The organism is Pantoea sp. YR525 (assembly GCF_900116775.1).
GTDB classification, from domain to species: Bacteria; Pseudomonadota; Gammaproteobacteria; order Enterobacterales; family Enterobacteriaceae; genus Pantoea; species Pantoea symbiotica.
Map to the genome: position 1 here is coordinate 457,822 of NZ_FPBU01000003.1, position 57,671 is coordinate 515,492.

The window sequence follows — 57,671 nt, forward strand, 5'->3', positions numbered from 1 at the left end:
CAAGCGCAGGAATTAAGCCGGCGGCGAGGGCGAGCCAGCTTACTTGAGTTATTTTCCGCTGCCTACTTACGCTATAGCCGTTATATCAATCCGGCCAACGGTGAACCGGCAACTTTATTTGATGTGCTTAACTGGATGAAATTGCAGAGACGCCATCAGCAGCAACGAAACGGGTCTCTTTGGGCGCCAGGATTATCGCTGTGGAAATACAGCATCCTCAAACCCTTTTTGGATACCGGAGTCAACAGATTAAGTTTTTCGCGTCCCTGCGTTGAGACCACAGCTTGCGTAGTCTGGGGAGTTCACGGTGAACGACGTTGGGAACAGGAAGCTAATGCACGCCATTTACCGATCTGGCGTATGGAAGACGGTTTTTTACGATCATCCGGATTGGGTTCTGATCTCCTGGCTCCACTATCTCTGGTATTGGATAAAAGGGGTATTTATTACGATGCAACCCGGCCAAGTGACTTAGAAGATATGCTTAATAAGAGCATGCTGAGTACTACGCAACTCTCACGTGTTGAAAAACTGATGAAACGACTGGTTGCCAGCAAATTGAGTAAATACAATTTGGGGGCGGAATTTAGTGTTCCAGCGGAATCGTACGGGAAACGCATAATATTAGTGCCTGGGCAGGTTGAAACTGACGCATCTATTCAAAAGGGTGCTTTTTCAATTAACACTAATTTAAAACTGTTAAGCATTGTGCGTGAGCGAAATCCTGACGCTTATATTATTTATAAGCCACACCCTGATGTACTGGTAGGTAATCGTTTGGGGCACATTTCACAGCATATAGTCTCTCAATATGCTGATTTTCAAGTGCTAGATGCGGATATCATACAATGTATTCAGGTCGCGGATGAGGTTCATACCATGACTTCTCTCGCAGGTTTCGAAGCCTTATTACATGGTAAACACGTTTACTGCTATGGCTTACCATTTTATGCCGGCTGGGGACTCACGCACGATGAGCATCGCTGTGAACGCCGTCAACGTAAGTTACGGCTTGAGGAAATGGTGTATCAAGTATTAATTAGATATCCCACCTATATCCATCCACAACGATGGGAAGCGATAACCGCCGAAGAAGCGGTAGAAATATTGATTGGTACACCACGCACTGCGTTAGTAATCAGGAAGAATAAATGGGACAAATTGAAAAGAAATGTGCGAAAGATAAAGATGTTTTGCAAAATAAAACTGTTCTTATAAATGTAATTTGTCAGGTTGACTACAGTCATGAATATCAAAGGGAAAGCTGTTAAGAAAATCCTTGCGGGTGAGCGATATCTATTATTACAGGGACCAATGGGACCTTTTTTCACCTTCCTGGCTGAATGGCTGGAGTATCATAATCGAGAAGTTATTAACGTTGTATTCAATGGCGGTGACCGCTTTTACTGCAAAAACAGGAGGTTTTTGACCTACCTGCTTAAAGCTCGTGAGATAGCGGGTTGGTTAGATGACGTTCAGCAACAATACCGTTTTGATACCATTATCTGTTTTGGCGACTGCCGACCTCTTCACCATTATGCAAAACAGTGGGCATCCGAGAATGGGGTGCGTATATTAGTATTTGAAGAAGGCTATCTACGGCCGCAGTTTATTACTTTAGAAGAGGGCGGTGTAAATGCAAATTCTTCGCTTTCACGCGATGCGAACTTCTATCTCAATCAACCCGATCAGCTTCCGCTTCATGTTTTGCCTGTTGAATCATGTACTAAAAAGCAATATGCTCATGCTGCGTGGTACTATTTAAATAGCTGGTACTATCGTAAAGAATTTTTGAACTACCAACATCATAAGCCATTATCGATACGCTATGAAGCCGGTTGCTGGATCCGTTCAGGATGGCGGAAAGTGATTTATTCGTTAAAGCAAAGAAAAATACTTGCGAAGTTGCAACAAGAATTGGATGAAAATTACTTTCTGGCTATTTTGCAGGTATACAATGACAGTCAGGTGACGAGCCACAGTCCTTGTAATGATATTCGGGATTATATCTATGAGGTAATTTTATCCTTTGCACGTCATGCACCTTTAGAAAGCACGCTTGTCATAAAGCATCACCCAATGGATCGAGGCCACCGACAATACCATTCATTGATTGATCAATTGTGCGTACAGCTGGGTATCCGTGGGCGTGTAATGTATGTCCACGATTTACCATTGCCGGATTTACTTAACTATGCAAAGGGGGTTGTGACCATTAATAGTACGGCAGGAATTTTAGCGCTGAACTATAACAAACCTTTGAAGGTGATGGGGAACGCACTTTATGATATCAAAGGACTTACATTCCAGGATAGCCTTGACAAGTTTTGGAGCATGAGCGAATTACCGGACATGAAAATATTCGAAAATTTTTTATCTCATCTATTAATTTCAACGCAGATTAACTCGGCATATTATCCTTGTCTTAAAAAACCTGATGTTGGCGATGCATTTTTCAGAGTTAAGGACGAATTGAAAACGGATAAAGAAATCCGCAACGGGTTAAATATCAATTTATAAAAGGAGGTTTTTTATTTAAGAAAGTGGTTGTTTGTGCTTTTACGGTCAGATTTAACTGATACGGCTTGATCGGAATGAATGTTCTTAATTGTATTTCCATGTGCATTAATTAACCTTATCGCTGTCTTTTTACAATCGATGAAAGTACAATTCTCTATAAAAGAGTTATCAATTGCTTGAAGTTGTATCGCATTACTACTGGTGTTTTTGAATAAGCAGTCGCTAATTATTATTGACTGATGATGTTTTTCAGGATTGCTATGTGAAGCGACACCTTTTTGTACGTTTATGAACTTGCAAGATAGTATATTCACTCTTTTACACGATGAGTTATCCCAACTGCCATAGGCGGGAAACCCTGATTTATTGTTGTAGTCGATGTTTATTTCTTCGTGTGAGCCAGATTGGGAAATAATTGTATCGGAGAATATGCAGTTGCTTATGGTGAAATCTTCCTGAGCGTTGCACTCTATTCGATGAGAATTTTTTCCATTATAAAAATGGATGTTGTGTAAAAATACGTTTTTTGAACGGCCAAAAATCATTGCACTACGGCTTTTTTCGGCTAGATCTCCGCGTAAATTTATTGAGAAATCGGATAAGAAATAATTACCTCTTCCGGAATATCCACTGCGCTTAATGAAGTTTGGATTACCTTTCTCTCCATTAACGAATAGCCAGCTATTTTTAGTATTCCGATATTCAATGATGGATGTCGCCATGCCAGAACCAATAACCCTTACATTTGGGCCAAGTTCAATATGATTTTTTACGATTAAATGCCCCTCATTGAAGTAGTACTGTCCCTCATTTGCAAGTATTTTCCTCAACGTAAGTGTATCATCATAATGGCCATCCATTTTGAGGCCCAATTGCTTGAAAGAAATTACATCCTTATAAATAGGGATGATGAAAATTTCCCTCCCAACTTTAATGGAATGAGCGATTTTTACATTTTTACCAAATATTACACGATACAGCATACTGCTTTCTTTTTCGGGGTAATAAAATCCGCGGGTCTTGACTATCATCCCATCGAACAAATCAATATATTTGATATCAGCAACTGAGTTTACAGTTTTATCTATATGCTCATCAGGTAATTGAAAGTTGAATGCAGTTGCTTTACTTATTGCAGGGAATGTAATCAAAATGCTTAACAGCGATCTTCGTGTAATCATTGGTGGCTCGATCTTATAAAGTTATAGGCCAGAGTTAACTGGCCTTTTCTTATTCGATATTTTCAATTTCTTTCTTCAATGTTTGAATAAGTAATTTATCTTTTTGTGACTTGGTATGGTTGATAAAGTGAGCGCATGTTTCAATCGCAGTATCATTTAATCCCATTTTCATATAGGACTTCGCCAGAGTTGAGACCGCTTTGACATGATGTTTACTGCGACAGAATGGTTCCAGCAATCGCAATACCGAGTCAAGATCATTACGATTAAAATAGATCTCCGCTAATCGAACAATAGGTCTTCCTAAGTAAGGTGATAGCTCACGGCAGGCCTCATAATATTTGGTTGCAGCACAATAAAAGCCTTTTTTGTCAAGGCACATTGCATACAAATAGTTTATGTAGCCCCAGTTTGGCGCGTCTTTGATAAAAGCTTCAATGGTTTTTATATAGCTATCGTTGAACTCTTTTCCTGTCACCAGGTTTTCATTAATCTCTTTGAAAGCTTCAATCGTGTTGTCTTTGTATAATTTTGATTTTTCCAGACTCCATAACCCTTTTGATGAACCTTTTGATACCATTTCGTAAAGTAAGTTATCAATATTATACGTTTTAGTTAGTTCACCTAAAATGTTGTGTTTGAAATTCCTTAAAGAATAAACTTTCGAATTTTCAATGCCATTTTTGAGTTTTGTCGCCGAGTAGTAATCAACAGGATCACCGTCATTGCTTATGATAATAACATCGGCACTTTTTTTATAGCTTACTGATGATAAGTCAACATCTTCGTCAGAGTAGGGAACATTGTTCTCGGCGCTTTTAGAAAACTTCATACCAAGCTGTACTTCTGGACTGAAAGCAACTATTCGGTCTGCTGCCAACGCACTTCCGAATTTCAGTGCACCATAGGCTCCCATGCTCGAACCCAGTATCCAGACTTGTCCTCCCTTTTTTTTATATAGCTTGATTTTCTCTTTAAGAAATTGAACTAATTCTTTATGGTCAGGAATATCCGGGACACCATTTTGATACCAGTCGTTACTGTAATCGTTAATAAATATTTTAGTGGCTGCTATACGACCTAATCTTTTGGAAAAAGTGAACTTTCCTTTAGGTGTATTTCTTGCTGAAAAAACGATCAAAACATTTTTTGCCGATTTTTTTTCGGATATTTTTATCGAGTCCATGATGTATTTATTCCTGATTATTAATTTCTTTAGGTGCCAGCTCTAACGGAGATGGAATGTTATAAAACGAATTTAGTGCTTCGGTTAAATGTTCTGCGTAGTCTTCAAAGTCTAAACTATCATAGGAAGACCTATCGTTAGGGCACATTGAAAAGGGAATAGTATCCTTACCTTTTTTATCCTTTAACATGCGATAATAATCCAATGCCACTCTCTTTCGAATATTAAAATAGAACACGCGTGTTTTTGTAAATATTGACTTTCCAGTTATTTGTGCAACATGAGGAATGAGAAAACCGGTGCAGAGGAGATCATTCATCGCTCTAAACTTATTTTTCCTACAGGCATCAAACGCATCAGGCCAGGTTGCTTCACACAATTGAGCCACAGATTTTAATTGTGGGTAGAAAGTATGCGAAAACATTTGGTCTGTATAAACTCCATATTCTGAAAAAATTAATCTACGGGCATTTTTTGCGCCCCATTCTGTAGCGGAGTCATAAACGGGATTAACCGGTGAAGCTGGTAACTTTATTTTTGATGTAAACATAAAAGCTAAACCTGAGCCAGTGAAAAAATACTCCGGTTTAACAGGCCTTAACAGCATCATGTCATCATTGAAATACACATAGTGTTCCGAAAGATCTTCAATCTTATGGATGGCACTTTCGATAACATGCGAGTTAAACGTAGGAAGATATTTTTCCTCTAATATCTCGCTGTGACTTACTATGCGGACTTTAGGATGGTCAATGTTCATCCATTCTGGATACTGTCCATTCGTCACAATGTAAACTTTATTCACCCATGGCGCATAGTCAAAAACTGAGCGAAGTGCATAACGCAGTTCATCCAATGATTTAAAGCGTGCAGCATCCGATAGCACTGATTTTTGAGAATCGACAGGAGCGTGCTGATTGAATACCTCAATAAAATCAGGATCGTCAGAGTCTACCCATGTAAAGACAAAGTCTATAGGGAATGTCACCGGAAGATTTCCAAAATCAATAACCCTTTGATCATCGACAGGCTTTTTATTTTGTGATTTATCATTTTTGCTATTTAAAATCACGCTCCCATTTCCGTCAGAGACGGTAATAGGATAGCGCTTTATAAATGCATCACGGAAAAATACGCCTGGTTTAAATATCAACTTCTTAATCTTATTCATGATGATGCATCCTTCTTACTAATCACTCTAAATTTTCCTCTGATTTATACTCTGCAATAGCATCATCAATATTATCGTAGTAGCTTATTTCCCCACTTCGTCTGATGAATAAAGCTGAATCGCAATGTTCTTTTAATGATTTGAAACTATGTGAAACCATCAAAATGTTTGATTTTTCACTTTTTTCTTTAAATATATTGGCGCATTTTAATTTAAATCGACTATCACCAACTGCAGTGATTTCATCAACGATGTAGTAGTCAAAATCAAATGCCATACTTAAACCAAAACCCAGACGTGATTTCATTCCTGACGAATAGGTTTTTATCGGCATATCGAAGTATTTTCCCAGTTCAGAAAAATCTTCGACGAATGCAATCTTCTCTCTTAATTGCTCTTTCTTCGCATAGAGGCGGGAAACAAACTTTACGTTTTCTCTACCAGTCAAACTTCCCTGAAAGCCACCACTCAATCCTAAAGGCCAGGATATAGTTTTAGTGGTAGTGATCGTGCCTGAGTCTGGTCTGTCAATCCCGCCGATCATGCGAAGTAGGGTTGATTTTCCCGCACCATTGCGGCCTACAAGCGCGACACTTATGCCTGTTGGCAATTCGACACTCATCCCTTTAAATACATAGTGCCGACCCGTTGGTGTACGATAGGATTTTGTGAGGTTCTCAATTTTAATCATGATGTCAGCATCGCCTCTTCGCGTGTTCTATATATCGCAAGCCCGATAAAGATCGTGCACAGTGTTGCGATTGCTAAATAATCTATACTCACGCCTACGCTGACATAGCCCGGGATGATTGCCTCGCGACTCAATTCAACTGCATGCAGGATGGGATTCCATAACAAGAACGGCCAGTATTTTTCTGGAATGGATTGCAGCGGAAACATCACGCCTGAAATAAAATAAAGAGGTTTGAGCAGAATAGGTAAAATCTTATGTGTTTCAGTAAAAACGCTCCCAATTGTCATCACTATGATGCCAATGCTGCTGGAGAATAAAATCATTAAACCCCAACTCAGCGCGAGTTGTAGCAAATCGAGCAACACAAAATGTTCGCCAGCCGCCCAAATGCATCCCATAAGCAAGACGTAAACGGTGAGATATATCACTGACTCGAGAAAAGCACGTGATAAAACCGTATCTATTGGTTTTACTGGTCGGTAATTAAAGAGACCTTTGTTGGCGTCAATCGCACCAATGGAGCGATTAACGATACTGCTAAATATCAAATAGAGAATAATCCCATTGAGTAAAAAAACAGGAAATGAAATATCCCGCATTGTGCGGTGCATAATGAAGCTGAAGATACTTAATAATACTAATAAATGAGCGGCAGGTTCGATGATAGCCCACAGGTATCCCAAGCGGAATTTACCGAAGCGCGTGCTTAATTCACGGAAAAACAGTGCCTTAATAGTAGATTTTTGTACTTCTATTCCACTTCTTGCCATTTAAAAACTCATTTAACAGTTAATGAACGAGGTCACTTTCGCCAGGCATGATCCAATGTTTTTACATGGCTTACATGACGATAGATAAAATGAAATGAGAGTAAAAAGATAGCTGGGAGGCTTACATGGAAGAACATATTATGCGTTTGTATGAGTGCTTAACTTACTCGCGGCATAATGCTGATTCATTTAATCTGATCAGTGAGGAGCTTGTTTTATAAGAAAAAGCTTATATCTCCATACTGAATTCCCTGAGTGTCTATCGATTCCTTTCTTATTTCTGTAGAATAAATTATCAGAGCGAAGTGAATTGGTTCTAGACGTTTTTGACTATTAATTTAATTGCTATTAATAGATTTTTGTGGCTTGGTAAATTAAAGTTTTATATCGTTAAGAAACGGCTTAATTTATATAAGAACAATTCTTTTTTTTTGCTGGTCGACTTCTTTATATTGTATGAAGAGATCGTGTTAGTTGATTTAATAAACCCCATAAACGCGCTGATTGCAGTAAGCCACAATCTCCGCGATAATCGCGCCAATCAATCCCTTCCTCGTCGGGTTCAACGACGCGGAGGGGATTTTTTATTTATATCCTAAACTGGTGAAACGATTACCGCCTTAATGAGGACGAATTATGTATAACACCCTGGGCAATCAGTACGATAACTCCCTGGTTTCTAACGCCTTCGGTTTCATGCGCTTCCCGCTAAACTTCCAGCCTTACGACAGTGACGCTGAGTGGGTCATCACCGGTGTACCGTTCGATGCCGCAACCTCAGGTCGTCCGGGCAGCCGTTTAGGGCCGGGCGCGATTCGTCAGATCTCAACCAACCTGGCGTGGGAAGGCTGCCGCTGGCCGTGGGACTTCGATCTGCGTCAGCGTCTGAACGTGGTGGACTGCGGCGATTTGGTTTATGCCTTTGGCGATTCACAGGATCTCTCTGACAAACTGCAGGCGCACGCCGAGAAACTGCTGGCGAACGGTAAACGTATGCTGACTTTTGGCGGTGACCACTACGTTACGTTGCCGCTGCTGCGCGCGCACGCTAAGCACTTCGGTAAAATGGCGCTGGTGCATTTCGATGCGCACACCGATACCTATTCCAACGGCCCGACGTTCGATCACGGCACTATGTTCTTCACCGCGCCGAAAGAGGGTTTGATCGATCCTCAACATTCCGTGCAGATCGGCATTCGTACCGAGTTCGATAAGAGCCTCGGTTTCAACGTGCTGGATGCCGCGCAGGTCAACGACCGCAGCGTGGATGACATTCTGGCGGAAGTGAAGCGTACCGTTGGCGATCTGCCGGTCTATCTGACCTTCGATATCGACTGCCTCGATCCGGCACACGCACCGGGCACCGGTACGCCAGTGATTGGCGGTCTCAGCAGCGATAAAGCCACTAAGCTGATTCGCGGTTTACAGGGCATGAACATCGTTGGCATGGATCTGGTAGAAGTGGCGCCGGGCTACGATCACGCAGATCTGACCTCGCTGGCAGCAGCCACGCTGGCGCTGGACATGCTGCACGTGCAGGCGGCAAATAAAGGTTAATCCTTTTGCTTGCGGCTACACTTACTGGCGGTTAATTAATCTGCGGAGGCGACTATGGGTTTACTGGACGATTTAGTTGGATCGCTGGGAAACAGCAACGGAAGCGGGCAGGGCAATCAGATGCAACAGCTGATGGCTATCTGGAACTGGGTACAGGAGCAGGGCGGCGTTGAAGTACTGCTGCAGAAATTTCAGCAGGGCGGACTTGGGCAGGTGCTGAATAGCTGGATTGGCAGCGGCAGTAATCAGTCGGTTGATGGTGGCGAGATTCAAAATGCGCTTGGCCAGGATCAGCTGCAGTCGCTGGCGGATAAGCTTGGCACTGATGTCAATGGTGCGTCCGGTACGCTGGCCGCTTTGTTGCCGCAGGTGATTGATAAGCTGTCGCCGCAGGGCCACATCGATACGTCGAATACCCAGGATTTGGGTGCGATGGTGGATGGGTTGTTTAAGCGTTGAGTTTTGCCTGGTCGGCATGAATGCCGACCCTACGTGTAAGGAGCGCATTAATGCGCTCCTTTTTGCTGCGTGTGATATTACTTCCCAGCGGCAATGCGCTCACGAATATGCTGGGCGCGCGCTTCCGAGTCCGGGTGCGAATCAAACATCGAACTCTGGCGTCCCTGTTCCAGTTTCGCCAGCTTCTCAAAACTGGTCGCTAATCCCATCGGATCAATACCGCGCTTTTTCATCAGATCAAACGAGTAATCATCGGCTTGTGTTTCCTGGGTTTGTGAGAACTGTGCATTCACCAGTTTTTCACCCATTTCACCCAATTGCGATTGTGATAGCGAACCGATCACGCCGCCGACGGAAGCCGCAGCGGTGCGCGTTGCGGTAGTAGTCAGCGCCACCTGCATCGCTTTACGCGTATGGCCCAGTGCGACGTGGCCCATCTCATGGCCAAGCACACCTTCGACTTCGTTGTCGGTCATCATGTCCATCAAGCCGCTGTAGACGCGAATACAACCGTTGGCCATCGCCCAGGCGTTGACGTCTTTAGTCTGATACACCTTGTAGTTGGCAGGCACGCCGTTGATGTTATCGCCGAGCGCCGCCGCGATTTTGTTCAGGCGTTGCTGATATTCACTGTTGGCGGGTGCAACCTGATTGTCTTTATCCATCTGCGCACAGGATTGATCGCTTAACTCTTTCACCTGTGCATCGTTCAGCGCGTAGGCCTGATAAGCCTGCGCACCGGATTGCAGCAGCGCGTTGTTATCAAATCCTTCGCAGCCGCTCAGCAACGAAGCCATTCCCAGAGCAACAATGGTAGCTCTCATTTTCATATCGGCATCCTTTGGGTAACAAGGTAAAGAAAACAAACACCTGAAACCGTCACAGGTGTTTAAACGATTTGGTTATAGCTCGCATGTTGTGCAATGGCTAGCAGACAAGGCCGGAAATGCAAACGGTTACCCGTGATTTAGCACCCAGATGCATGTACTTTTGTCCTGATTTTCATGTACATTGATGTGCGACTTTTTTCTCGCTTCGCCTTATAACTGATTAATTACAATAAGTTAAGCGTGGCGGAGCATTAATCCGACCTGGAGTAGAAGATGCCCTCTCGTAAAGAGCTTGCCAACGCCATTCGCGCGTTAAGTATGGATGCAGTACAGAAAGCCAATTCGGGACATCCGGGTGCCCCAATGGGCATGGCGGACATCGCCGAAGTGCTGTGGCGTGACTTCCTGAACCATAACCCTACTAACCCGCTGTGGGCAGACCGCGACCGCTTTGTGCTGTCGAACGGTCACGGCTCAATGCTGATTTACAGCCTGTTGCACCTCACTGGCTACAACCTGCCAATGAGCGAGCTGCAGAACTTCCGTCAGCTGCACTCTAAAACTCCAGGCCACCCGGAATACGGTTATACCGCAGGCGTTGAAACCACTACCGGCCCGCTGGGTCAGGGCATCGCGAACGCGGTCGGTTTTGCCATTGCCGAGCGCACGCTGGCGGCGCAGTTCAACCGTCCGGGTCATGACATCGTAGACCATAACACCTACGTGTTTATGGGCGACGGCTGCATGATGGAAGGCATCTCACACGAAGTCTGCTCCATCGCCGGTACCCTGAAGCTGGGTAAACTGGTTGCCTTCTATGACGACAACGGCATCTCCATCGACGGTCACGTGGACGGCTGGTTCACCGACGACACCGCCAAGCGTTTTGAAGCCTACGGCTGGCACGTGGTGCGCGGCGTGGACGGTCACGACGCAGACGCAATTAAGAAAGCGGTTGAAGAAGCCAAAGCGGTTTCCGACAAACCTTCGCTGCTGATGTGCAAAACCGTGATTGGCTTCGGTTCACCGAACAAAGCCGGTACGCACGATTCGCACGGCGCGCCGCTGGGTGCCGATGAAATCGCGCTGACCCGTAAGCAGCTGGGCTGGAACCACGGTCCGTTTGAAATCCCTTCAGATATCTACGCACAGTGGGATGCCAAAGAAGCCGGCCAGGCGAAAGAGTCCGCGTGGGACCAGAAGTTTGCGGCCTACGCCGCTGCACATCCGGAACTGGCTGCGGAGTTCAAACGTCGCGTCAACAACGAGCTGCCCGCTAACTGGGCAACTGAGTCGCAGAAGTTTATCGAGCAGCTGCAGGCCAATCCGGCGAAAATCGCCAGCCGTAAAGCCTCGCAGAACGCCATCGAAGCCTTCGGTAAAATCCTGCCGGAATATCTGGGCGGCTCTGCTGACCTGGCGCCAAGCAACCTCACCATGTGGTCCGGCTCGAAGCCAATCAATGAAGACGCGGCGGGCAACTACATCCATTACGGCGTGCGCGAGTTCGGTATGACCGCCATCGCCAACGGCCTGGCGCTGCACGGCGGCTTCCTGCCGTACACCGCCACCTTCCTGATGTTCGTCGAGTACGCGCGCAACGCCGCACGTATGGCCGCGCTGATGAAAATCCGTCAGATCATGGTTTACACCCACGACTCGATTGGTCTGGGCGAAGATGGCCCGACGCATCAGCCGGTTGAGCAGATGGCCAGCCTGCGCGTGACGCCGAACATGAGCCTGTGGCGCCCGTGCGACCAGGTTGAGTCAGCGGTGGCGTGGAAGTACGCAATCGAACGTGTTGATGGCCCGTCGGCGCTGATCTTCTCGCGTCAGAACCTGGCGCAGCAGGATCGTAGCGCTGAGCAGCTGGCGAACGTGGCGCGCGGCGGTTACGTGCTGAAGGACAGCGAAGGTACGCCAGAGCTGATCCTGATCGCTACCGGTTCAGAAGTGGAGCTGGCGGTGGCTGCATTTGAACAGCTGACGGCGGAAGGCCGCAAGGTGCGGGTGGTGTCTATGCCATCCACTGACGCCTTCGACAAACAGGACGCGGCGTACCGCGAATCCGTGCTGCCGAAAGCGGTTGCCGCGCGCGTGGCGATTGAAGCGGGTATCGCCGATTACTGGTTCAAATACACCGGCCTGAACGGCGCCATCGTCGGCATGACCACTTTCGGTGAGTCAGCGCCTGCGGATCAGCTGTTCAAAGAGTTTGGTTTCACCGTTGAGAATGTGGTTAAAACGGCGAAATCGATTCTGTGATTTGAGGTCGCCATGAATGGCGACCCTACACAGCGGGTATAAAGGGCGTCCCAACCGGGGCGCCCTTATTGTTTCATCACCTCCAACCTGAAACGGTTCAATTATTCCTGCAGTAATAATCCCGCAGTGCAAAATTTGTGACGTAGATCCAATATTCCTCCACTCACTTGATCGCAATCATTCCCGTTATTCCTCTCTTGCATTACTCTAGCTGAACCGTTTCAGTTACGAGCAAGAACGTGCATCTTGCCGGTGCGGGCAAGCAATAATTCCCTGTACAAAACGGTGTGAAACGCTCAGGCTAATCGGCACGTTTTTTCGGGTGTTGTTGAAGGTAGAAATGACCGTTCGCGTAGCAATAAATGGTTTTGGTCGTATCGGGCGTAACGTGTTGCGCGCTCTGTATGAAACCGGTCGCCGGGCTGAGATCACCGTGGTCGCCATTAACGAGCTGGCCGACGCCGCCGGGATGGCGCATCTGCTGAAGTACGACACCAGCCACGGCCGTTTTGCCTTTGATGTGCGACAGGAGCGCGATCAACTGTTTGTTGGCGACGACACCATTCGCATCCTGCATCAGGCGGAAATTGATGTGTTGCCGTGGCGCGAACTGAATGTGGATATCGTGCTGGATTGCACCGGCGTGTACGGCAGCCGCGCTGATGGCGAAGCCCATCTGGCAGCAGGTGCGAAGAAAGTGTTGTTCTCGCATCCGGGCGGTAACGATCTCGATGCCACAGTCGTATTTGGTGTTAACGAACAAGCTCTTAAACAAACTGACCGCATTGTCTCCAACGCATCCTGTACCACCAACTGCATTATTCCGGTGATCAAGTTGCTGGATGACGCCTTTGGCATTGAGTCGGGCACCGTGACCACCATTCACTCGGCGATGCACGATCAGCAGGTGATCGACGCCTATCACAGCGATCTGCGTCGTACCCGCGCCGCCAGCCAATCGATCATTCCGGTAGATACGCGTCTTGCTGCTGGCATTACCCGTATTTTTCCGAAATTTAACGATCGCTTTGAGGCGATTGCGGTGCGCGTGCCTACCATCAACGTGACAGCCATTGATTTGAGCGTGTCGGTGCGCGAAGCGGTGAAGGCGTGTGAGGTCAACGCGTTGCTGCAAAACGCGTCAGAAGGGGCGTTTCGTGGTATAGTTGACTATACGGAATTACCGTTAGTCTCAGTAGATTTTAACCATGATCCGCACAGTGCCATAGTCGATGGCACGCAAACGCGGGTCAGTGGTCATCACCTTATCAAAACGCTGGTTTGGTGTGACAACGAATGGGGCTTTGCTAACCGCATGATCGACACCACGTTAGCAATGGCCGCAAGCGGTTTCAGGTAAGACGCGGACTGCGTCTGGCAAAACTTATGAGAATCAACGAGAGGGTTCACCATGTCTGTAATTAAGATGACCGATCTGGATCTTGCTGGTAAACGCGTTCTGATCCGTGCCGATCTCAACGTGCCAGTGAAAGAAGGGAAAGTGACGTCAGATGCACGTATTCGTGCTTCTCTGCCTACCATCGAAGCGGCGTTGAAACAGGGCGCGAAAGTGATGGTTACCTCTCACCTGGGTCGTCCGACCGAAGGTGAATACAACGAAGAGTTCTCCCTGCTGCCGGTTGTTAACTACCTGAAAGACAAACTGAACGGCACCAACGTTACCCTGGCAAAAGATTACCTCAAAGGTGTTGAAGTCAACGCGGGTGAACTGGTTGTGCTGGAAAACGTACGCTTTAACAAAGGCGAGAAAAAAGACGAAGAAGGCCTGTCGAAGAAATATGCCGCGCTGTGCGACGTGTTCGTGATGGATGCGTTCGGTACCGCGCACCGCGCACAGGCTTCTACCCACGGCGTGGGCAAGTTTGCACCAATCGCCTGTGCCGGTCCGCTGCTGTCAGCTGAGCTGGAAGCGCTGGGCAAAGTAATGAGCAACCCAGAGCGTCCGCTGGTTGCTGTGGTTGGCGGTTCTAAAGTGTCGACCAAATTTGATGTGCTGCAGTCACTGGTGCAGATTGCGGACACCGTGATTGTGGGCGGCGGTATCGCGAATACCTTCGTTGCTATCGAAAACAACGTCGGTAAATCACTGTACGAGCCAGACTTCGTTGAAGCAGCGAAAAAACTGCGTGACGAGCACGGCATCCCGGTTCCTACCGATTCTCGCGTAGGCACGGAATTCTCTGAAACTGCGCCGGCAACCGTGAAAAAGGTTTCCGAAGTAGCGGATAACGAAGAGATTATGGACTTCGGCGACGAAACTGCACAGGCAATGGCCGCGATTCTGAAAGGCGCGAAAACCATTCTGTGGAACGGCCCGGTTGGCGTGTTCGAGTTCCCGAACTTCCGTAAAGGCACCGAAATCGTGGCGAATGCTATCGCTGATAGCGATGCGTTCTCAGTGGCAGGTGGCGGCGATACGCTGGCTGCAATCGACCTGTTCGGTATCGAAGATAAGATCTCTTATATCTCTACCGGCGGCGGCGCATTCCTCGAGTTCGTGGAAGGCAAAAAACTGCCAGCAGTTGCTATGCTGGAAGAGCGCGCCAAGCAGTAACTCTTTGGGGGCGGCGCTTTGGCGTCGCCTGAAGGCTAGCCCTTTATGGGGCAATCAAATCGCAATCCCTTCGGGGATGAACGGTAACGAAACGGGACACAAACATGTCTAAAATTTTTGATTTCGTAAAACCCGGCGTTGTCACTGGTGACGACGTTCAGAAAATTTTCCAGGTAGCGAAAGAGAACAAATTCGCTCTGCCAGCAGTTAACTGCGTCGGCACGGACTCTATCAACGCGGTATTGGAAGCTGCGGCCAAAGTGAAAGCGCCGGTCATCGTTCAGTTCTCCAATGGTGGTGCTGCCTTCATCGCCGGTAAAGGTTTCAAAACCGACAAGCCTCAGGGCGCGGCTATCTTCGGCGCTATCGCGGGTGCATACCATGTGCATCTGATGGCTGAACAGTACGGCGTGCCAGTAATCCTGCACACCGACCACTGCGCCAAGAAACTGCTGCCGTGGATCGACGGTCTGCTGGACGCGGGCGAAGAGCACTTCAAGAAAACCGGTAAGCCGCTGTTCTCTTCTCACATGATCGACCTGTCTGAAGAGTCACTGGAAGAGAACATCGAGATCTCTGCTAAGTATCTGGCGCGCATGGCCAAGCTGGATATGACGCTGGAAATCGAACTGGGTTGCACCGGTGGCGAAGAAGACGGCGTGGACAACAGCCACATGGACGCTTCTGCGCTGTACACTCAGCCAGAAGACGTTGATTACGCTTACACCGAGCTGAGCAAAATCAGCCCGCGTTTCACCATCGCTGCTTCTTTCGGCAACGTGCACGGCGTATACAAGCCAGGCAACGTGAAACTGACTCCAACCATCCTGCGTGATTCTCAGGAATACGTGACCAAGAAACACAATCTGGCGCACAACGCGCTGGACTTCGTGTTCCACGGTGGTTCAGGTTCTTCTGCTGCAGAAATCGAAGAGTCTATCGGCTACGGCGTGATCAAGATGAACATCGATACCGACACCCAATGGGCAACGTGGGACGGTATTCTGCAGTACTACAAAAAGAACGAAGACTATCTGCAAGCTCAGTTGGGTAACCCGACTGGCGTAGATAGCCCGAACAAAAAATACTACGATCCACGCGTGTGGCTGCGTTCTGCTCAGGCTTCAATGGTTGTTCGCCTGGAGCAGGCTTTCAAAGAGCTTAACGCTGTCGACGTACTGTAATTTTTCCTTACAGTACAAAAAAGGCCCGTAAGGGCCTTTTTTTATGCGCCTGGTCTGGAAAGTCCCGTAATTTAAGGCCATTTTTGGCGCTTCGCCCTATTTTTGTTTACCCTTGTATGCGGAGTGTCGGAGTCAATCTGGCAGTTTTTGGCAATTTCCTGCGGGAAACTCAACAACAGGGCTAACAAATGGAAGACTTAAATGTCGTTGATGGCATTAACAATGCTGGCGGATGGCTGGTACGTAATCAGGAACTGATCCTGAGCTATGCGGTAAATATTGTGGCGGCGATTGTTACCATCATCATTGGTATGTTCATCGCCCGCATTATCTCCAATGCGATTAACCGCGTTCTGCTGGCGCGTCACATTGATGCGACAGTGGCAGATTTCCTCTCTGCAATGGTGCGCTACGGTATTATCGCTTTTACCATCATCGCTGCACTGGGACGCGTTGGGGTGCAAACCGCTTCCGTTATCGCCGTGCTGGGTGCTGCCGGTTTGGCTGTGGGTTTGGCGCTGCAAGGTTCCCTGTCCAACCTGGCTGCCGGCGTATTGCTGGTGACCTTCCGTCCGTTCAAAACCGGTGAATTTGTTGATCTCGGTGGCGTGATGGGTACGGTGCAGAATGTGCAGATCTTCTCCACCACCTTGAAAACGGCCGATGGCAAAATCGTCGTGGTGCCAAACGGTAAAATCATCGCGGGTAATATCATTAACTATTCGCGCGAACCGATCCGTCGTAACGAATTCATTATTGGCGTCGCTTACGATGCGGATGTTGATCAGGTAATTGCACTTTTCCGTGAAGTGGTTGAAGCGGATGAGCGTGTGCTGAAAGATTTGGGTATCCAAATCGGCCTGAATGAACTGGCCGCATCATCGCTCAACTTTGTGGTGCGTTGCTGGAGCAAAAGCAGCGATCTGCAAAACGTCTATTGGGATCTGATGAAGAACTTCAAACGTACGCTGGACGCGAACGGCATCGGCATTCCTTATCCGCAGATGGATGTACATCTGCATCAGGTGAAGAGCGAGCAGCAACAGCCCGCACGCAGCGAATAACTGAGAAAGGCACCTACGGGTGCCTTTTTATTACTTATTCTAATGACCGATTAAATCTTTCAATTTCCTCTAATATCCTCGCGTCACTATACTGCATCGCATCTCCCCATTCTTTAGGACTATTTCCGTGTTATCTGTTTATTTACAAGGGCTTGCTCTTGGTGCTGCGCTGATTCTGCCGTTAGGTCCGCAAAATGCTTTCGTAATGAATCAGGGCATCAAACGCCACTACCATTTGATGACCGCATCGCTGTGTACCGTCAGCGATATTGCTCTGATCTGCGGTGGGATTTTTGGCGGCAGCGCGCTGTTGAATCAATCGCCTTTCTTATTGATGCTGATCACCTGGGCGGGCGTGGCATTTCTGCTGTGGTACGGCTGGGGCGCGCTGCGCAGTGCGTGGAAGGGCGATGTTTCATTGGCATCTGACGCAGAGCTGAAACAAGGGCGCTGGCGCATTATCGCCACCATCCTGGCAGTCACCTGGCTCAATCCGCATGTCTATCTCGACACCTTTGTGGTGCTCGGCAGCCTCGGTAGCCAGCTTCCCTCTGAAGATGCGCGTCGCTGGTTTGCATTTGGCACCGTGAGTGCATCAATCATCTGGTTCTTCGGCCTGGCGTTGCTGGCGGCGTGGCTGTCGCCACGGCTGCGCACCGTGCGGGCGCAGCGCATTATCAATCTGCTGGTCGGCGGCGTGATGTGGTTTATCGCCATTCAGCTGGCGCGTCAGGGCATTGCCGCTCTCTAATGCAGATGTAATCCGTACAGTGCGGGCAGCGCGCCCGCACTGGCGAGCAACTCCAGCCGAATCTGGCTAAAACTCACGCCTTCTGGCACCGCGTGATGACACAGCGAGTGATGATTTTCCGTCACCTCAGCCAAGAGCATCTCATCCAGCCATACCCGGTAATGCGTGGTGCAGTGCGGCGTCACCGTCTGTGCGTGCCCCATTTGCACCGTTTCCATCGCATGATCGAAGTCGTTGTCGAACAGCAAAGTAATCTGTTTTGCCCGCTGCGGCTCGTTCCAATGCCAGCACGCGTTGGGATGCGCATCATCCTGCGCTGGCACCCAACAATTGGTGTGCTGTTCCGGGCGTAACTTGCCGTTGAGCAGATAGTCGCGGTGCCAAAGTTGCAGCGGTGTTTCCAGCGCAAAAGCCAGCAGGATTTGCTGCGGAGCACGGCGCGGCAGCCAGAAATCAAACTCATCAACGCCGTAATCGCCATCGTTAATCTGCCGGGTGCGTTTCGCCACGCGCGGATTCAGACTGTTGAAGACCATCATCACGCCCGGCAAACGCTGGCTGGTCAGCGCAAACTCAATCGCGGCATTCTCCTCAAAGGCGATAAACACATAGCGATCGCAATCGGCTCGATAATCAAAGCTCAGTCGATAGGTGGCTTGTTGATTCACCGTGATGTTCTGCGTGGCCAGATGGCAATCGCCGCAGGTATTCGCCGGATTATCGCTGGTGAGCAGCGATACCTGTAATTTCTGCGCATTTGCGGCGCGAAGCTGCACGTTGATCGCAGGCAAACGTTCGCCCGCTTTGAGCGGCAGTAGCAACGCACAGCGGGATTTCAGCGGCTGCCAACCGGCATCGGCGGGCAGGGCGCGCAGTTGTAAGGTGCTGCTCACTGTGACGTGCGCATCATGCGCGGGGTTCGCCAACGGATGTCGTGGAATAAACGCACCCTGACGCAGCAGATGCTGCTGTAGCTGGCCAACGCGGTCCGGCTGCGCCAGCTCGGCGGGCGTGATCTGCTGCTGCTGACATAGCGCTGCCGTGCGACCCACCACTTCGCCCAGCACGCCGCATGTGCACATGACACGTGCGCTGCCAAAGGCGACGTGCGTAGCGGAGATCAGTCGGCCGGTTAACAACAGGTTATCCAGCGACTGGCTGTAGAGCGCGCGGAAGGGAATGGTGTAAGTGCCTTTGCTGTGGAACTGACGACAGCCATCGTGTTCGCTGTAAACGCCGTCGGCCGGATGCAGATCAATCGACCAGCCGCCATATGCCACTGCATCGTAGTGATCGCGCTGTTCGATGATGTCCTGCTGGCAAAGCAGGGTATCGCCGAGAAAACGCCGACTCTCGCGTTTGCCGGGAATCAGGCCAACCCATTCGATGGTGAGGTTATCGGCATCGGGGAATTCGCCGGAGTTTTTGATGTAATCCCACACGCCCCAGACAATTTTCCACAGCTCCCACTTGATGGTTTCGCTCTCGTGCACGGTATCGAGCCGTCCGCCCCATTCCAGCCACCATAAATCACAGCCGTTCAGTTCTGAGCTCAGGCGTTTATAGCGCGGAATGGCGGTGATCTCTTTCAGTGCGAAAGAGGGCGCAACGAAGCGTACTGGTTGCGCTGCGCGCTTGGTGTAGAAGTAAATGGAATGCCCGAGCTTGTGGCCAAAATTTTCCCCCGGCGCCATCTTCTCGCCAAACTCCTCCACAGATTCCGCGCCCACGCGATGCGCCGCACCGGCCAGATAGCCCAACACGCCATCGCCGCTGGCATCGATAAACTGTGACGCCGAAACCTGATAACGCGTTTGATTAATGGCATTGAATGCCTGCACTGACTGCAAGCGGCGGCCAGATTTTTCGATATCGGTAACAACCGTATTGAGCAGCAAAGTCAGGCCGGGCTGCGCCTGCACCATGTCCAGCAGCACCATATCGAACAGCACCGGATTGCCCTCTTTGTTGCGCCACAGGTTCTCCTCCATGATTTCGCCCATGATGCCGCCTTCGCGCGCCCAGCGATTGTTATTGCCCATGTGCGAGGTAGCGCCGTTGGCCCACAAGCGCACTTCGCTGGAAGCGTTGCCGCCCAGTACCGGACGATCCTGAATCAGCACCACATCAAGGCCATCGCGTGCGGCGGCGAGCGCGGCACACACGCCCGCCAGTCCGCCGCCGACGATCACTAACTCCGCTTGTAGCCGTTGTTGCGGAAAGTCGCGCACATTTTGCGTAGAGAAAGTCTGCATCATTTCATTCCTCTGACTCTAAGGCTAAGATTGGATTTTGCCCGCCGCAGGTGATCTATGTCTTCTCAACCCAACCAAAGCCTGATTGACGGTATTCGCTGCCTGCAATATCTGGTTTCCAGTGATAAAGCCGTGGGTTGTCGTGAACTGGCGCGCCAGATGGGGATGAACAGCACACGTGTAAATCGACTGCTGATGACCATGGCATCGATTGGACTGACCACGCAGGATGAGCATCGACGCTATTTGCCCGGCCCCGGCATTCACGCGCTGGCGGCACAAGCGATTCGCGGATCTTCGCTGTTTGCGCAGGCGTTGCCGCAGCTGGAACTGCATGCGCCGCGCGATATCGTGGTGGCGCTGGGCGTGCTGTGGGAGGATCAGGTGATCTATATCTGGCACTCGGAGCCCGGTGAACGCATCAACGCCAGCCAGGCGCTGGCCGGTTTCCGCATGCTGCCCGCATGGCAATCGGTGATTGGCGTGTCGTTGCTGGCGGCGGAAAGCGATGAGGCGCTGCGTCCGCGTTTTAGCGACGAACAGTGGCTGCAAATCGCGCCGCTGCTGGCGCGTAAGCGTGCTGAGGGTTACCTGATTTGGCATCGCGATGACGGTGAAATCAGCATGGCGCAGCCGATTGATAACAACCGTGCGGCGCTGGCGTTCGCCAAAATCTGGCAGGACGATGAGGCGCACCTCGCGCAGCGGCTGCAACAGCTGCAATCGCTGGCGCAAACCGTCATCACTCCGCGCTAACATGATCGATTTTCCCGACAATAAACAGGTAACTGCAGATGCCAATCGCCGCCAGCACGGCGATAAATGCCAGTGCTGGCGCAAAGTTATCGCCATCGATTAACGCACCAATAGCAATCGGCACCGCGATGGAGGAGAGCGCGCCGGTAAAGTTAAATACGCCGCCCGCCAGACCAATCAAATGGCGCGGTGCCAGCGCCGTGACAAACACCCACGTAATGGTCGCCAGGCCGTTGCCAAAGAACGCCAGCGACATAAACAGGATGATCAGCGTGGAATCATCGGTATAGTTGGCTCCAAGGATAAACAGCGTCAGGAACAGGCCGAGGATCACCGGTAGCTTGCGCGCCACACTGGCGGAGACACCGCGACGTATCATGCGATCCGAGGCAAAACCGGCCAGCAGCACGCCGCAGAAGGCGGCGAAGTAGGGCACCGAAGCCACGTAACCGCTTTTGATGAAGCCCATGTGGCGATACTCCACCAGATAGGTCGGGAACCAGGTGAGGAAGAACCAGAAAGTGGCAGAAATGGTGAACTGGCCAAAATAGATGCCGACCAATTTGCGACTGCGGAACATCTGCGCCAAATCGCCCCAGCGCGCTTTGGACTGCTGCGTATTCTGCCTACTTTCCAGCAGCGCACCGTTGTCGCGCAGATAGTTGAGCTCCGCTTCGGATACGCCTTGATGCTGATTCGGCTCGCGGTAGAGCCAATACCACACCAGCGCCCAAATCATCCCCGCAACTCCGGTAATCAAAAACAGCCCGCGCCAGCCAAACGCATCCTGCAGATGAAACAGCAGCGGCGTCATGCAGGCGAGGCCGACAAACTGTGCTGAGGAGTAAATACCGATCGCACTGGCGCGCTCTTGCTCCGGGAACCAGCTGGAAATTACCCGATTGTTGGAGGGCATCACCGGCGCTTCAAACGCGCCCACGCCGAGCCGAAGACCAAACAGCGCGCCAAAGCTATTAGCAAGTGCATGCAACGCGGTGATCAGCGACCAGGCAAACAAACCGACGCCATAGACCACGCGCGCGCCAAGGCGGTCGATGAGGAAGCCGCCGGGGATCTGCAGTGCAGCGTAGATCCAGCCGAAAGCAGAGAAGATCAATCCCATCTCCATCGGTGTGAAGCGCAGTTCGCCCGCCATTGCGGTAGCGGCAACCGACAGGTTAGTACGATCCATGTAATTGATAATGATGTTAATAAACACCAGACCGAGCATCAGAAAGCGCGTGCGTCCAGCGCGAACGCTGACGGCAGCTTGGCTAAGCGGCTGTTCTGTCATTGGCAACTCTCCCGAACCCAGAAGTGTTTCTTTAATAGAAACGTTTAAGTGTTTTTTTGGCGAATCTGTACCGCTAAATTTGCGATCGCGGCGAGGTTAAAACAGCAGAGTGCCCGAACTTTTTGCTGAATCAAAACTCAGAGCATCACGCATGGTAATGTGTTTTGGGTTTAGCCATAGTGGCGACCTGCAAATTGAATCCCTCAAGGAGGACTTTCGTGAAACTGAAAGCACTGGCGCTGGCCGCCGTAATGAGCACCGGCGCACTGTCCGGTTTAGTTCAGGCAGGCGAATTGCCGAATGGACCGCATGTGGTGACGTCTGGACAGGCAAGCGTTGATGCCACGCCTGATATCGCCAGGCTCGCTATTGTGGTGAGTGTTTCGTCGAAAGACGCGGCGGAAGCGAAAAAGCAAGCTGATGACCGCGTGGCGCAATATTTCGATTTCCTGCAAAAGAACGGTATTGAGAAAAAAGATATTGATGCGGCAAACCTCAGCACGCAGCCAGAGTACGATTACACCAAAGAAGGTAAGTCGGTACTGAAAGGCTATCGTGCCGAGCGTCAGGTACAGGTAACGTTGCGTCAGCTGGACAAGCTGAACGAGCTGCTGGATGGCGCGTTAAAATCTGGCCTGAATGAAATTCGTTCGGTTGAACTGGGTGTCGCAAATCCGGACAGCTATAAAGAGAAGGCGCGTAAAGTGGCGATCGCCAATGCTACGCAGCAGGCCAATGCGCTGGCAGAAGGGTTTAACGCTAAGTTAGGTTCGGTTTACAGCATCCGCTATCACGTTGCGAACTACCAGCCGATGCCGATGGCGCGCATGTATAAAGCTGCCGCTGCACCAGCCGATACCACCGCGCAGCAAACTTACGAGCAGCAGAGCATTCACTTTGACGATCAGGTGGATGTGGTGTTCGAAATCAAACCGAATACGCCGTAAGTCTGTTTACCAGGTCGCCATTAATGGCGACCCTACGGTTATTTGTTGGGATTTTCGTTAGGTGCGCATACATGCGCACCTGCAATCATATGCAACGCATTGCTTAAACGGGCAACACATCCTGACGCAGCACGCGATGTCCGTGCGCAATCAGCGCATCGGTCACGCTGCGCATCAAACGACTTTCCGGCGCAAACCGGTGCCAGTACAGCATCCGACGCTGATACAGGCCTGGCGTCAAATCCACCAGCTCACCCTGCGCTAACTCGCGCTCAATTTGCAGATGCGGAATCATACAGCACACCGAACCCTGACGCGCCAACTGCACAAAGGCTTCTGACGAGTTAACGATGTGGCAAGGCACGCTGCCCGGCGACAGGTCAAAGTTCTGCTGTAAAAACGCCTGGTGCATATCATCCAGATGATCAAACGCCACCGCCGGCGCTTTCAGTAGCGCAGAGCGCGTCACGCCATTTGGGAAGTAACGTGCAGCAAAATCAGGTGAGGCGCAGAACAGATAATCGAGCGCGCCCAATTGATCCACTAAGCAGCTTGGCAGCGGCTGCGGCTGAATACTCACCGCGCCGACCACTTCACCACGACGCAGACGTTCCTGCGTGCGGGTTTCATCTTCTACCTGCAAATTCAGGCGCACCGGCGAATCGGCCAGCACATCTTTCAGCGCGGGCAGCAGCCAGGTTGCCAGACTGTCGGCGTTGACCGCCAGCGACAGCAACAGCGGCGTGGTTCCACCGTTATCATCACCCAGCCACTCCTCTTCCAGCAGCTCAACCTGATGCAACAACGCCAGTAACTTTTGTCCCTGCTCGGTCGGACGCGGCGGCACGGTGCGCACCAGCAGCGGCTGACCAAATAAATTTTCCAGCTGTTTAATTCGCTGTGAAACCGCAGATTGGGTAATGCAGAGTTTTTGTGCCGCACGCTCAAAGCCGCGCTCGCGAATCACAGCATCCAGCGCCTGAAGCGTTCGATAATCCGGGCGTTTCATTGTTGTTCTCTCTCGTTCAGGGTGGACGTTACTATGCCATAAAACTGTCAAATTGTGCTGCGGCGCATTTTTGCGGGCTGGCTTCCAAAGCGTTAAATCGGCTGTCTAACAGTCGCGCTTTTTTACAGCGCCTTGTTTTATACTACGCGCACTTCGATGTCGCACAGGTTTTAAACATACCATGACCCAGGATGAACTGAAAAAAGCGGTAGGTTGGGCAGCGCTGCAGTACGTAGAGCCCGGCACCATTGTCGGCGTAGGTACCGGATCAACGGCGGCGCATTTCATTGATGCACTCGGCACCATGAAGAATCAGATTGAAGGCGCAGTTTCCAGCTCGGAAGCCTCGACGGAGAAACTGAAAGCGTTAGGCATTCACGTCTTTGATCTCAACGAAATTGATGAGCTGTCGGTTTACGTTGATGGCGCCGATGAAATCAATCCGCAGATGCAGATGATTAAAGGCGGTGGTGCAGCGCTGACGCGTGAGAAAATCGTTGCGGCGGTGGCGAAGAAATTCATCTGTATTGCCGATGCATCGAAAGAAGTCGATGTGCTGGGTAACTTCCCGCTGCCGGTTGAAGTGATTCCGATGGCGCGTTCCTATGTGGCGCGTGAACTGGTTAAACTCGGCGGCTTGCCGGAGTATCGCCAGAACGTCATTACCGACAACGGCAACATTATTCTCGACGTGCATAATCTGCGTATTCTCGATCCCATTGAGCTGGAAAAAACCATCAACGCGCTGCCTGGCGTGGTGACCGTTGGCCTGTTTGCGGGACGTGGCGCCGATGTCGCGCTGATTGGCACCGCTGACGGCGTGAAAACCATCGTAAAATGATCTGTCCGGCGCGCGTAATGCGCCGGTTATTTCCATCCGCAAAACATCTTTTCTCGCCAGGCTGAAATTTGGTGACTTATGTCACAAAAGATTCATCAGCAGTGAGTTCGTACTTCGTCCACTCAGGATGTCACGATTTTGTACGGCATTGTGCTGTCTCCGCGTGGGCGCGTGCTGGCTCCAAGGCAATCGTTTGTATTGCTGCGCACGAAATTTTTGATATTTTGACAGAAGGCTACCTTATGGTAGTCCTCATTGAATTCTGAATAGGGTCGGGAAATGGCAAAGGTATCACTGGAAAAAGACAAGATTAAGTTCCTGCTGGTGGAAGGCGTTCACCAGAGTGCGCTGGAAAACCTGCGTGCAGCAGGCTACACCAACATCGAGTTTCACAAAGGGGCGCTGGATGCGGAGTCGCTGAAATCCTCCATCCGCGATGCGCACTTCATTGGTATCCGTTCCCGTACCCAACTGACCGAAGAGATTTTTGCTGCCGCAGAAAAGCTGGTGGCAGTCGGCTGTTTCTGTATCGGTACCAACCAGGTTGATCTTGGTGCTGCGGCAAAACGCGGCGTGCCGGTGTTCAACGCACCGTTCTCCAACACCCGTTCAGTTGCTGAGCTGGTGATTGGCGAAATGCTGCTGATGCTGCGTGGCATTCCGGAAGCTAACGCCAAAGCGCACCGTGGCATCTGGAATAAAGTCGCCAACGGTTCTTTTGAAGCACGCGGTAAGAAATTGGGCATCATCGGCTACGGCCACATCGGCATGCAGCTGGGTGTGCTGGCAGAAAGCCTCGGTATGCACGTGTTCTTCTACGATATTGAAAGCAAGCTGCCGCTGGGTAACGCGACGCAGGTGCGTCATCTCTCCGATTTGCTCAACATGAGCGACGTGGTGAGCCTGCACGTTCCTGAAACGCAATCTACCCAGAACATGATTGGTGCCGAAGAGCTGGCGCTGATGAAGCCAGGCGCGCTGCTGATCAACGCCGCGCGTGGTACCGTGATTGATATTCCGGCGCTTTGTGATGCCCTGGCGAACAAACATCTCTCCGGTGCCGCCATCGACGTGTTCCCGGTTGAGCCTGCAACCAACAGCGATCCGTTCAACTCTCCGCTGTGCGAGTTTGATAACGTGATCCTGACGCCGCACATTGGCGGTTCAACGCAGGAAGCGCAGGAAAACATCGGAATTGAAGTGGCTGGCAAGCTGGCGAAGTATTCGGACAACGGTTCAACACTGTCTGCGGTTAACTTCCCGGAAGTCTCGCTGCCAATGCATGCGGCGAGCGCGAGCCGTTTGTTGCACATCCACGAAAACCGTCCAGGCGTGTTGACGGCCATCAACCTGATCTTTGCCGAACAGGGCATCAACATCGCGGCTCAGTATCTGCAAACTACGCCGGTGATGGGTTATGTGGTTATTGATATCGATGCGGAAAAAGATGTAGCGGATAAAGCGCTGCAGGCGATGAAGGCGATTCCGGGCACCATCCGCGCCCGTCTGCTGTACTGATTAAACTGGGCGCCATTGGCGCCCTTTGTTTTTCCTGCTTACGCTTCCCATTGCCACAGTTTAGATGGCGTCAGTATTGCGGGTAGCGGCACATCCCATGCGGCGACCGGCAGCGCTTCTACGCGTTGACAATCATGTGCGATTCCCACCGGAAGAAAACCATGCTGCTGCCAGTGATGCAGCGTGCGATCGTAAAATCCGCCACCCATTCCCAAACGTTGACCCGCATGATCAAACGCTACAAGCGGCACCAGCATCACATCGAGTTGATCCAGCGTTGCCAACTGCGTGATGTCTAACGGCGGTTCCGGAATGCGTAGCTTATTTGGCGTGAGTGAAGTTTCTGGCGTGTAACGGATAAACAACAGATTGCCAGGCGAGAAGGGATGGAGCACCGGTAAATAGACCTGCTTTTTCTGCTGCCACAGTTTGGCGATCAGCGGGCGGGTGTTGATCTCTCCATCGACAGACAAAAACAGCGCAATGCGTTGGGCATTAGCGATCGGCGCAATGTTGATGGCGTGTTCAGCCAACTGATCGGCGGCCTGTTCCTGTTGTTCAGACGTGAGATTGCGGCGCAAATGGCGCACGTGCTGACGGATTTCTTGACGGTCGAGAAGTGAGGGCGCTGACATGATATCCCCGGCAGATTGGGCTGTTTCCAGCACTATATCATGCGAACCGGGGGATGCAGATTGGAACTAAATGGAGATCTCCGAGATGCCGCCGCAGGCTGTAACCCTTGAACCCTTGGTTCAAGGTGAACATGCCGTCACAACTATTAGGCTTCTCGGACGGACCGAGCATGCGCACAAATTGTGGAGCGTCACATTCTGTTGGTATGAAATATCGGCTCAGGGGACTGGCCCGCTTGCAAACATCTCAGAGAAAATTTACTTCACCGTCACTCTAGCATGAGGACCATGAAGTGTTATTCAAAATTAGGGCCCTGGCGGTCAGTTATGCGACCTTGCTCTACTAACGCTTGTTCAATGGTCTGCTGCAGCATGCGGATACGTTGTTCCATGTTTGCTGCATAGTCGCGCGTCTTACCTTTCTCTTGTGCCAACTCGTGGCAGATGTTTAACGCGGCGATGAACACCAGTTGCTCTGTATTGGTGACTCTAGTGCGAACTTTTAAATCTTGCAACCGTTGATTGAGATCCTCTGCGGCCAGATTCAGCGCATCTTGCTGTTCAGGCGGGCAATTCACTCTTAACGAACGACCAAAAATTTGAATATCTACTGGTTGTGCAGACATGCCACCATCCTAACTGATTACTTCGATCGCATCTCCCTTACCGGTCAATGGGTTGGGAGGTGCGAAACTATATATACCCGAGTTATAAGTTACAACCCCTTTTCTGGAAACCCAGAGGCACCTGGTGGTAGCATAACACGAACTTATTCCGCCAACGACGACCAAAGCTTATGTCTTTACAGAACGCAACGCCGAGTTACAACGCGCTGGCCGCGGCCCTTTCACAGCAGGGCGTGGGCATGACGCCAGCCGAAATGCATGGTCTTCTTTCCGGGATTCTGTGCGGCGGCAATCAGGATACCAGCTGGAAAACCATGGTTCACGATCTCACCAACGAAGGCATGGCGTTTTCGCAGAGCCTGTCTCAGCCATTGCAAGCGCTGCATGAAAGCCTGGCGACCACGCTGGAAGACGAAGGCTTTATGTTCCAGCTGATGTTGCCGGAAGATGATGACATCACGGTATTCGATCGCGCGGATGCACTGGCCGGTTGGGTAAACCACTTCCTGCTCGGTTTGGGCGTCACTCAGCCTAAGCTGGAGAAAGTGACCGGTGAAACCGGTGAAGCGATTGACGATCTGCGCACCATCGCACAGCTTGGCTATGACGAAGATGAAGATCAGGAAGAGCTAGAGCAGTCGCTTGAAGAGGTGATTGAGTACGTGCGTGTTGCCGCTCTGCTATGCCATGACACTTTCACGCGCCAGCATCAGCCAACGGCACCAGAAGTACAGAAACCTACGTTACACTAAGCGCGTCAATGCGGGCGCGTTGTGGCCCGTCTTCAACAGGGAGTGCAAACATGATTACCTTGGATACGTTTCAACAACGTCGTCAGGCGCTGATTGCCCGCATGGCGCCAGGCAGCGCTGCATTGATTTTTGCTGCACCTGAAGTGACGCGCAGCAACGACACCGAATACAACTTTCGGCAAAACAGTGACTTCTGGTATTTCACCGGTTTTAACGAACCGCAGGCGCTGCTGGTATTGATTAAAAGCGATGATAAGCACAATCACAGCGTGCTGTTCAATCGCGTGCGCGATCTCACCGCTGAAATCTGGTTTGGCCGTCGTCTGGGACAAGATGCGGCCCCCGCAAAACTGGGCGTAGATCGTGCGTTGCCGTGGGATGACATTGGCGAGCAGCTGCATCAACTGCTTAACGGGCTGGATGTGGTTTACCACGCGCAGGGCGAATATGCTGAAGCCGATCGGCTGGTGTTCAGCGCGCTGGAAAAACTGCGTCGCGGCTTCCGTCAGAACCTCAGTGCGCCGGATACGGTTACCGACTGGCGTCCGTGGGTGCATGAAATGCGCCTGTTCAAAAGTGCGGAAGAGATTGAGATTCTGCGCCGCGCTGGCAAAATCAGCGCGCTGGCGCACACGCGAGCGATGCAAGCCTGTCGTCCCGGCATGTTTGAATATCAGCTGGAAGGCGAAATTCATCACGAATTCAATCGCCACGGCGCGCGTTTCCCCTCATACAACACCATTGTCGGTTCCGGCGAAAACGGCTGCATTCTGCACTACACCGAAAACGAATGTGAGATGCGCGATGGCGACTTAGTGCTGATCGACGCAGGCTGTGAATTCCACGGCTACGCGGGCGATATCACTCGCACCTTCCCGGTTAACGGCACCTTCAGCGAGCCGCAGCGTGCTATCTACGACATCGTGCTGGCCTCGCTCTACAAGGCGCTGTCGATGTTCCGTCCGGGCATCAGCATTCATGACGTCAATGACGAAGTGGTGCGCATCATGATCACCGGGCTGGTCGATCTCGGCATTCTGGATGGCAACATCGATACGCTGTTTGAAGAGCAGGCGCATCGTCCGTTCTTCATGCACGGTTTGGGCCACTGGCTGGGGCTGGATGTGCATGATGTTGGCCATTACGGCACGCCAAGCCGCGACCGCTTACTTGAGCCGGGCATGGTGCTGACCGTTGAGCCTGGCTTGTATATCGCGCCAGATGCCAAAGTGCCGCCACAATATCGCGGTATTGGCATTCGCATCGAAGATGACATCGTCATCACCGCTGACGGCAACGAAAATCTCACCGACAGCGTAGTGAAAGACGCCGACGCGATTGAAGCCTTGATGGCGGCGGCACGTCACGCATGAGCATTTTGATTGCCGGCGGCGGTATGACCGGTGCGACTCTGGCGCTGGCGATTTCACATCTGACACAAGGCCAACTGCCGGTTACCCTGATTGAGCGCAGCCAGCCCGATAGCCGCGCACATCCCGGCTTCGACGGACGCGCGATTGCTCTGGCGGCAGGTACTTGCCAGCAGTTAGCGGATATCGATCTGTGGCGCTCGCTGGCCGATTGCGCCACGCCAATTACCGATATTCACGTTTCCGATCGCGGTCATACCGGCTTTGTTTCGCTTAAAGCACAAGATCATCAGGTTCCCGCGCTCGGCCAGGTGGTCGAACTGTTTGATGTCGGCCAGCGACTGTTTCAACGCCTGCAGAAAGCGCCAGGCGTCACGCTGCGCTGCCCGGATCACGTTACCTCGGTATCGCGTACGGCGGATAATGTGCAGGTTATGTTGAACAGCGGCGAACAACTGGAAGGCGCATTACTGGTGGCCGCCGACGGTGCGCGTTCACCTTTAGGCGCGTCCTGCGGCATCACCTGGCAGCGCGACGATTATCAGCAGCTGGCGGTGATTGCCAATGTGTCGACGCAGTTGCCGCATCAGGGCCGCGCTTTTGAGCGCTTTACCGAGCACGGCCCGCTGGCGTTGTTGCCGATGTCCGACAACCGCATGTCGCTGGTGTGGTGCCATCCGCTTGAGGCGCAAGCAACCATTAAGCAGTGGGACGATGCCACTTTCCTGCAAGAATTGCAGCGCGCATTTGGCTGGCGGTTGGGGCGTTTAACGCATACCGGTCAACGCGAGCATTATCCGCTGGCGCTGCAAACCGCCGAACGTCAGGTGACGCATCGTCTGGCGCTGGTGGGCAACGCGGCACAAACGCTGCATCCGATTGCCGGACAAGGCTTCAATCTCGGTCTGCGCGATGTGATGTCGCTGGCAGAAACGCTGGCGGGCGCACATCGTCAGCAGCAAGATCCCGGCAGTTTCGCGGTATTGCAGCATTTTGCCGCGCGACGTCAGCCGGATCGTGCCGCCACGGTTGGCGTCACTGACGGTTTAGTCCGACTGTTTGCTAACCGCTATGCGCCGTTGGTAGCAGGACGAAATCTTGGGCTGGTGGCAATGGACCATCTGCCTTGGCTACGAAATCCACTTGCCGCGCGCACGCTCGGCTGGGTTAAGCGTTAAGCACGAATTAAGGGGCAGCAATGCAAACTTTTGATGTGGCAATTGCCGGAGGCGGCATGGTGGGTTTGGCCGTCGCCTGCGGACTACAAGGCAGCGGCTTACGCGTTGCCGTGCTGGAAAAAGCACCCGAGCCACAGTTTGATCCGGCGGCCAATGCGTCGATTCGCGTCTCCGCCATCAACGCTGCCAGCGAGCGCCTGCTGCAAAAGCTCGATGTCTGGTCGAGCATTCTGGCGCTGCGTGCCAGCGCCTATCACGGCATGGAAGTGTGGGATCAGGATAGCTTCGGTTCGATCAGCTTTGATGATGAGCAGCAGGGTTTATCGCACCTCGGTCATATCATTGAAAATGAAGTGATTCACAGCGCGTTGTGGCAGCGCGCCAGTCAGAGCAGCGATATCACGCTGTTTGCCCCGGCACAGTTAAAGCAAGTGGCGTTTGGCGATAACGAAGCCTTCATTACGCTGCAAGATGGCAGCATGATGAGCGCCCGTTTGTTGGTGGCTGCCGACGGCGCGAATTCGTGGCTGCGTGACAAAGCAGATATTCCGCTGACCTTCTGGGATTACGAGCATCACGCGCTGGTGGCAAACATCCGCACCGATATGCCGCATGATGCCATTGCGCGTCAGGTGTTCCATGGCGACGGTATTCTGGCGTTTCTGCCGATGCAGGATCCGCATTTATGCTCGATCGTCTGGTCGCTCTCGCCGCAGGAAGCGGCGCGCGTGCAATCGATGCCGGAAGCGCTATTTAATCAGCAGCTGTCGGTGGCGTTTGATATGCGCCTTGGCTTGTGTCAGGTCGAGAGCGAACGTAAAACCTTCCCGCTAACAGCGCGTTATGCGCGTAACTTTGCCGCGCACCGTTTGGCGCTGGTCGGCGATGCCGCCCACACCATCCATCCGCTGGCAGGGCAGGGCGTGAATCTTGGATTTATGGATGCAGCTGAATTAATTGGTGAAATTCGCCGCCTGCATCAGGAAGGCAAAGACATCGGGCAGCATCTCTATTTGCGTCGCTATGAGCGCAGCCGCAAGCACAGCGCGGCGATGATGCTGGCAGGAATGCAAGGTTTCCGCGAACTGTTTGCCGGCACCCATCCGGCGAAAAAGCTGCTGCGTGATGTTGGCCTCAAGCTCGCCGATACTTTGCCGGGCGTCAAACCGCTGATGCTGAAACAGGCGATGGGGCTTAACGATCTACCCAACTGGATACGCTAATCACCTCTGTATCCCCGGTGCGCATGAATGCGCACCCTATAAACTCCCACCAAATATCCGTAGGGTCGCCATTCATGGCGACCGTTCAACTGACACCCATTACGCCCAAATCAACCTCACCTTTCTCTGCTGCACCGTAATAATGCAGCGCTGCACCGCAATCGCGCCTCGTTTGATTTATTCTAATTTTACCCCTTAATTCGCATTAGATTAATTCATGACAAAGCCCTGCGCACGCCGGACCATTTCTTAAACCTGCGGCGTCTATTCCCTCAATTTGCTGCATGAAAGTAATTTAGTCGTATTTTGTGCGAGGCTAATCACAATAACGCAGTGATTTATGCTAGTGGCTGTTCGGTGGCTCATTGAAAGGTGGTAGTGTTTCGCCCTCGTTTTCCTCATGGTTAATTGCCGCATTAGGTGATAACTTCAGCATAAAGAGAACGTTTGCGTCAGCCTTCTAAGGCGACGCAGGCGCGTCACACTCACTTGTATTCACAGGATGGTTATGACTCAGCAAACGCCTCTATTCGAACAGCATCAGGCAAGCGGTGCGCGCATGGTGGACTTCCACGGTTGGATGATGCCGCTACATTACGGCTCGCAAATGGATGAGCATCACGCGGTGCGTAACGATGCCGGCATGTTTGATGTTTCCCACATGACCATCGTCGATCTGCGCGGCGCACGTACCCGCGAATTCCTGCGCTATCTGCTGGCGAACGATGTCGCCAAGCTGACCCAGCCGGGCAAAGCCCTGTATACCGGCATGTTGAATGCCTCCGCTGGCGTCATTGATGATTTGATTGTTTACTTTATGAGCGAAGATTTCTTCCGTCTGGTGGTGAACTCCGCCACGCGTGAGAAAGATTTGGCGTGGATTAAACAGCATGCGCAGCCGTTTGGCGTGGAGCTGACCGAGCGTGACGATCTGGCGCTGATTGCGGTGCAAGGTCCAAACGCGCAGCAGAAAGCACAAACGCTATTTAGCGCCGCTCAGCGTGATGCTGTTGCCGGGATGAAACCTTTCTTTGGCGTGCAGGCAGAAAACCTGTTTATCGCCACCACCGGTTACACCGGCGAAGCGGGTTATGAGATTGCCATGCCTGCTACTGAAGCCGCCGCTTTCTGGCAGCAGCTGTTGGCCGCAGGTGTCAAACCGGCGGGGCTCGGCGCGCGTGACACGTTGCGTCTGGAAGCGGGCATGAACCTGTACGGTCAGGAGATGGATGAAGGCGTTTCGCCGCTCGCCGCCAATATGGGCTGGACCATTAGCTGGGAACCTGCCGATCGCGATTTCATTGGTCGTGATGCCCTGCAGGCGCAGCGCGAGCACGGCACCGAGAAGCTGGTTGGCCTGGTGATGACCGAAAAAGGCGTGCTGCGCAACGGCTTAACGGTGCGTTTCACCGATCAACAAGGTCAGCCGCAGCAAGGTATTATTACCAGTGGTTCCTTCTCACCAACCTTGGGTTACAGCATCGCGCTGGCGCGTGTGCCGGCCGGAATTGGTGAGCAGGCGATTGTGGAAATCCGCAACCGTGAAATGCCAGTAAACGTCACCAAACCGATTTTTGTTCGCGCCGGTAAGCCGGTCGCCCAGTAATTTTTTCAGGAGAAATGGCCAATGAGCAATGTGCCAAGTGAATTGAAATACCGCGATAGCCACGAGTGGGTACGTAAAGAAGCCGACGGCACCTTTACTGTTGGTATCACCGAACACGCACAGGAACTGCTGGGTGATATGGTGTTTGTCGATCTGCCAGACGTTGGCGCCACTTTCGCGGCCGGTGATGACTGCGCCGTTGCGGAGTCGGTGAAAGCAGCTTCAGACATCTACGCGCCACTGAGCGGTGAAATTGTTGCGGTGAATGACCAACTGGGCGATTCGCCAGAGCTGGTGAACAGTGCGCCGTACGCCGATGGTTGGCTGTTCCGCATCAAAGCCAGCGACGCGTCAGAGCTCGACGCCATGCTGGATGCTGATGCCTACAAAGCCGCGATCGACGAGTAACCGGTAGTTTTAGAAGGTGACGCGCTGCGCCACCTTCTTTTTTATCTGCCTGATTTAACGCCATTTTTGTAACCCAGCCCGATTCAGGATTTACTGCAAATGACCCAGACTCTCAGCCAGCTTGAACACAACGGTGCTTTCATTGAGCGCCACATCGGTCCTACGCCGGAACAACAGGACTTAATGCTGAAAGCGATCGGTGCCAGTTCGCTCTCTTCATTGATTAGTTCTATCGTGCCAGCCGATATCCAACTGCCTGGCCCGCCGGCAGTGGGCGACGCCGCGACCGAGCAGCAAGCGCTGGCAGAGCTGAAAGCCATTGCCAGTCAGAACCAACGCTACAAATCCTGGATCGGCATGGGCTACAGCGCGGTGATCACACCGCCGGTTATCCTGCGTAACATGCTGGAAAACCCAGGCTGGTACACCGCATATACGCCGTATCAGCCAGAAGTGTCACAGGGCCGTCTTGAGGCGCTGCTGAACTTCCAAACCCTGACGCTGGATCTGACCGGTCTTGATATCGCTTCCGCGTCACTGCTGGATGAAGCGACCGCGGCTGCCGAAGCGATGGCGATGGCCAAGCGCGTCAGCAAACTGAAAACCGCTACCAAATTCTTCATCGCCAATGACATCCATCCACAGACGCTGGATGTGGTGCGCACCCGCGCAGAAACCTTTGGTTTTGAACTAATTATTGATAGTGCTGACAAGGTGCTGGATCACGACGATCTGTTCGGCGTATTGCTACAGCAGGTTGGCACGCACGGTGAAGTGCACGATTACCGCGCACTGATTGCCGAGCTGAAAAGCCGCAAAGTGGTGGTGAGCGTAGCCGCAGACTTCATGGCGCTGGTGCAGTTAGAAGCGCCAGGCAAGCAGGGCGCAGATATCGTCTTCGGTTCTGCCCAGCGTTTCGGCGTGCCGATGGGTTACGGCGGACCACACGCCGCGTTCTTCGCCAGCCGCGACGAGCATAAACGCTCAATGCCTGGCCGCATCATTGGTGTATCGCGCGATGCCGCCGGTAACACCGCGCTGCGCATGGCGATGCAAACCCGCGAGCAACATATCCGTCGTGAGAAAGCCAACTCCAACATTTGTACATCGCAGGTGCTGCTGGCGAATATCGCCGGTCTCTACGCGGTGTATCACGGTCCGGTTGGTCTGAAACGCATTGCATCACGAATTCACCGTCTGACCAGCATTCTGGCGGCGGGCCTGCAAAACGGTGGCCTGAAGCTGCGTCACAACAGCTGGTTCGATACGCTGACGGTTGAAGTGGCCGATAAAGCGGCGGTGCTGAACCGCGCGCAGAGCTTTGGCGTCAACCTGCGCAGCGATATCCACAATGCCGTCGGCATTACGCTGGATGAAACCACCGCACGTGAAGATGTGCTGGCGCTGTTCGCGATCCTGCTGGGCGATGCGCACGGCCAGGACATTGATGCGCTGGATGCCGCCGTTGCTGCGGAAAACAGCGCGATTCCGGCGGGTCAGGTACGTGAGAGCGCTTTCCTGACGCATCCGGTGTTCAACCGTCATCACAGCGAAACTGAGATGATGCGTTACATGCACAGCCTGGAGAAGAAGGATCTGGCGCTGAACCAGGCGATGATCCCACTCGGTTCCTGCACCATGAAACTCAATGCCGCAGCGGAGATGATTCCGATCACCTGGCCGGAGTTCGCCGAACTGCACCCATTCTGCCCAGCTGAGCAGGCGTCGGGTTATCTGCAGATGATTGCCCAGCTGTCGCAATGGCTGGTGCAGCTGACCGGCTACGATGCGCTGTGCATGCAGCCCAATTCGGGCGCACAGGGCGAATACGCGGGTCTGCTGGCGATTCGTCGTTATCACGAAAGCCGCAACGAAGGTGGACGTAATGTCTGCCTGATCCCAAGCTCGGCGCACGGCACCAACCCGGCATCTGCGCAAATGGCGGGCATGTCTGTGGTGGTAGTGGCCTGTGATAAACAAGGCAACATCGACCTCGGCGATCTGCGTGAGAAGGCCGCACAGGTCGGTGAGCAGCTGTCGTGCATCATGGTGACCTATCCGTCAACGCACGGCGTTTATGAAGAAACCATCCGCGAAGTGTGCCAGATCGTGCATCAGCACGGCGGCCAGGTGTATCTCGACGGCGCCAACATGAACGCGCAGGTCGGTATCACCACGCCAGGTTACATTGGAGCGGACGTATCGCACCTTAACCTGCACAAAACCTTCTGCATCCCGCACGGCGGTGGCGGTCCAGGCATGGGCCCAATCGGTGTGAAAGCGCATCTTGCGCCGTTCGTGCCGGGTCACAGCGTAGTGCAAATTGATGGCGTGCTGACGCAACAGGGCGCGGTTTCTGCCGCACCGTTCGGTAGCGCATCGATTCTGCCAATCAGCTGGATGTATATCCGCATGATGGGCGCGGAAGGCCTGAAACAAGCCAGTTCGGTGGCAATTCTGAACGCCAACTATATCGCCAGCCGTCTGCAATCTGCTTATCCGATTCTGTATGCCGGCCGCGATGGCCGCGTGGCGCACGAATGTATTCTCGACATTCGTCCGCTGAAAGAGCAGACCGGTATTAGCGAGCTGGATATTGCTAAACGTCTGATCGATTACGGTTTCCACGCGCCAACCATGTCATTCCCGGTGGCGGGAACGCTGATGGTTGAACCAACGGAATCAGAAAGCAAAATCGAGCTGGATCGCTTTATTGATGCGATGCTGGCGATCCGCATGGAAATCGATCGTGTTGCTGATGGCGAATGGCCGCTGGAAGATAACCCGCTGGTGAACGCGCCGCATACGCAGACAGAAATCGTCGGCGACTGGGCGCATCCGTACACCCGCGAACTGGCGGTGTTCCCGGCCGGCAGCGCTAACAAATACTGGCCGACGGTGAAACGTCTGGATGATGTATTTGGCGACCGCAATGTTTTCTGCAGCTGTGTGCCAATGAGCGGATATATTTAGGCTAAAGTTACGGGTAGTATTTATGAAGGGCCGATTATTCGGCCCTTTTTTTTGGAGGCAAAAATGGATCTGGCTTTGATTACCGGCGGCAGCCGTGGAATTGGCCGCGCAACTGCATTATTGCTGGCGCAAGCGGGTTATCGCGTCGCGATCAACTATCGTCAGCGTGAGGCCGAAGCGGCAAGCGTGGTGGCAGAGATTGAAGCGCAGGGCGGCAGTGCCTTTGCGCTGCAGGCCGATATCGCCGATGAAGCGCAGGTCATGCGTATGTTTGCCCAGTTGGATCAGCAAGAGGGCGAACTGCGTGTGCTGGTGAATAATGCCGGAATTTTGTTTACCCAATGCCGGGTGGAAGAGCTGGATGCTGAACGTATTCAACGCGTGTTCGCTACCAACGTCACCGGTACATTCATCTGCTGTCGTGAGGCGGTGAAACGCATGGGTACGCATCATGGCGGCAAAGGTGGTGCCATCGTCAATGTGTCATCCGCCGCGTCACGTCTCGGTGCACCGGGTGAATATGTGGATTATGCCGCCTCAAAAGGAGCGATGGATACGCTGACCAAAGGTTTGTCGCTGGAAGTGGCGGCGCAGGGCATTCGCGTCAACAGCGTGCGGCCTGGCCTTATTTATACCGAAATGCACGCCGACGGCGGCGAGCCGGGCCGAGTCGATCGTTTGGCGAGCATGTTGCCAATGGGGCGCGGTGGTCAGGCCGAAGAGATTGCTGAAGCGATTGTCTGGCTGGCGAGCGATGCCGCGTCTTATGTGACGGGCACCTTTATCGATGCGGCTGGCGGACGATAATTAACCAGGACGGCATAAATGCCGACCCTACAAAACCTGAAAACGATGATCATTTACGCATAAAACCCCACCAAATCGCCGTAGGGTCGCCATTCATGGCGACCGATTTAATCAATCTCTCGCCTGTCACACCCACTCACAGATTTAATTTAGCGTACATGTGTACTCTGAAAATTATCCCGGTTACTCTGGTTGCTCAGAAATAGCACACTCGCTTTTTCCGTTGTTCAGGAATCCCTTCATGGTACAAACCCCAGTTATTGCCCAGGGCTACTCGTTGGCAGAAGAGATTGCCAATAGTATCAGCCACGGAATCGGCTGCATTTTCGGTATCATCGGGCTGGTGTTAATGCTGACACAAGCCGTTGAATCACAAGCTAACATCACCGCAATCACCAGTTACAGCCTGTACGGCGGCAGCATCATTTTGCTCTATCTCGCCTCAACGCTGTATCACGCAATTACCCATCAAAAAGCCAAATACTGGCTGAAGAAATTTGACCACTGCGCCATCTATCTATTGATTGCCGGTACTTACACACCGTTCTTGCTGGTGGGGCTCAATTCGCCGCTGGCACAAGGTTTGATGGTGGTGATTTGGAGTCTGGCGCTGGCCGGTATTCTGTTTAAAATCGCCTTTGCTCACCGCTTTGAAGCGCTGTCGCTGGTGACCTATCTCGGTATGGGTTGGCTGTCGCTGGTGGTGATTTATCAGCTGGCGATCAAACTGTCGCCGGGCGGGATTTGGCTGCTGGCTGCCGGTGGGATTGTTTATTCGTTGGGGGTGATTTTCTACGTTTCGCGCCGAATTCCTTATAGTCACGCCATCTGGCATGGTTTTGTGCTTGGCGGCAGCGTGTTGCATTTCTGCGCGATTTATTTTTACGTCATGTAAGCTCGATCCAGGTCGCCATAAATGGCGACCCTCCGGGTTTGGTGCGCAATTATTCTGCCAATGAATACGGCAGCGGCTGAATGGTCAACTTGCCACTTTCATCGCCTTCCACGCGTAATACGCTATCCGGCTCCAAATCGTTGTTCATCACCACCTGCACCCAAACGCTGCCGTCATCCAGCTGCACGCCGCTCAATACCGTGCCAGTACGACGCCATTTATCGCCCATCTGCAGCTCCATTGAACCGCCAACGTCCGGCACTTTGCTGGCTTTACCCGCCAGCCAATAGAGTGCGCGTTTGTTAGCGCCGCGGAATTTGGCCCGTGCCACCATTTCCTGGCCGGTGTAGCAGCCTTTTTTGAAGCTGATGGCATCTAGCGCCTGCAGGTTGGTGGCTTGTGGAATCAGCTGCGCGCTGGTGGCGCTTTCAATCACCGGAATGCCCGCTTCGATATCCAGTGCCAGCCATTGCAGGCTGTCGTTGAACTGCGCTTCTCCCGCCAGTTTATCTTTCAGCGCATTTGCCTGGTCTGGCGTGGTCACCAGCAGGAAACGCTCAGCTGGTTGGGCAAACCACAGCAGCGTGCTGTCACCTTGCTGCACCACCGGCGTTTCGGCATCCGGCAGCGTGCCGAACACGCCCGCCAGCGCAGCGCGCGCCTGGAAACCAGCAACGCCCAGCAGCACCGCTTCATCATCAGCGACGAGGGTGACTTTGGCGAACACCGCGTATTTCTTCAGTTCGGTAAGCTGCTGCTCGCGCAGGTTGCGGCGTACCACGTACGCGTAACCTTCGGTGCGATGGAACAGACGAATGTTGCTCCACATTTTTCCTTTGGCATCGCAGTGCGCGGCGGGACGATGTTGCGTCTCGCCCATCGCCGCGACATCCAGCGTCAGCTGACCTTGCAGATAAGACGTGCTGTCATTGCCCTGCACCTTTACCAGCGCCCATTCGTCGAGCGAAATCAGGGTCAAAGGCAGGCGTGACGATGCAGCAGGCTGGCGAGGTGGAAGGGTAAAAATCGACATAGGTCTTTCCTGATTAATGAGGTAATAGGTTGCAATGGTAAAAGAGCAGTGCGGCTTTGCAACCTGTTTACTGAATATGGCGCACAAATCGCGTGATACCCATTGCAAATTGGGGGATGTAACGCCGGGGCATTGCACAGGGTTAAGCACAGCGCCTGCAGCGAGAAAAAAAAGCAGGTACACTTAGCGCCACTGTTTTTAGTCATGGAACCCGAGACATGGAAATTAACGACAAAGCCCGCGTCCAATGGGCATGCCGTCGCGGCATGCTGGAGCTGGATATCGCTATCATGCCGTTTTTCAAATTCGAATATGATTCGCTGGACGACACCGATAAGCAGGTGTTTATCGCGCTGTTAAAGAGTGACGATCCCGATCTGTTCAACTGGTTAATGAATCACGGAGAACCGGTCAATCCCGAGTTCAAACGCATGGTGAAACTGATTCAGCAGCGCAACCGTGAACGCGGTCCGGTGGCAATGTGATCTACGGGCGTCACGCAGTGCGCGCGCACTGAATGTGACGCTCTTTCTGCTGTGCGCCGGTTTGCTGCTGGCGCTTGAGTGGCCTGACGCGTGGGCGTGGAGTAAAGCGCCGGTGTTAGTGCTGCTGCTGGCAGAATGCTGGCGCAACGAGCGCCGTTTGGTGCAGCGCGTAGGTCGTCTGGCGCTGGACGTGAAGGGCAACTGGCTGTGGCGCGGCGTGCGCTGGCGAGCAGATCTCAGGGCGGATTGGTTGCCGTATGGCGTTTTGCTGGTGCTGCGTAATCAGCAGGGGAAACGCTGGCGGCTGTGGTTAATGCACGACAACCTGCCGCCCGGTGAATGGCGCACGTTACGCGCCTGCTGTTTTCTGCGCGAGGGGCAAACGCTGCCTTAAAGCAGCGCTGCAGTTTCCGTCAGAATTTGTTCACACCACTGTTCGACGCGTTCATCGCTCAGTTCGAACTGGTTAACATCGTCGAGCGCCAGGCCGACAAACTGCGAGCCATCAGCGGTTAGCGGTTTTTTGCTGGTAAACTCATAACCTTCCAGCGGCCAGTAACCCACAAACTGCACGCCCATCGGCTGCAACAGTTCGTGCAGCATGCCCAGCGCATCAAGGAACCATTCGGCGTATTCGCCCTGATCGCCCATGCCGTACAGCGCCACGATTTTCCCGCGCAAGTTCAGCGCCGGAATCTGCGGCCAAATCGCTTCCCAATCTTCCTGCAACTCCCCGAAATCCCACGTTGGAATACCGAGGATCAGCAAATCGTACTGCTCCATCAGCGACGGATCGTCATCTTTCAAATTGTGCAGCGTGACTAATTCTTCACCGATAAAGTCGCGAATCTTCTCCGCCGTCATCTCGGTGTAGCAGGTGCTCGAACCATAAAACAAACCAATATTCATGCAATTAATGCTCTGTCTGAAACTGACTCGGGGGCAATTGTACCAGAAGCAGGCTACTTTCAGGCATAATGAGCACGATTTCATACGGGCGGAGAGTACAGTGCAGGACAGCGATCTGATCGAACAGTTTCTGGATGCGCTTTGGATTGAGCGTAATCTGGCGCAGAACACGCTCGCCTCTTATCGGCAGGATCTGCAAACGCTCACTGGTTGGCTGCATCACCACGATCGCACGCTCTTAACGCTTGAAGCGCTTGATTTGCAGCAGTTTCTCGCCGAACGCGTCGAGGGCGGCTACAAAGCCACCAGCTCGGCGCGCACCCTCAGCGCCATTCGCCGCTTGTGCCAATATCTCTATCGGGAAAAAGTGCGCAGCGACGATCCCAGCGCGCTGCTCTCGGCACCGAAATTGCCGCAGCGTCTGCCGAAAGATCTCAGTGAAAATCAGGTCGAACGCTTGTTGCAGGCGCCGAGCATTGATGTGCCGCTTGAACTTCGCGACAAGGCGATGCTGGAATTGCTGTACGCCACCGGTTTACGCGTGACGGAGCTGGTGGGCTTAACCATCAGCGATATCAGCCTGCGTCAGGGTGTGGTGCGCGTGATCGGTAAAGGCAATAAAGAGCGTCTTGTGCCGTTAGGTGAAGAAGCGGTGTACTGGATTGAATACTATATGGAACATGGTCGGCCGTGGCTGCTCAACGGGCAAACGCTGGACGTGATGTTTCCCAGCCAGCGCGCGCAGCAAATGACGCGGCAGACCTTCTGGCATCGCATCAAACACTATGCGACCCTTGCCGGTATCGATAGCGAAAAGCTCTCGCCGCACGTGCTGCGCCACGCATTTGCCACACATTTACTGAACCATGGCGCCGATTTGCGCGTCGTACAGATGTTGCTGGGCCACAGCGACCTCTCGACCACACAAATTTATACGCACGTCGCCACTGAGCGCCTGCGTCTGTTACATCAACAGCATCATCCGCGCGCTTGAGATGCGGTAACAAGGATTTAAGATGAAAAAGCAGCTAACGATGCTGGCTCTGCTGGTCAGTGCATTCACTGGATTGGCGCATGCCGATGACAACGCCATTCAGCAAACGCTGAAAAAACTGGGATTGCAGCAGGCTGAAATCCAGTCGTCACCGCTACCGGGTATCAAAACGGTGCTGACCGAAAGCGGCGTGCTTTACGTCTCTGAAGACGGCAAACACATGATTCAGGGCCCGCTGTATGATGTCAGCGGCAGCCAACCGGTCAACGTCACCAACCAGCTACTGGATAAAAAAGTCACCGCGCTGGCGCCAGATATGATTGTCTACAAAGCGCCGAAAGAGCAGCACGTGATTACCGTGTTTACCGATATCACCTGCGGCTATTGCCGCAAGCTGCATGAGCAGATGGCCGACTACAACGCGCTCGGCATCACCGTGCGCTATCTGGCCTTCCCGCGTGAAGGTCTGAATGGTCAGGTGGAAAAAGCCATGCGCGCCATCTGGTGCAGCGCCGATCGTAACAAAGCCTTTGATGCAGCAATGAAAGGCGATGCGCCGCAGATGGATGCGCCAGCGACCTGCAAAATCAATATCGAGCAGCAGTACAAACTCGGCATCCTGTTTGGCATTCAGGGCACGCCAGCCATTCTCACTGATAGCGGCATGATGATTCCTGGCTATCAGGGACCGCAAGAGCTGAAGCAGGTGCTTGACGGCCAGAAGCGTGGCGGTTAACGCACAGTGATTCATTCTGTTGAATTGCGTCGGCGCGAAGCCGAGACCGAAGCCAGCCTACCCGCTGATTTGCCCCCTTTGCTGCGCCGCTTGTATCTGCAACGCGGAGTGAAAGAGGCGCTGGAACTGGAGCGCGGCGCTAAACATCTGCTGCCATGGCAAACGCTGGGCGGCATCGAAGCCGCCGTGACGCTGCTGCACCAGATGCTGCTGGCAGGTAAACGCATCGTGGTGGTGGGCGATTTCGATGCCGATGGCGCCACCAGCACTGCGTTAACCGTGCTGGCGCTGCGCAGCCTCGGCGGCAACGTTGATTATCTGGTGCCAAACCGTTTCGAAGATGGCTACGGCTTGAGTCCGGAAGTGGTCGAGCAGGCCAAAGCGCGCGGTGCGGAGATGATTCTCACCGTCGACAACGGCATCTCATCACATTCCGGTGTGGATACTGCGCATCAATACGGCATTCCGGTGTTGGTTACCGATCACCACTTGCCAGGCGAAACCTTGCCCGCCGCCGAAGCGATTGTGAACCCGAACCTCAACGACAGCGAATTCCCTTCACGTTCGCTGGCGGGTGTTGGCGTGGCTTTCTATCTGATGCTGGCGCTGCGTGCGCATCTGCGTCAGCAAAACTGGTTTAGCGATAGCCGCGCCGAGCCAAACCTGGCGGAACTGCTCGATCTGGTGGCGCTGGGCACGGTAGCCGATGTGGTGCCGCTGGATGCCAACAACCGCATTCTGGTGTGGCAAGGTTTGAGCCGTATCCGCGCCGGAAAATGCCGCGCCGGGATTCGCGCGCTGCTGGAGATTGCCAATCGCGATGCGCGTCAACTTGCTGCCAGCGATCTCGGTTTTGCCGTCGGTCCGCGTCTTAATGCTGCTGGTCGTCTCGACGATATGTCGGTCGGCGTGGCGTTGCTGCTCACCGAAGATATCTCCGAGGCGCGCATGCTGGCGAATGAACTTGATGCGCTGAATCAGACGCGCAAAGAGATTGAGCAGGGCATGAAGAGTGAAGCGCTGGCGCTGTGCGATGAGCTGGAGCGCCAGCACACCGATCTGCCGCTGGGTCTGGCGTTTTACCATCCTGAGTGGCATCAGGGCGTGGTCGGGATTCTGGCGTCGCGGCTGAAAGAGCGCTTCCATCGTCCGGTGATCGCTTTCGCGCCCGCCGGAGACGGTACGTTGAAAGGTTCTGGCCGCTCGATTGCCGGTTTGCATCTGCGCGATGCGCTGGAGCGCCTCGACACGCTGTTCCCTGGTTTGATGATCAAATTTGGTGGTCACGCCATGGCCGCCGGATTGTCACTGGAAACCGCGAAGTACGAGGAGTTCCGTGCACGTTTTGCCGCGTTAATTGATGAGTGGCTGGATGGCGAAGCGTTGCAGGGCGTGATTTGGTCGGACGGCGAACTGCATGCGCAGGAGTTTACGCTGTACACCGCCGAAATGCTGCGAGAAGCCGGTCCGTGGGGCCAGGCGTTCCCGGAGCCGGTGTTCGATGGCAAGTTCAAGCTGCTACAACAGCGGTTAGTGGGCGAGCGTCATTTAAAAGTGATGGTCGAGCCGCTCGGCGGCGGCCCGCTGTTAGATGGGATTGCCTTCAACGTGGATACCACGCTGTGGCCAGACAGCAGCGTGCGTCAGGTGCAGTTGGCCTACAAGCTGGATATCAACGAGTATCGTGGTAATCGTTCAGTGCAATTGATCATCGATCATATCTGGCCGATGTAAGGTGCGTGAGGTCGCCATGAATGGCGACCCTACACCGTAGGGTGCGCATTTATGCGCACCTGGTTGGCCTTAAAACGTTTATCAGAAACTCACATCCACACCGCCGCGCAGCACTTTCTCGTCACCACGATCGGCGAAGTGCTGATCGGCGCGCAGGAACAGGCGCGCACGTGATGTCTGCGCCACATCCAACCGCACGCCTAACCACTGCGACCGGCGATCGAGCTGCATACCAGGAATCGTGAAGCGGTTCTGGTCATCACCAAATCCGCCCCAGCGCGCGCTGACATCCATCGACGGATTGTTGAACGCGTACTGATATTCACCATACAGACTCAGCATGCTCCACAATCCAGCCGACCAATCCTGCCGTGCGCTGATACTCAAACCGCTATATCCCACGCTGCGTCGATAGCTGTCGCCGTCACCGCTCAGACCGAACGCGCTGCCTTTGTCCTCAAACGCACCGGTATCCAGCCCGGTTTCACGCCAGCCGAGATACGGTTCGAGGCGATAGTTATCCTCAATTGTCCAGCGATAGCCGCTTTGCAGCGCCGCCTGCCAGCTGTTGCTGCTGGTGGTTGATGACACCGGCGAAGCTTCATCCAGCAACACCAAACGCTTCAACTCATCACGGCCATGTTGATAGCTAAGATTGCCTTGCAGATACCACTCTGGCGTCAAATCGTAACGGCCATACAGCATCGCGCCTTGCAGACGATTACGGCTGGTGCCGCCGGTTTGGTCGTAGGTGGAATCGATCTGATTCTGCGTCCAGGCCACGCCCACGCGCAGACCGGAAACGCCCAAATCGCTATCCACGCCCAGCGCAGTAAGCGTGTTGCGATAATCGGTGCCAAGGTAGCCCGCCTGATCCAGCGAACCGCGCAGTTGACCACTCTCGATCCAGAAACCGTAACGATTGTCGGCGCTGGCGTCGGCGATGCGGTTGCTTAACAGGCGGCTTTGATAATCCAGCGCGTTAAACAGCACCGCATTGCTGGAGGCGTGCGCCTGACCGGAAAGTGAATTGATGGCAGCCTGCGCACTGCTGGCATCCGCCAGCGTCTGGAACGCTCCGGCCGCGCCCAGCGCCGACTGCTGCGCACTGCTAAGCGATCCCTGTTGCTGCCAGCTATCCGCCACGCTGAACGCCTGCTCCAGATTTGCGGCCGTTTGCTGGGTGCTGGTGCCGTTCATGCCCAGTGCTGCCGCTGCTGCCGCAGTATTTTTACGCGTCAGCTGGCCGATCACGCTGTTGGCGTTGTAGCTGACCGAACCATCAAGGAACACGCCGGTATTGACCTGACTGAACTGGCCGCTGACGCCCGCATCGCTGGTCAGCAGCGTTTCCTGCTGTTTCACTACATAGGTTGATGACGGTGGCGCAAGGTTCAGCGTGCCGTCCAGCGTCGAGTGGCCCGCTACGCGCAGCGGACTGTTCAGCGCGATATTCAGCACGCCATTACTGCGTTGCTGGTAATCGCCTTGCACCTGCAAGCCACCGTTGACCGATCCCTGATTGAGTAAGCTGCCGCCAATCACGCCGCTTCCGCCAAGGGTGCCGCTGCCGCTGACGTTGGCACTGCCGGCAATCGCGCCATCGATAAGCAACGTATTTGCCGAAACGCTGGTCTGGCCGAGGTAACTGTTGTTGCCGGTTAACTGCAGCACGCCGCCATTATTCGCGCCGTCAAGGATCAGGCCGCGATCGCCGCTGATGGCATTAGAGAAGACATAGCTGCCCGCATCCAGACTGGCGTGAAAATCATCGGCCCAAAACATCGCTGGACCGTTCAGCGCTTTCGCCTGGTTGAGATCGCCCCAGCCGAAGGTATCGTTGTAAGGCCGCCCGTTGGCGCTATCCGCAGCGCCTGCATAAGCATCGCTGCGATAAGTGGAGGTGGTCAGCAGCGTTTGCTGCAGGTTGTAGCCGCTCATCCACGGAAAACGTTGCAACACTTGCGAAGCCGTCGCTGCAGCGCGCGGTGCGGCAAATGAGGTGCCGTAACTGCGCGCATTCACCCAGGTGCCATCGGCATTCTGAAAGCGATAATCGCTGTAACCTGGCGCGCTCAGGCACCATGCAGCGGCGTTGCCGCAGGCGTCAAACGGCCCGGTTAACGCCGCGCGGTTCGCCGTGTCGTATGAGGTGCTGTCCATCACGCCGGTGACCGCCAGCATGTTCTTTTGCAGCGCGCTGTCCTGATAAATCAACGGCAGCTGGGCGTTAGGAGAAGGGGTTGCGGTGCCGCCATTGCCGGTGATCACCACCGCTAAGCCGTTAGCCGCCGCAATCTCACGCATGCTTTGCACCAGCACCTGATAGTGCGGCTGCGCATCGGTTAACGCCTGTGCGGTGGTTAAACGCTCGCTGGAAGCGTACGACATATTGAAAACCCGCACGCCCTGGCTCAGCAGGCCGCTCACCGCGCGCGCGGTATCGTTATACTGAAAGACATTGTTCTGCGATGCCTGCGCCACATACAGCGTGCTGCCCGGTGACAAGCCCAATAACGTCAGCGCCACCACGGTGCCGTGACCGTTAATGCCCTGATTATCATTTAAACTGCTGCCGCCGCCGACGTAGCTAGTGAACTGCACGTTAGCGTAATTAATTTCACTGCGCTCGGGCGACAACCCCGAATCAATAATGCCGACTTTGCTGGCATTGCCTGACGCGCTGGGCTGCGCTGGCGTGGGTGTTTCAGGCGTGCCGGCGGTGGGCGAGGTTGCTGCGCTACCGCCGCCACCACCTCCGCCGCCACCACCGCAGGCGGCAAGTAACAAAGGCATTAACAAGGCAAGCAGGCGCGGAGAAGTGCGCAAACCGGGAATAAACATCGATACTCCTTCATGTCTCTCAGGACATGTTGTGCCCGCTCACGTTTACGGGCGCTGATTACTGTGTCATTCCCTGTCGAAGCTGCGCATTCCTGGCGGTCGTGGTGACAAACGGTCTGGACGTTAGTGATGTCCATCGGGGGGATAGTCACTGAGCAAAATGATAAAAGGGCGCTAACAAATCGATAGGCTGAATATCAGCTGCTTAATGGCGTTATTTGAGACGTGTCTGCTTTCTTGCAGGAAATTTCTCACAAGACAATTCTTAATGATTTATCGTTATAAATCATGGCCTTTAATGACGTCTTTCAGCGCTAATTGCCTAAAATTTGCAGGAAAATTCCTAAGAAGGTTCTGAGGATGAGGTATTTGCTGGGGGGTTTTGGAAAACGTAACGAATGCGGCTTTCCAGAAGGTTGAGAACTTTTTTTGTCGCGGCGCGTGCGCACTCACTCACACTGCGTGCAATGCTACAAAGTACGCACACTTTCGGGTAAACTAGCGCGTTAGTTTTTATCTCCTTTCACCGAATCGTCAAAAAAGACTGAAAAGCCATGTTTGAAATTAATCCGGTCAAAAATCGTATTCAGGATCTCACCGAGCGCAGCGACGTTCTTCGGGGGTATCTTTGACTACGATGCTAAGAAAGAACGCCTCGAAGAAGTAAACGCCGAGCTGGAGCAGCCAGACGTCTGGAACGAACCCGAGCGCGCGCAAGCGCTGGGCAAAGAACGTGCTTCACTGGAAGCCGTGGTCGAAACCCTGGATCACATGACACAAGGCCTGGAAGATGTGCAGGGCCTGCTGGATCTGGCGGTGGAAGCCGACGACGAAGAGACCTTCAACGAAGCGGTTGCCGAGCTTGATGCACTGGAAGTGAAGCTGGGCGAACTGGAATTCCGTCGTATGTTCTCCGGCGAATATGACAGCGCCGACTGCTACATGGATATTCAGGCCGGTTCCGGCGGCACCGAAGCGCAGGATTGGGCCAGCATGCTGCTGCGCATGTATCTGCGCTGGGCGGAAGCCAAAGGCTATAAAACCGAAATTATCGAAGAGTCAGACGGTGAAGTGGCCGGAACCAAATCCGCCACCATTAAAATCATCGGCGACTACGCGTTTGGCTGGCTGCGTACCGAAACCGGCGTTCATCGCCTGGTGCGTAAGAGCCCGTTCGATTCCGGCGGTCGTCGCCATACCTCATTCAGTTCGGTGTTTATCTACCCGGAAGTGGATGACAACATCGATATCGATATCAATCCCGCCGATCTGCGTATCGACGTTTACCGCGCATCCGGTGCGGGCGGCCAGCACGTTAACAAAACCGAGTCTGCGGTGCGTATTACCCACTTGCCGACCAACATTGTGGTGCAGTGCCAGAACGACCGTTCACAGCACAAGAACAAAGATCAGGCCTTCAAGCAGTTACGCGCCAAGCTGTACGAATATGAGATGCAGAAGAAAAACGCGGACAAGCAGGCAGCGGAAGATAACAAATCTGATATCGGCTGGGGCAGCCAGATTCGTTCTTATGTTCTCGACGATTCACGCATCAAGGATCTGCGTACCAGCGTAGAAACCCGCAACACCCAAGCGGTGCTGGATGGCGATATCGATCGTTTTATTGAAGCAAGTTTAAAAGCAGGGCTATAAGGAACCGACATGTCTGAACAACAACCGCAGAGCGCTGATGCCGCCCTTGAGTTAAACAACGAACTGAAAGCGCGTCGCGAAAAACTCAGCGCGCTGCGTGAAAAAGGCGTGGCGTTTCCTAACGATTTCCGCCGCGACACCACGTCCGATGTGCTGCACGCCAGCTATGACGCTAAAGAGAACGAAGAGCTGGAAGCGCTGGGCGTAGAAGTGAGCGTGGCCGGCCGTATGATGACGCGCCGCATCATGGGGAAAGCGTCATTCGCTACCCTGCAGGATGTCGGCGGCCAGATTCAGATCTACGTGTCACGCGACGATCTGCCAGAAGGCGTCTACAACGAGCAGTTCAAAAAGTGGGATCTCGGCGATATCCTCGGTGCGCGCGGTAAGCTGTTCAAAACCAAAACCGGTGAGCTGTCGATCCACATCACTGAGCTGCGTCTGCTGACCAAAGCGCTGCGTCCGCTGCCGGACAAATTCCACGGCCTGGCCGATCAGGAAACTCGTTACCGTCAGCGTTATCTCGATCTGATCTCCAACGACGATTCGCGCAAAACCTTCAAAATTCGCTCACAAATCATGGCCGGCATTCGTCAGTTCATGGTTAACCGCGAGTTTATGGAAGTGGAAACTCCGATGATGCAGGTGATTCCTGGCGGCGCATCTGCGCGTCCGTTCATCACCCATCACAATGCGCTCGACATCGATATGTACCTGCGTATTGCGCCAGAACTGTATCTGAAGCGTCTGGTAGTTGGCGGATTTGATCGCGTGTTCGAGATCAACCGTAACTTCCGTAACGAAGGTATTTCGCCGCGCCATAACCCAGAGTTCACCATGATGGAACTCTATATGGCGTATGCGGATTACAAAGATCTGATCGAGCTGACTGAAAGCCTGTTCCGTACCCTGGCGCAGGATGTGCTGGGCACCACGGAAGTGCCGTATGGCGATCACAGCTTCGATTTCGGTAAGCCGTTCGAGAAGCTCACCATGCGTGAAGCGATCAAGAAATACCGTCCGGAAACCGACCTGAGCGATCTGGAAGACTTCGATAAAGCGGTGGCGATTGCTAAAGCGCTGCACATCAAAGTTGAGAAGAGCTGGGGCCTGGGCCGCGTCGTTACAGAGATCTTCGAAGAAACCGCCGAAGCGCACCTGATTCAGCCAACCTTCATCACCGAATACCCGGCTGAAGTATCACCGCTGGCGCGTCGTAACGACGAGAACCCGGAAATCACCGACCGCTTTGAGTTCTTCATCGGCGGCCGTGAAATCGGTAACGGCTTCTCAGAGCTGAACGATGCAGAAGATCAGGCTGAGCGTTTCCTGCAGCAGGTGAACGCGAAAGAGTCTGGCGATGACGAAGCGATGTTCTACGACGAAGACTACGTCACCGCGCTGGAACACGGCCTGCCGCCAACCGCAGGTTTGGGCATTGGTATCGACCGTATGGTGATGCTGTTCACCAACAGCCACACCATCCGCGATGTGATCCTGTTCCCGGCACTGCGCCCGTCTGGTAAGTAATCCTCTCCGGCATTTAGTAGGGTCGCCATTCATGGCGACCTTTTTTTATTCCCGCCTTCCAAAACAAAATTCCTGATGACAACCCGGCACGCTCTGTGCAGGATGGTTTTTTTCATTTTCAGGGAATCACCATGAGTGCAAAAGCGGCAACGTTAGAGGGCCGGATTCGTCAGCACTGGGATCAACTCTCCAGCCACGAGCAGCGACTTGCCGATGTGTTACTCGCCGCACCGGGCCAGTTAGCCATGAACACCGCCACCGAACTGGCAAACAGCGCGGGCGTGTCCAAAGCCACCACCACGCGCTTCTTCCGTCATCTCGGCTACGAAAGTTATGAAGCCGCACGTCGCCAGGCGCGTGAAATGCAGAGCAGCGGATCACCGCTTTACTTGCAACCAGCACCCAGCGCGTCGCCGCTGGCCAGCATCATGCAGCAGCATCTGGAAAAAGAGATTGCCAACCTGGTCAACAGCTATCGCACGCTGGACAGCGAACAGTTGCAGCAGGCGGTCACCGCCATCAGCCAGGCGCGACGCGTGGTAGTGATGGGTTGGCGCCACAGCCAAACCATCGCGCATCTGATCTATCGCGATTTGATCCATATTCACTCCGACGTGCGTCTGCTGCCGCGTCCCGGCGATTCGCTGGCGGAACATATGGCGGCTCTAACCGCTGAAGATGTGGTGATCTGCGTTGGTCTTCGTCGGCGCATGCCCGCGCTGGAAGCGGCGATGAACGCACTGGCCGAGCGCAACGTGCCAATGCTGTATATCGCCGATGTGCTCTCCGGCAAACCGGCGCGCCATGCGCAGTGGGTAATCCGCTGTCACACCGACAGCAGCCTAATCTTTGACAGCACCGCCGCGCTCTCTGGCGTGTGCAATCTGCTCTGTTCACTGGTGGCCCGGCAAATGGGTAAAGCCAGCAACGATCATCTCGCGCAAATCGAAGCGCTGCATCAATCCCTCGACGAACTCGAATAATGCGCCGTGCTGGCGCATGGTGCGCCAGAAAAATCACCAAAACGGTGCAATTCTGTCCACTCTCCGCCAATCTATTCATCCCCATTCTGTGTCATGTGAAATCATAGAAATTAAAAATAAAAAACAAGAAACAAATGTTTCCAGTTGATTTTATTAGCTAAAGAATGAGTTGTTGTGGGTTTTCCTACGTAGTGGTGAAAAAACTGGCACAAAATATGCTCAGTAGAAAAAGACATTTCACCAACACCAGGGAAACATCATAATGAAAAAAACAGCACTGCTGATTGCCGCACTTCTCTCCGTAGGCACCTTAGCGCAGGCGCAAGCCGACACGCTGGCCGACATCAAAAGCAGCGGCAAAATCACCGTCGGTATCGACCCAACCTTTCCTCCATACGAATACACCGATGACAAAGGTGAGATCACCGGTTACAGCGTGGCGATCATGCAATCCTTCGCCAAAGATCTCGGGGTGAAACTGGAGTTTCAGAAAACCGCCTTCAGCGGCATTCTGCCGGGCCTGATTTCGGGCTCCTTCAATGCCGAAGGTTCATCCCTTAACGTCACGGCGGAACGCGCGAAGAAAGTGCTGTTCACCGTGCCGTTCAGCAAAACCGTTAATGGCGTGCTGGTGCGTGAAGCCGAGGCGAAAACCTTCAGCGGCAAAACTCTGAGTCCGGAAAGCTTATCGGGTCTGCGCGGCGCGGTGAAAACCGCCAGCGTGCCAGAGCAACTGCTGAAGGGCTTCAACGAGCAGTTGAAGAAAGAGGGTAAAAAACCGATCACCATCATCAACGTCGATTCACTGGATCAAACCGTCAGCACCTTGATGACCAAACGCGCCGACTTCGTTTATGACGATATCTCGGTACTCGCGCCGGTGGCGAAAAAATATGCCGGTAAAGTGGCGCAGGTGGGTGAAGTTGGCCCGTCGCAGTGGATGGGTTGGGCGACACGTAAAGAAGATGGCAGCCTGAACAAAGCCATTAGCGACCACATCCTGGCGATGCAGAAAGATGGCGAACTGACCAAACTGCAGCAGCAGTATCTCGGCACCACCTTTACTGTGCCCGCCAGCGACTTCATTCCGCAGGAGTAATTATGTGCCAGTCCAACCTGACGGTGCCTGCCGGCTTTGGCAAAACCTTCCGCGTGCGCAAGGGCCAGTTTATTACCGTGATTGATAGTGAAGGGCAGCAGGCGGCCGATTTCGTCGCGGTGAATGCCGATGACCTGAATGAGAAGCTGTCGCCGGTGCATACGCGTCAACAACTGCGCTCGCTGTTCTTCAAGCCTGGCGACGCGCTGTGGTCGAGTGAAAACCGTCCGATGCTGCGCATTCTTGCCGATAGCATCGGCATCCACGACGCCAACGTGCCCGCCTGCGATCGCACCCGTTTTAGTATTGATTTCGGTGTCGAAGGGCATCGCAACTGCGTGGATAACCTGCTGGAAGGGATGAAGGAGTTTGGCGTCACCTACTTCTCGCTGCCAGAGCCGTTCAACCTGTTCCAGAATGGCCCGGTCACCGCCGATGGCCGCATGGAAGTGACCGATCCCAACAGCAAAGCGGGCGACAGCATCACCTTTGAAGCGCTGTGCGATCTCATCTGCTCGGTCTCATCCTGCCCGCAGGACATCATTCCTGGCAACGGCCTGCAGGTGACGCCCATCGACATCGTGGTCAGCGACCATTTTCACGCTCAGGAGATGAATCATGCTGTTAATGCGTGAAAGTTATGAAGAAACCGCTGTGCGCACGCTGGCTGAACCGGTGCAGGTTGCACCGGGCAGCATCGGTTCGATTCGCGTACTGCGCGGCCAGTTACTGCGCATCACCGCACAGGGCGACGGCGCAGTGGCTTCGCTGTTTGGCTTCAGTCTGGCCGATCCCGCCGTGTGGCTGTCGGTGCATCACACGCGGGTGTTCAGCAACAGCTACCTGCTCGGTTCCGGCATGCGTCTGGTGAACAATCGTCGCCGTCCGATGATGGTACTGGGCAAAGACAGCGTGAAACGTCACGACCTGCTGCTGCCAGCCTCCACCACGGCGTTTCTCACTGAGCGCGGCTATCAGGGCGAAGGTTGCCTCGATGCGCTACGCGGCGAGCTGGCGCGTCTGGGCATGGTGGTGCCGAAGCTGCCGGATCCCATCAACCTGTTTATGCACGTCAAGCTGACGCGGGAAGGCGATATCCTGCCGGAAACCAACCTGACCAAAGCCGGCGACAGCATTACCTGTCGCGTGGTGATGGACACGCAGTTTATCGTCTCCGCCTGCAACACCGGCATTGAGGGCAACGATCGTCCCGCGCCGCTGCTGCTGTCGGTGGCGGAAAACCTGCACGACTTTAACGCGGAGTAACGCATGGGGCTGGATCAACAGGTAGTGGCCGCGCTGCCGGAACTCGGACACGGCCTGCTGATGACGCTGGTGCTCACCGTGCTGGCGTCGTTGGTCAGCGTAGTGATGGGGCAGCTCGGCTGCTTCCTGCAGCTGCGTCGTGCCTGGATCTGGCGCGCCATCGGGCGTTTCTATGTCAGCGTGATGCGCGGAACGCCAGCGATTGTGCAGCTGTTTGTGGTGTTTTTCACCTTGCCACGGCTGGGATTGGGCGGTCAGCCAATGCTGGCGGCGGTGATTGCCATTGGCCTCAACAGCGGCGCTTACGTGGCGGAAATCCTGCGCGTTAACCGCAGTCTGGTGACGCGCGGACAGCTTGAAGCGTCGCGCACCTTGGGCCTGAGCCGCTTGCTGACGTGGTGGTACGTTATCAATCCACAAGTGATGCGCGCCAGTCTGCCAATGCTGGTGAATGAGTTCACCATCTTGCTGAAAACCACGCCGCTGGCCTCGGTGGTGGCGCTCACCGAACTGACCTACGCCGGACAGATCGTCATCGCCCGCACCTATGAAGCCACGCAGGTATTACTGCTGGTGGCGGCCGGTTATCTTCTGATCGCCATGCCGTTGATTGCGGCGGCGCGTCGTCTGGAAGCGAAACGGAGGTTGGCGTAATGGATTGGCAGGCAATTATCACCTCTTTGCCGTCGCTCGGTGACGGCCTGCTCGCCACCTTGCAGCTCTGTCTGGTGGCAGCGCTCTGCTCGCTGCTATGGGGCGCGCTGTTGGCCGTACTGCTGATGCGTGCCTCGCCGTTCTGGCTGCGTTTGCTCAATCTTTACAGCGGGTTAACTCTCGCGCTGCCGCTGCTGGTGGTGATCTATCTGCTCTATTTTGTGCTGCCGGAATATGACATCACGCTGTCGTCGCCGGTGGTGGGCGTGCTGGCGTTAACGCTCTACTACGCGCCTTACATTGCGCAGGTGATCCGCTCAGCGATTGATGCACTGCCAAAAGGGCAGTGGGAAGCGTGCCGCGTGCTGGGCCTGAGCCGCAGTGAACAGCTGCGTGATGTGGTGCTGCCGCAAACCCTGCCGCAGATGCTGTCGCCGCTGGTTGGGCTGATGATCGGTTTGATTAAAGACTCTGCGCTGCTGTCGATTGTCTCGGTGCAGGAGTTTATGTACGCCGCCAAACAGGCGATTTCGGATACTTACGCGCCGCTGGAGATCTATCTCACGGTGGCGCTCTGTTACTGGCTGCTCAACAGCGTCTTCGACTGGCTGGCGCGCGGCCTTGAATCTCGCATGACGCGCTATCGTCGTGCCATGCAGCATTAATCAGGAGAACAACATGTCGGCTGAATTTCAGCATCGTGAAGCGATGAACATTCCCGCGCGCTACGGCAAAGCGGTGCGTCTGCAGAAAGGTGAAGCGGTGCAGGTGATTAACCTGCACGGCACGCAGGTGGTGGATTGCTGGGCGTATAACGCTGAAGACGTGAGTGAATATATGTGTATGGAGGCGACGCGCGTGTGGAATCAGCGTCTCAATCCCAAAGTGGGCGACAGCTTTATCACCAGCCAGCGCCACCCGATTTTGACGCTGGTGGCAGATACCTCGCCAGGCGTGCACGACACTTTTATGGCGGCCTGCGACGCGCGTCGTTATGAGCTGCTCGGCTGCACCGAACCGCATCGCAACTGCCATGACAATCTGTTTGAAGGCATGAGCGAGTTAGGCGTGACGCTGCCGCACGGCAATCTGGCCTCGTTTAATATCTTTATGAATATTCAGGTGCAGCCGGATGGCATCACGCTGAAGACGCTGCCGGTGGTGACGAAGCCGGGCGACTATATTGTGCTGCGCGCCGAGATGGATTGTTTTGTGGCATTTTCCGCCTGTCCGCAGGATATCGTCAGCATTCAGGGGCAGGGCGACAACACCCCACGCGATGCCGAGCTGCGTATTTTGACCAGCGGATTCCCGCAGGTGCAGTTGAAGGGCGCGTGGGTTCCCGCTTAATTCCGTAGGGTCGCCATTCATGGCGACCTTGCTAAACATCGCACAATCCTACGACTTCACCACCCCATCCAGCCACGCCTGAAAGCGCGCATACGGCACATACAGCGCCACATTCTTAAACAGCGTCTTGCCGCTTTTATTGTCATCAATCTGGCTGCTGTAACCGACAATCACGCCCGCCAGCGTATCATCGCTGGCGTTATACACCGCGCCGCCGGACATGCCTTTCACCACGCCGGCATTGGCCGCCACCACCACACAACTGGCCTTGTTCCAGTCATTCGCCAGCGTGGTGTTGATCAGATTCTTGCCGCTCGACGCCACCGGCATCGCGGAAATAAAGCTGTAGCCATACAGATTCACTTCATCGCCAATATGGCTATTGCGGAACGGCGGTGGCAGATTGGCTTCACTGTTTTTGTGGTACACCACGGCGATATCGCATTCAGGATGCCAGGCTTTCACCCGATAGAGCGAATACTTGGCCACGTGGGCCGCCGTCAGACTGTATTCGGGCGTGAGAGGAATGGTGGTGCCAAGCGCACCAATGCCCAGCACCGTTGGAATGCCGGTGACGGTCATATCGACGCGTTTTGCTGCTTCTTTGCTGTATTCGTAATGCCCAACAGAGCAGCCACTCAGGCAGCCAACCGTTAGCGCGATGAGCCATCGCATACGCTTTCCCCTCGATTTTTGACACCACATAACCGGGCAATCCATTGAGGTATCGGCAGTGCACGTCCATCCTTTACTGTTTGATTTAGCGTCAAAAGCTGACTCACTGTGATAACGATCACATCCTTTTCAAGCGTAGCGCGGAAACATCAATCTGTCTCAATGGTTAGTCAGTGACATTTTCCCGTGCAGGGATTATTGCTGCGGGCGCAAATAAGCCTTGCGGCGCACGGGGTGGTTGGCATGAGAGGGCTATGCTTTAATAACAGTGTGACGCAGTTCAAATTTTAATAAGCGTCTGTTGTAACCGTACTGCGCTCGCAGTGCGGCCCGCCTGCAAAAAATTATTGGGAGAGTGTGTTATGCCTGTTGCATTACTGGCGCTGGCGCTGAGTGCGTTCGCCATCGGCACCACGGAATTCGTCA

The 57,671-nt window shown here is 53.5% G+C and carries 53 protein-coding genes and 1 other RNA gene (2 of these 54 only partly in view); 38 read left to right on the forward strand and 16 right to left on the reverse strand.

Translation table 11 applies throughout. The features are described from left to right. Together BM323_RS08545 and BM323_RS08550 are read left to right on the forward strand one after the other, a co-directional pair. On the forward strand, window positions 1-1,218 hold the 3' portion of the coding sequence (locus tag BM323_RS08545; protein ID WP_008107290.1) for a capsular polysaccharide biosynthesis protein. It extends 813 nt beyond the left edge of the window; only the last 1,218 of its 2,031 coding nucleotides appear in the window; its start codon lies beyond the left edge, outside the window; the stop codon is at window positions 1,216-1,218. A 33-nt stretch (window positions 1,219-1,251) separates the two neighbouring features. Continuing rightward, complete coding sequence (locus BM323_RS08550; protein WP_254773238.1) at window positions 1,252-2,520, forward strand: capsule biosynthesis protein; 1,269 nt, start codon at window positions 1,252-1,254, stop codon at window positions 2,518-2,520. 11 nt (window positions 2,521-2,531) lie between these two features. On the opposite strand, the gene BM323_RS08555 is transcribed toward BM323_RS08550, so the two are convergent. From BM323_RS08555 to BM323_RS08575, 5 genes are read right to left on the reverse strand one after another with little or no spacing between them, the layout of a single operon-like run. Next, complete coding sequence (locus BM323_RS08555; protein WP_008107295.1) at window positions 2,532-3,701, reverse strand: glycoside hydrolase family protein; 1,170 nt, start codon at window positions 3,699-3,701, stop codon at window positions 2,532-2,534. 49 nt (window positions 3,702-3,750) lie between these two features. Continuing rightward, a complete protein-coding gene (locus tag BM323_RS08560; protein ID WP_008107297.1) occupies window positions 3,751-4,887 on the reverse strand; it encodes a tetratricopeptide repeat protein in 1,137 nt (378 codons plus the stop codon). 7 nt (window positions 4,888-4,894) lie between these two features. Beyond that, entirely contained in the window at window positions 4,895-6,058 is a 1,164-nt protein-coding gene (locus BM323_RS08565) for a Stealth CR1 domain-containing protein (RefSeq protein ID WP_008107299.1), read from the reverse strand. Window positions 6,059-6,080: 22 nt separating this feature from the next. Further along, window positions 6,081-6,749: an ABC transporter ATP-binding protein gene (locus BM323_RS08570; protein WP_008107301.1), complete on the reverse strand. Its 669-nt coding sequence runs from the start codon at window positions 6,747-6,749 to the stop codon at window positions 6,081-6,083. Next, window positions 6,746-7,522: an ABC transporter permease gene (locus tag BM323_RS08575; protein WP_008107303.1), complete on the reverse strand. Its 777-nt coding sequence runs from the start codon at window positions 7,520-7,522 to the stop codon at window positions 6,746-6,748. The genes BM323_RS08570 and BM323_RS08575 overlap by 4 nt, the downstream gene beginning before the upstream one ends. A 636-nt stretch (window positions 7,523-8,158) precedes the next feature. Here BM323_RS08575 and speB point away from each other — a divergent pair. Together speB and BM323_RS08585 are read left to right on the forward strand one after the other, a co-directional pair. Continuing rightward, on the forward strand, window positions 8,159-9,079 hold the full coding sequence (gene speB, locus BM323_RS08580) for an agmatinase (RefSeq protein WP_007890305.1): 921 nt from the start codon (window positions 8,159-8,161) through the stop codon (window positions 9,077-9,079). A 54-nt stretch (window positions 9,080-9,133) separates the two neighbouring features. Next, complete coding sequence (locus tag BM323_RS08585; protein WP_008107307.1) at window positions 9,134-9,538, forward strand: YidB family protein; 405 nt, start codon at window positions 9,134-9,136, stop codon at window positions 9,536-9,538. Between the two features lie 77 nt (window positions 9,539-9,615). On the opposite strand, the gene BM323_RS08590 is transcribed toward BM323_RS08585, so the two are convergent. Further along, on the reverse strand, window positions 9,616-10,368 hold the full coding sequence (locus tag BM323_RS08590; RefSeq protein WP_008107309.1) for a metalloprotease LoiP: 753 nt from the start codon (window positions 10,366-10,368) through the stop codon (window positions 9,616-9,618). A gap of 273 nt (window positions 10,369-10,641) precedes the next feature. Between BM323_RS08590 and tkt the strand changes: the two genes are divergently transcribed. The 6 genes from tkt to argO all read left to right on the forward strand — a co-directional run bounded on the left by tkt (window position 10,642) and on the right by argO (window position 18,207). Next, complete coding sequence (gene tkt, locus BM323_RS08595; protein WP_091003662.1) at window positions 10,642-12,633, forward strand: transketolase; 1,992 nt, start codon at window positions 10,642-10,644, stop codon at window positions 12,631-12,633. 340 nt (window positions 12,634-12,973) lie between these two features. Next, entirely contained in the window at window positions 12,974-13,993 is a 1,020-nt protein-coding gene (gene epd / locus BM323_RS08600; RefSeq protein ID WP_008108272.1) for an erythrose-4-phosphate dehydrogenase, read from the forward strand. A 51-nt stretch (window positions 13,994-14,044) separates the two neighbouring features. After that, a complete protein-coding gene (gene pgk / locus BM323_RS08605; protein ID WP_008108270.1) occupies window positions 14,045-15,208 on the forward strand; it encodes a phosphoglycerate kinase in 1,164 nt (387 codons plus the stop codon). A gap of 104 nt (window positions 15,209-15,312) precedes the next feature. After that, the gene (fbaA, locus tag BM323_RS08610) at window positions 15,313-16,392 is read left to right on the forward strand and encodes a class II fructose-bisphosphate aldolase (protein ID WP_008108269.1); all 1,080 of its coding nucleotides are present in this window, start codon (window positions 15,313-15,315) and stop codon (window positions 16,390-16,392) included. Window positions 16,393-16,580: 188 nt separating this feature from the next. Next, entirely contained in the window at window positions 16,581-17,456 is an 876-nt protein-coding gene (gene mscS / locus BM323_RS08615; RefSeq protein ID WP_008108267.1) for a small-conductance mechanosensitive channel MscS, read from the forward strand. Between the two features lie 127 nt (window positions 17,457-17,583). Continuing rightward, window positions 17,584-18,207, forward strand: a complete 624-nt coding sequence (gene argO / locus BM323_RS08620) for an arginine exporter ArgO (RefSeq protein WP_008108266.1) — start codon at window positions 17,584-17,586, stop codon at window positions 18,205-18,207. Here the strand turns inward: argO and BM323_RS08625 are convergent. After that, on the reverse strand, window positions 18,204-20,462 hold the full coding sequence (locus BM323_RS08625) for an FAD-dependent oxidoreductase (protein WP_036649488.1): 2,259 nt from the start codon (window positions 20,460-20,462) through the stop codon (window positions 18,204-18,206). The two genes, argO and BM323_RS08625, sit on opposite strands and share 4 nt — an antisense overlap. 57 nt (window positions 20,463-20,519) lie before the next feature. Between BM323_RS08625 and BM323_RS08630 the strand changes: the two genes are divergently transcribed. Continuing rightward, complete coding sequence (locus BM323_RS08630; protein ID WP_008108263.1) at window positions 20,520-21,218, forward strand: IclR family transcriptional regulator; 699 nt, start codon at window positions 20,520-20,522, stop codon at window positions 21,216-21,218. Here BM323_RS08630 and BM323_RS08635 read toward each other — a convergent pair. Then, window positions 21,205-22,512 carry an MFS transporter gene (locus BM323_RS08635; RefSeq protein ID WP_091003665.1) on the reverse strand — a complete coding sequence of 436 codons (1,308 nt, stop codon included), beginning with the start codon at window positions 22,510-22,512 and terminating at the stop codon, window positions 21,205-21,207. The two genes, BM323_RS08630 and BM323_RS08635, sit on opposite strands and share 14 nt — an antisense overlap. A gap of 218 nt (window positions 22,513-22,730) precedes the next feature. Between BM323_RS08635 and BM323_RS08640 the strand changes: the two genes are divergently transcribed. Beyond that, on the forward strand, window positions 22,731-23,459 hold the full coding sequence (locus tag BM323_RS08640; protein WP_008108260.1) for an oxidative stress defense protein: 729 nt from the start codon (window positions 22,731-22,733) through the stop codon (window positions 23,457-23,459). 103 nt (window positions 23,460-23,562) lie between these two features. Here the strand turns inward: BM323_RS08640 and BM323_RS08645 are convergent, their stop codons facing one another. Then, on the reverse strand, window positions 23,563-24,468 hold the full coding sequence (locus BM323_RS08645) for a LysR family transcriptional regulator ArgP (protein WP_008108259.1): 906 nt from the start codon (window positions 24,466-24,468) through the stop codon (window positions 23,563-23,565). 181 nt (window positions 24,469-24,649) lie between these two features. Here BM323_RS08645 and rpiA point away from each other — a divergent pair, with 181 nt between their 5' ends. Both rpiA and serA read left to right on the forward strand, forming a co-directional pair. Next, a complete protein-coding gene (rpiA, locus tag BM323_RS08650; protein ID WP_008108258.1) occupies window positions 24,650-25,309 on the forward strand; it encodes a ribose-5-phosphate isomerase RpiA in 660 nt (219 codons plus the stop codon). A gap of 279 nt (window positions 25,310-25,588) precedes the next feature. Then, complete coding sequence (gene serA, locus BM323_RS08655) at window positions 25,589-26,827, forward strand: phosphoglycerate dehydrogenase (RefSeq protein ID WP_008108257.1); 1,239 nt, start codon at window positions 25,589-25,591, stop codon at window positions 26,825-26,827. A gap of 38 nt (window positions 26,828-26,865) precedes the next feature. Here serA and BM323_RS08660 read toward each other — a convergent pair whose 3' ends face one another. The 3 genes from BM323_RS08660 to zapA form a co-directional block, all read right to left on the reverse strand. Then, the gene (locus BM323_RS08660; protein WP_008108256.1) at window positions 26,866-27,462 is read right to left on the reverse strand and encodes a 5-formyltetrahydrofolate cyclo-ligase; all 597 of its coding nucleotides are present in this window, start codon (window positions 27,460-27,462) and stop codon (window positions 26,866-26,868) included. Window positions 27,463-27,535: 73 nt separating this feature from the next. After that, window positions 27,536-27,719, reverse strand: a non-coding RNA gene (gene ssrS / locus BM323_RS08665) — 6S RNA. A gap of 39 nt (window positions 27,720-27,758) precedes the next feature. Continuing rightward, window positions 27,759-28,088, reverse strand: a complete 330-nt coding sequence (gene zapA / locus BM323_RS08670; RefSeq protein ID WP_007890288.1) for a cell division protein ZapA — start codon at window positions 28,086-28,088, stop codon at window positions 27,759-27,761. 170 nt (window positions 28,089-28,258) lie between these two features. Between zapA and BM323_RS08675 the strand changes: the two genes are divergently transcribed. The 9 genes from BM323_RS08675 (at window position 28,259) to BM323_RS08715 (ending at window position 39,300) form a co-directional block, all read left to right on the forward strand. Next, window positions 28,259-28,840: a YecA/YgfB family protein gene (locus tag BM323_RS08675; protein WP_008108255.1), complete on the forward strand. Its 582-nt coding sequence runs from the start codon at window positions 28,259-28,261 to the stop codon at window positions 28,838-28,840. Between the two features lie 50 nt (window positions 28,841-28,890). Continuing rightward, entirely contained in the window at window positions 28,891-30,213 is a 1,323-nt protein-coding gene (pepP, locus tag BM323_RS08680) for a Xaa-Pro aminopeptidase (protein ID WP_008108254.1), read from the forward strand. Continuing rightward, a complete protein-coding gene (ubiH, locus tag BM323_RS08685; RefSeq protein ID WP_008108253.1) occupies window positions 30,210-31,388 on the forward strand; it encodes a 2-octaprenyl-6-methoxyphenyl hydroxylase in 1,179 nt (392 codons plus the stop codon). The genes pepP and ubiH overlap by 4 nt, the downstream gene beginning before the upstream one ends. A 20-nt stretch (window positions 31,389-31,408) precedes the next feature. After that, window positions 31,409-32,611 carry an FAD-dependent 2-octaprenylphenol hydroxylase gene (ubiI, locus tag BM323_RS08690; RefSeq protein ID WP_036649467.1) on the forward strand — a complete coding sequence of 401 codons (1,203 nt, stop codon included), beginning with the start codon at window positions 31,409-31,411 and terminating at the stop codon, window positions 32,609-32,611. 508 nt (window positions 32,612-33,119) lie between these two features. Continuing rightward, window positions 33,120-34,217, forward strand: a complete 1,098-nt coding sequence (gene gcvT, locus BM323_RS08695; RefSeq protein ID WP_008108251.1) for a glycine cleavage system aminomethyltransferase GcvT — start codon at window positions 33,120-33,122, stop codon at window positions 34,215-34,217. A gap of 21 nt (window positions 34,218-34,238) precedes the next feature. Beyond that, window positions 34,239-34,625 (forward strand): glycine cleavage system protein GcvH, encoded by a 387-nt coding sequence (gene gcvH, locus BM323_RS08700; RefSeq protein ID WP_008108250.1) that lies wholly within the window; start codon window positions 34,239-34,241, stop codon window positions 34,623-34,625. A 99-nt stretch (window positions 34,626-34,724) separates the two neighbouring features. Then, entirely contained in the window at window positions 34,725-37,598 is a 2,874-nt protein-coding gene (gcvP, locus tag BM323_RS08705) for an aminomethyl-transferring glycine dehydrogenase (protein WP_008108249.1), read from the forward strand. Between the two features lie 63 nt (window positions 37,599-37,661). Further along, window positions 37,662-38,405, forward strand: a complete 744-nt coding sequence (locus tag BM323_RS08710) for an SDR family oxidoreductase (protein ID WP_008108247.1) — start codon at window positions 37,662-37,664, stop codon at window positions 38,403-38,405. Between the two features lie 241 nt (window positions 38,406-38,646). Beyond that, complete coding sequence (locus BM323_RS08715; RefSeq protein ID WP_008108244.1) at window positions 38,647-39,300, forward strand: PAQR family membrane homeostasis protein TrhA; 654 nt, start codon at window positions 38,647-38,649, stop codon at window positions 39,298-39,300. 49 nt (window positions 39,301-39,349) lie between these two features. On the opposite strand, the gene ygfZ is transcribed toward BM323_RS08715, so the two are convergent. After that, the gene (ygfZ, locus tag BM323_RS08720) at window positions 39,350-40,333 is read right to left on the reverse strand and encodes a tRNA-modifying protein YgfZ (RefSeq protein WP_008108242.1); all 984 of its coding nucleotides are present in this window, start codon (window positions 40,331-40,333) and stop codon (window positions 39,350-39,352) included. Window positions 40,334-40,551: 218 nt separating this feature from the next. On the opposite strand from ygfZ, the gene sdhE reads away from it, so the two are divergent. Both sdhE and BM323_RS08730 read left to right on the forward strand, forming a co-directional pair. Beyond that, the gene (gene sdhE, locus BM323_RS08725; protein ID WP_008108240.1) at window positions 40,552-40,818 is read left to right on the forward strand and encodes an FAD assembly factor SdhE; all 267 of its coding nucleotides are present in this window, start codon (window positions 40,552-40,554) and stop codon (window positions 40,816-40,818) included. Window positions 40,819-40,852: 34 nt separating this feature from the next. After that, window positions 40,853-41,212 (forward strand): protein YgfX, encoded by a 360-nt coding sequence (locus BM323_RS08730; RefSeq protein ID WP_008108238.1) that lies wholly within the window; start codon window positions 40,853-40,855, stop codon window positions 41,210-41,212. Here the strand turns inward: BM323_RS08730 and fldB are convergent. Then, entirely contained in the window at window positions 41,209-41,727 is a 519-nt protein-coding gene (fldB, locus tag BM323_RS08735; protein WP_008108237.1) for a flavodoxin FldB, read from the reverse strand. The two genes, BM323_RS08730 and fldB, sit on opposite strands and share 4 nt — an antisense overlap. 100 nt (window positions 41,728-41,827) lie before the next feature. On the opposite strand from fldB, the gene xerD reads away from it, so the two are divergent. The 3 genes from xerD to recJ are packed head-to-tail and all read left to right on the forward strand — an operon-like array spanning window position 41,828 to window position 45,191. After that, complete coding sequence (xerD, locus tag BM323_RS08740; protein ID WP_008108233.1) at window positions 41,828-42,721, forward strand: site-specific tyrosine recombinase XerD; 894 nt, start codon at window positions 41,828-41,830, stop codon at window positions 42,719-42,721. 22 nt (window positions 42,722-42,743) lie between these two features. After that, window positions 42,744-43,457 carry a bifunctional protein-disulfide isomerase/oxidoreductase DsbC gene (gene dsbC, locus BM323_RS08745; protein WP_008108231.1) on the forward strand — a complete coding sequence of 238 codons (714 nt, stop codon included), beginning with the start codon at window positions 42,744-42,746 and terminating at the stop codon, window positions 43,455-43,457. Between the two features lie 6 nt (window positions 43,458-43,463). Beyond that, window positions 43,464-45,191: a single-stranded-DNA-specific exonuclease RecJ gene (gene recJ, locus BM323_RS08750; protein WP_008108229.1), complete on the forward strand. Its 1,728-nt coding sequence runs from the start codon at window positions 43,464-43,466 to the stop codon at window positions 45,189-45,191. Between the two features lie 81 nt (window positions 45,192-45,272). On the opposite strand, the gene BM323_RS08755 is transcribed toward recJ, so the two are convergent. Then, on the reverse strand, window positions 45,273-48,035 hold the full coding sequence (locus tag BM323_RS08755) for an autotransporter domain-containing protein (protein WP_008108227.1): 2,763 nt from the start codon (window positions 48,033-48,035) through the stop codon (window positions 45,273-45,275). A gap of 554 nt (window positions 48,036-48,589) precedes the next feature. Here BM323_RS08755 and prfB point away from each other — a divergent pair. From prfB to BM323_RS08800, 9 genes are all read left to right on the forward strand, one after another. Further along, a protein-coding gene (gene prfB, locus BM323_RS08760) for a peptide chain release factor 2 (RefSeq protein WP_139221409.1) occupies window positions 48,590-49,688 on the forward strand; the annotation gives its coding sequence in 2 pieces (ribosomal slippage) (window positions 48,590-48,664 and window positions 48,666-49,688; 1,098 coding nt in all). 9 nt (window positions 49,689-49,697) lie between these two features. After that, window positions 49,698-51,218, forward strand: coding sequence for a lysine--tRNA ligase (lysS, locus tag BM323_RS08765; RefSeq protein ID WP_008108223.1), 1,521 nt, complete (start codon window positions 49,698-49,700; stop codon window positions 51,216-51,218). Between the two features lie 131 nt (window positions 51,219-51,349). Further along, entirely contained in the window at window positions 51,350-52,201 is an 852-nt protein-coding gene (locus BM323_RS08770) for a MurR/RpiR family transcriptional regulator (RefSeq protein ID WP_008108222.1), read from the forward strand. A 262-nt stretch (window positions 52,202-52,463) separates the two neighbouring features. Beyond that, window positions 52,464-53,300 (forward strand): transporter substrate-binding domain-containing protein, encoded by an 837-nt coding sequence (locus tag BM323_RS08775; protein WP_008108221.1) that lies wholly within the window; start codon window positions 52,464-52,466, stop codon window positions 53,298-53,300. A 2-nt stretch (window positions 53,301-53,302) separates the two neighbouring features. Further along, a complete protein-coding gene (locus BM323_RS08780) occupies window positions 53,303-53,935 on the forward strand; it encodes a DUF1989 domain-containing protein (protein ID WP_008108219.1) in 633 nt (210 codons plus the stop codon). Beyond that, window positions 53,919-54,566 (forward strand): urea carboxylase-associated family protein, encoded by a 648-nt coding sequence (locus BM323_RS08785; protein ID WP_008108218.1) that lies wholly within the window; start codon window positions 53,919-53,921, stop codon window positions 54,564-54,566. The genes BM323_RS08780 and BM323_RS08785 overlap by 17 nt, the downstream gene beginning before the upstream one ends. 3 nt (window positions 54,567-54,569) lie before the next feature. Then, window positions 54,570-55,220 carry an amino acid ABC transporter permease gene (locus BM323_RS08790; RefSeq protein ID WP_008108217.1) on the forward strand — a complete coding sequence of 217 codons (651 nt, stop codon included), beginning with the start codon at window positions 54,570-54,572 and terminating at the stop codon, window positions 55,218-55,220. Continuing rightward, window positions 55,220-55,885 carry an amino acid ABC transporter permease gene (locus tag BM323_RS08795; protein ID WP_008108216.1) on the forward strand — a complete coding sequence of 222 codons (666 nt, stop codon included), beginning with the start codon at window positions 55,220-55,222 and terminating at the stop codon, window positions 55,883-55,885. The genes BM323_RS08790 and BM323_RS08795 overlap by 1 nt, the downstream gene beginning before the upstream one ends. Window positions 55,886-55,898: 13 nt before the next feature. Beyond that, the gene (locus tag BM323_RS08800; RefSeq protein ID WP_008108215.1) at window positions 55,899-56,570 is read left to right on the forward strand and encodes a DUF1989 domain-containing protein; all 672 of its coding nucleotides are present in this window, start codon (window positions 55,899-55,901) and stop codon (window positions 56,568-56,570) included. 48 nt (window positions 56,571-56,618) lie between these two features. On the opposite strand, the gene BM323_RS08805 is transcribed toward BM323_RS08800, so the two are convergent. Then, window positions 56,619-57,245 (reverse strand): hypothetical protein, encoded by a 627-nt coding sequence (locus BM323_RS08805; RefSeq protein WP_008108213.1) that lies wholly within the window; start codon window positions 57,243-57,245, stop codon window positions 56,619-56,621. Between the two features lie 362 nt (window positions 57,246-57,607). On the opposite strand from BM323_RS08805, the gene BM323_RS08810 reads away from it, so the two are divergent. Continuing rightward, a protein-coding gene (locus BM323_RS08810; protein WP_008108211.1) for an MFS transporter crosses the window boundary here: on the forward strand, window positions 57,608-57,671 show its 5' portion. The gene runs 1,100 nt beyond the window's last position; the window shows 64 of its 1,164 coding nt (coding positions 1-64); its start codon is at window positions 57,608-57,610; its stop codon lies off the right edge, out of view.

Excerpts from the sequence above, each read along its gene's own strand:
- BM323_RS08555 (WP_008107295.1), bottom strand. The coding sequence starts at position 3,701 with ATGATTACACGAAGATCGCTGTTAAGCATTTTGATTACATTCCCTGCA.
- BM323_RS08560 (WP_008107297.1), bottom strand. The coding sequence starts at position 4,887 with ATGGACTCGATAAAAATATCCGAAAAAAAATCGGCAAAAAATGTTTTG.
- BM323_RS08565 (WP_008107299.1), bottom strand. The coding sequence starts at position 6,058 with ATGAATAAGATTAAGAAGTTGATATTTAAACCAGGCGTATTTTTCCGT.
- BM323_RS08570 (WP_008107301.1), bottom strand. The coding sequence starts at position 6,749 with ATGATTAAAATTGAGAACCTCACAAAATCCTATCGTACACCAACGGGT.
- BM323_RS08575 (WP_008107303.1), bottom strand. The coding sequence starts at position 7,522 with ATGGCAAGAAGTGGAATAGAAGTACAAAAATCTACTATTAAGGCACTG.
- speB (WP_007890305.1), top strand. The coding sequence starts at position 8,159 with ATGTATAACACCCTGGGCAATCAGTACGATAACTCCCTGGTTTCTAAC.
- BM323_RS08585 (WP_008107307.1), top strand. The coding sequence starts at position 9,134 with ATGGGTTTACTGGACGATTTAGTTGGATCGCTGGGAAACAGCAACGGA.
- BM323_RS08590 (WP_008107309.1), bottom strand. The coding sequence starts at position 10,368 with ATGAAAATGAGAGCTACCATTGTTGCTCTGGGAATGGCTTCGTTGCTG.
- tkt (WP_091003662.1), top strand. The coding sequence starts at position 10,642 with ATGCCCTCTCGTAAAGAGCTTGCCAACGCCATTCGCGCGTTAAGTATG.
- epd (WP_008108272.1), top strand. The coding sequence starts at position 12,974 with ATGACCGTTCGCGTAGCAATAAATGGTTTTGGTCGTATCGGGCGTAAC.
- pgk (WP_008108270.1), top strand. The coding sequence starts at position 14,045 with ATGTCTGTAATTAAGATGACCGATCTGGATCTTGCTGGTAAACGCGTT.
- fbaA (WP_008108269.1), top strand. The coding sequence starts at position 15,313 with ATGTCTAAAATTTTTGATTTCGTAAAACCCGGCGTTGTCACTGGTGAC.
- mscS (WP_008108267.1), top strand. The coding sequence starts at position 16,581 with ATGGAAGACTTAAATGTCGTTGATGGCATTAACAATGCTGGCGGATGG.
- BM323_RS08625 (WP_036649488.1), bottom strand. The coding sequence starts at position 20,462 with ATGCAGACTTTCTCTACGCAAAATGTGCGCGACTTTCCGCAACAACGG.
- BM323_RS08630 (WP_008108263.1), top strand. The coding sequence starts at position 20,520 with ATGTCTTCTCAACCCAACCAAAGCCTGATTGACGGTATTCGCTGCCTG.
- BM323_RS08635 (WP_091003665.1), bottom strand. The coding sequence starts at position 22,512 with ATGACAGAACAGCCGCTTAGCCAAGCTGCCGTCAGCGTTCGCGCTGGA.
- BM323_RS08645 (WP_008108259.1), bottom strand. The coding sequence starts at position 24,468 with ATGAAACGCCCGGATTATCGAACGCTTCAGGCGCTGGATGCTGTGATT.
- rpiA (WP_008108258.1), top strand. The coding sequence starts at position 24,650 with ATGACCCAGGATGAACTGAAAAAAGCGGTAGGTTGGGCAGCGCTGCAG.
- serA (WP_008108257.1), top strand. The coding sequence starts at position 25,589 with ATGGCAAAGGTATCACTGGAAAAAGACAAGATTAAGTTCCTGCTGGTG.
- BM323_RS08660 (WP_008108256.1), bottom strand. The coding sequence starts at position 27,462 with ATGTCAGCGCCCTCACTTCTCGACCGTCAAGAAATCCGTCAGCACGTG.
- zapA (WP_007890288.1), bottom strand. The coding sequence starts at position 28,088 with ATGTCTGCACAACCAGTAGATATTCAAATTTTTGGTCGTTCGTTAAGA.
- BM323_RS08675 (WP_008108255.1), top strand. The coding sequence starts at position 28,259 with ATGTCTTTACAGAACGCAACGCCGAGTTACAACGCGCTGGCCGCGGCC.
- pepP (WP_008108254.1), top strand. The coding sequence starts at position 28,891 with ATGATTACCTTGGATACGTTTCAACAACGTCGTCAGGCGCTGATTGCC.
- ubiH (WP_008108253.1), top strand. The coding sequence starts at position 30,210 with ATGAGCATTTTGATTGCCGGCGGCGGTATGACCGGTGCGACTCTGGCG.
- ubiI (WP_036649467.1), top strand. The coding sequence starts at position 31,409 with ATGCAAACTTTTGATGTGGCAATTGCCGGAGGCGGCATGGTGGGTTTG.
- gcvT (WP_008108251.1), top strand. The coding sequence starts at position 33,120 with ATGACTCAGCAAACGCCTCTATTCGAACAGCATCAGGCAAGCGGTGCG.
- gcvH (WP_008108250.1), top strand. The coding sequence starts at position 34,239 with ATGAGCAATGTGCCAAGTGAATTGAAATACCGCGATAGCCACGAGTGG.
- gcvP (WP_008108249.1), top strand. The coding sequence starts at position 34,725 with ATGACCCAGACTCTCAGCCAGCTTGAACACAACGGTGCTTTCATTGAG.
- BM323_RS08710 (WP_008108247.1), top strand. The coding sequence starts at position 37,662 with ATGGATCTGGCTTTGATTACCGGCGGCAGCCGTGGAATTGGCCGCGCA.
- BM323_RS08715 (WP_008108244.1), top strand. The coding sequence starts at position 38,647 with ATGGTACAAACCCCAGTTATTGCCCAGGGCTACTCGTTGGCAGAAGAG.
- ygfZ (WP_008108242.1), bottom strand. The coding sequence starts at position 40,333 with ATGTCGATTTTTACCCTTCCACCTCGCCAGCCTGCTGCATCGTCACGC.
- sdhE (WP_008108240.1), top strand. The coding sequence starts at position 40,552 with ATGGAAATTAACGACAAAGCCCGCGTCCAATGGGCATGCCGTCGCGGC.
- fldB (WP_008108237.1), bottom strand. The coding sequence starts at position 41,727 with ATGAATATTGGTTTGTTTTATGGTTCGAGCACCTGCTACACCGAGATG.
- dsbC (WP_008108231.1), top strand. The coding sequence starts at position 42,744 with ATGAAAAAGCAGCTAACGATGCTGGCTCTGCTGGTCAGTGCATTCACT.
- BM323_RS08755 (WP_008108227.1), bottom strand. The coding sequence starts at position 48,035 with ATGTTTATTCCCGGTTTGCGCACTTCTCCGCGCCTGCTTGCCTTGTTA.
- lysS (WP_008108223.1), top strand. The coding sequence starts at position 49,698 with ATGTCTGAACAACAACCGCAGAGCGCTGATGCCGCCCTTGAGTTAAAC.
- BM323_RS08770 (WP_008108222.1), top strand. The coding sequence starts at position 51,350 with ATGAGTGCAAAAGCGGCAACGTTAGAGGGCCGGATTCGTCAGCACTGG.
- BM323_RS08775 (WP_008108221.1), top strand. The coding sequence starts at position 52,464 with ATGAAAAAAACAGCACTGCTGATTGCCGCACTTCTCTCCGTAGGCACC.
- BM323_RS08780 (WP_008108219.1), top strand. The coding sequence starts at position 53,303 with ATGTGCCAGTCCAACCTGACGGTGCCTGCCGGCTTTGGCAAAACCTTC.
- BM323_RS08785 (WP_008108218.1), top strand. The coding sequence starts at position 53,919 with ATGCTGTTAATGCGTGAAAGTTATGAAGAAACCGCTGTGCGCACGCTG.
- BM323_RS08790 (WP_008108217.1), top strand. The coding sequence starts at position 54,570 with ATGGGGCTGGATCAACAGGTAGTGGCCGCGCTGCCGGAACTCGGACAC.
- BM323_RS08795 (WP_008108216.1), top strand. The coding sequence starts at position 55,220 with ATGGATTGGCAGGCAATTATCACCTCTTTGCCGTCGCTCGGTGACGGC.
- BM323_RS08800 (WP_008108215.1), top strand. The coding sequence starts at position 55,899 with ATGTCGGCTGAATTTCAGCATCGTGAAGCGATGAACATTCCCGCGCGC.
- BM323_RS08805 (WP_008108213.1), bottom strand. The coding sequence starts at position 57,245 with ATGCGATGGCTCATCGCGCTAACGGTTGGCTGCCTGAGTGGCTGCTCT.